Source organism: Geotalea toluenoxydans JCM 15764 (genome assembly GCF_001311985.1).
GTDB classification, from domain to species: domain Bacteria; phylum Desulfobacterota; class Desulfuromonadia; order Geobacterales; family Geobacteraceae; genus Geotalea; species Geotalea toluenoxydans.
In genome coordinates this window covers 1-55375 of the sequence record NZ_BBCJ01000025.1, presented here as the reverse complement: position 1 = coordinate 55375, position 55375 = coordinate 1, and the positions used below count along the sequence as shown (strand labels likewise).

62 protein-coding genes, 1 tRNA gene and 9 pseudogenes (1 of these 72 cut by a window edge) are annotated in these 55375 nt (G+C 54.9%); 31 read left to right on the top strand and 41 right to left on the bottom strand.

Annotated elements, in window-relative coordinates:
- Window positions 1–741, bottom strand: the 5' portion of a protein-coding gene (locus JCM15764_RS15545; RefSeq protein ID WP_243689157.1) for a hypothetical protein. Its footprint begins 195 nt before the window's first position; the window shows 741 of its 936 coding nt (coding positions 1–741); the start codon lies at window positions 739–741; its stop codon lies beyond the left edge, outside the window.
- Here JCM15764_RS15545 and JCM15764_RS15540 point away from each other — a divergent pair.
- Complete coding sequence (locus JCM15764_RS15540) at window positions 679–1092, top strand: hypothetical protein (RefSeq protein WP_243689156.1); 414 nt, start codon at window positions 679–681, stop codon at window positions 1090–1092. The two genes, JCM15764_RS15545 and JCM15764_RS15540, sit on opposite strands and share 63 nt — an antisense overlap.
- 16 nt (window positions 1093–1108) lie before the next feature.
- Here JCM15764_RS15540 and JCM15764_RS15535 read toward each other — a convergent pair whose 3' ends face one another.
- The 17 genes and pseudogenes from JCM15764_RS15535 to JCM15764_RS15465 all read right to left on the bottom strand — a co-directional run bounded on the left by JCM15764_RS15535 (window position 1109) and on the right by JCM15764_RS15465 (window position 14781).
- Window positions 1109–1516: a hypothetical protein gene (locus JCM15764_RS15535; protein WP_054697342.1), complete on the bottom strand. Its 408-nt coding sequence runs from the start codon at window positions 1514–1516 to the stop codon at window positions 1109–1111.
- Window positions 1517–1554: 38 nt separating this feature from the next.
- Complete coding sequence (locus tag JCM15764_RS15530) at window positions 1555–2139, bottom strand: MMPL family transporter (protein ID WP_279384492.1); 585 nt, start codon at window positions 2137–2139, stop codon at window positions 1555–1557.
- A gap of 29 nt (window positions 2140–2168) precedes the next feature.
- Window positions 2169–2807, bottom strand: a complete 639-nt coding sequence (locus JCM15764_RS15525) for an RND transporter family protein (protein WP_243689155.1) — start codon at window positions 2805–2807, stop codon at window positions 2169–2171.
- Window positions 2722–3960: an MMPL family transporter gene (locus JCM15764_RS15520; protein WP_054697334.1), complete on the bottom strand. Its 1239-nt coding sequence runs from the start codon at window positions 3958–3960 to the stop codon at window positions 2722–2724. Before JCM15764_RS15520 ends, JCM15764_RS15525 begins: the two co-directional genes overlap by 86 nt.
- 94 nt (window positions 3961–4054) lie before the next feature.
- Entirely contained in the window at window positions 4055–5023 is a 969-nt protein-coding gene (locus JCM15764_RS15515) for a nitrogenase component 1 (RefSeq protein ID WP_279384486.1), read from the bottom strand.
- Between the two features lie 35 nt (window positions 5024–5058).
- Window positions 5059–5379 (bottom strand): nitrogenase component 1, encoded by a 321-nt coding sequence (locus JCM15764_RS27035; protein WP_279384485.1) that lies wholly within the window; start codon window positions 5377–5379, stop codon window positions 5059–5061.
- Between the two features lie 2 nt (window positions 5380–5381).
- On the bottom strand, window positions 5382–6896 hold the full coding sequence (locus JCM15764_RS15510) for a nitrogenase component 1 (RefSeq protein ID WP_054697323.1): 1515 nt from the start codon (window positions 6894–6896) through the stop codon (window positions 5382–5384).
- A 105-nt stretch (window positions 6897–7001) separates the two neighbouring features.
- Entirely contained in the window at window positions 7002–7928 is a 927-nt protein-coding gene (gene cysK, locus JCM15764_RS15505; protein WP_054697322.1) for a cysteine synthase A, read from the bottom strand.
- Window positions 7929–8042: 114 nt separating this feature from the next.
- Entirely contained in the window at window positions 8043–8921 is an 879-nt protein-coding gene (nifH, locus tag JCM15764_RS15500; protein ID WP_054697318.1) for a nitrogenase iron protein, read from the bottom strand.
- 29 nt (window positions 8922–8950) lie between these two features.
- Entirely contained in the window at window positions 8951–9130 is a 180-nt protein-coding gene (locus tag JCM15764_RS15495; RefSeq protein ID WP_054697315.1) for a YezD family protein, read from the bottom strand.
- Between the two features lie 33 nt (window positions 9131–9163).
- Window positions 9164–10036, bottom strand: a complete 873-nt coding sequence (locus tag JCM15764_RS15490) for a radical SAM protein (protein WP_054697312.1) — start codon at window positions 10034–10036, stop codon at window positions 9164–9166.
- Window positions 10037–10234: 198 nt separating this feature from the next.
- A complete protein-coding gene (locus JCM15764_RS15485) occupies window positions 10235–10960 on the bottom strand; it encodes a P-loop NTPase family protein (protein ID WP_243689154.1) in 726 nt (241 codons plus the stop codon).
- A complete protein-coding gene (locus tag JCM15764_RS24345) occupies window positions 10957–11058 on the bottom strand; it encodes an Mrp/NBP35 family ATP-binding protein (protein ID WP_243689153.1) in 102 nt (33 codons plus the stop codon). Before JCM15764_RS24345 ends, JCM15764_RS15485 begins: the two co-directional genes overlap by 4 nt.
- Before the next feature lie 49 nt (window positions 11059–11107).
- Window positions 11108–11272, bottom strand: a complete 165-nt coding sequence (locus tag JCM15764_RS15480; protein WP_012647536.1) for a YezD family protein — start codon at window positions 11270–11272, stop codon at window positions 11108–11110.
- A gap of 48 nt (window positions 11273–11320) precedes the next feature.
- Window positions 11321–12328, bottom strand: a complete 1008-nt coding sequence (locus tag JCM15764_RS15475; protein WP_054697306.1) for a sulfate ABC transporter substrate-binding protein — start codon at window positions 12326–12328, stop codon at window positions 11321–11323.
- A 60-nt stretch (window positions 12329–12388) separates the two neighbouring features.
- Entirely contained in the window at window positions 12389–12850 is a 462-nt protein-coding gene (locus JCM15764_RS15470) for an RrF2 family transcriptional regulator (RefSeq protein ID WP_054697303.1), read from the bottom strand.
- Between the two features lie 192 nt (window positions 12851–13042).
- Window positions 13043–14781: pseudogene (locus JCM15764_RS15465) on the bottom strand (sigma 54-interacting transcriptional regulator).
- Between the two features lie 615 nt (window positions 14782–15396).
- On the opposite strand from JCM15764_RS15465, the gene JCM15764_RS15460 reads away from it, so the two are divergent.
- The 16 genes and pseudogenes from JCM15764_RS15460 to JCM15764_RS30075 all read left to right on the top strand — a co-directional run bounded on the left by JCM15764_RS15460 (window position 15397) and on the right by JCM15764_RS30075 (window position 27582).
- Window positions 15397–16437: a glycyl-radical enzyme activating protein gene (locus JCM15764_RS15460; protein ID WP_054697300.1), complete on the top strand. Its 1041-nt coding sequence runs from the start codon at window positions 15397–15399 to the stop codon at window positions 16435–16437.
- A gap of 57 nt (window positions 16438–16494) precedes the next feature.
- Window positions 16495–16677, top strand: a complete 183-nt coding sequence (locus JCM15764_RS15455) for a benzylsuccinate synthase gamma subunit family protein (RefSeq protein ID WP_054697294.1) — start codon at window positions 16495–16497, stop codon at window positions 16675–16677.
- A 14-nt stretch (window positions 16678–16691) separates the two neighbouring features.
- Complete coding sequence (locus JCM15764_RS30100) at window positions 16692–16991, top strand: hypothetical protein (RefSeq protein ID WP_243689152.1); 300 nt, start codon at window positions 16692–16694, stop codon at window positions 16989–16991.
- Window positions 16889–18240 (top strand): annotated as a pseudogene (locus JCM15764_RS30095) (pyruvate formate lyase family protein); the annotation flags it as partial. The gene JCM15764_RS30100 and the pseudogene JCM15764_RS30095, both read left to right, overlap by 103 nt.
- Window positions 18159–18934: pseudogene (locus JCM15764_RS30090) on the top strand (pyruvate formate lyase family protein). The pseudogenes JCM15764_RS30095 and JCM15764_RS30090, both read left to right, overlap by 82 nt.
- On the top strand, window positions 18898–19275 hold the full coding sequence (locus tag JCM15764_RS30085) for a glycine radical domain-containing protein (protein WP_243689150.1): 378 nt from the start codon (window positions 18898–18900) through the stop codon (window positions 19273–19275). Before JCM15764_RS30090 ends, JCM15764_RS30085 begins: the two are co-directional and overlap by 37 nt.
- A gap of 32 nt (window positions 19276–19307) precedes the next feature.
- A complete protein-coding gene (locus tag JCM15764_RS15445; RefSeq protein ID WP_279384484.1) occupies window positions 19308–19535 on the top strand; it encodes a benzylsuccinate synthase beta subunit family protein in 228 nt (75 codons plus the stop codon).
- A 74-nt stretch (window positions 19536–19609) separates the two neighbouring features.
- The gene (locus JCM15764_RS15440) at window positions 19610–20671 is read left to right on the top strand and encodes an NAD(P)/FAD-dependent oxidoreductase (RefSeq protein WP_054697290.1); all 1062 of its coding nucleotides are present in this window, start codon (window positions 19610–19612) and stop codon (window positions 20669–20671) included.
- Between the two features lie 58 nt (window positions 20672–20729).
- Window positions 20730–22420 (top strand): annotated as a pseudogene (locus tag JCM15764_RS28635) (DUF1302 domain-containing protein).
- Between the two features lie 125 nt (window positions 22421–22545).
- Window positions 22546–23217 (top strand): DUF1329 domain-containing protein, encoded by a 672-nt coding sequence (locus tag JCM15764_RS27030; RefSeq protein ID WP_279384483.1) that lies wholly within the window; start codon window positions 22546–22548, stop codon window positions 23215–23217.
- A complete protein-coding gene (locus tag JCM15764_RS27025) occupies window positions 23214–23606 on the top strand; it encodes a DUF1329 domain-containing protein (RefSeq protein ID WP_279384482.1) in 393 nt (130 codons plus the stop codon). The genes JCM15764_RS27030 and JCM15764_RS27025 overlap by 4 nt, the downstream gene beginning before the upstream one ends.
- Before the next feature lie 255 nt (window positions 23607–23861).
- Window positions 23862–24107, top strand: coding sequence for a hypothetical protein (locus JCM15764_RS24305; RefSeq protein ID WP_243689148.1), 246 nt, complete (start codon window positions 23862–23864; stop codon window positions 24105–24107).
- Window positions 24104–24154: pseudogene (locus tag JCM15764_RS28630) on the top strand (hypothetical protein); the annotation flags it as partial. The gene JCM15764_RS24305 and the pseudogene JCM15764_RS28630, both read left to right, overlap by 4 nt.
- A 3-nt stretch (window positions 24155–24157) precedes the next feature.
- The gene (locus tag JCM15764_RS15420) at window positions 24158–24967 is read left to right on the top strand and encodes a WD40/YVTN/BNR-like repeat-containing protein (RefSeq protein ID WP_243689147.1); all 810 of its coding nucleotides are present in this window, start codon (window positions 24158–24160) and stop codon (window positions 24965–24967) included.
- A gap of 216 nt (window positions 24968–25183) precedes the next feature.
- Window positions 25184–26566 (top strand): efflux RND transporter permease subunit, encoded by a 1383-nt coding sequence (locus tag JCM15764_RS30080; protein WP_243689146.1) that lies wholly within the window; start codon window positions 25184–25186, stop codon window positions 26564–26566.
- Complete coding sequence (locus tag JCM15764_RS30075; protein ID WP_243689145.1) at window positions 26470–27582, top strand: efflux RND transporter permease subunit; 1113 nt, start codon at window positions 26470–26472, stop codon at window positions 27580–27582. Before JCM15764_RS30080 ends, JCM15764_RS30075 begins: the two co-directional genes overlap by 97 nt.
- A 335-nt stretch (window positions 27583–27917) precedes the next feature.
- On the opposite strand, the pseudogene JCM15764_RS15410 reads toward JCM15764_RS30075, so the two are convergent.
- Window positions 27918–29655 (bottom strand): annotated as a pseudogene (locus tag JCM15764_RS15410) (sigma 54-interacting transcriptional regulator).
- 488 nt (window positions 29656–30143) lie between these two features.
- Between JCM15764_RS15410 and JCM15764_RS15405 the strand changes: the two are divergent.
- The 14 genes and pseudogenes from JCM15764_RS15405 to JCM15764_RS15370 all read left to right on the top strand — a co-directional run bounded on the left by JCM15764_RS15405 (window position 30144) and on the right by JCM15764_RS15370 (window position 38488).
- Entirely contained in the window at window positions 30144–31193 is a 1050-nt protein-coding gene (locus tag JCM15764_RS15405) for a glycyl-radical enzyme activating protein (RefSeq protein WP_054697281.1), read from the top strand.
- A 98-nt stretch (window positions 31194–31291) separates the two neighbouring features.
- Window positions 31292–31468, top strand: coding sequence for a benzylsuccinate synthase gamma subunit family protein (locus tag JCM15764_RS15400; protein WP_054697277.1), 177 nt, complete (start codon window positions 31292–31294; stop codon window positions 31466–31468).
- An 89-nt stretch (window positions 31469–31557) separates the two neighbouring features.
- A complete protein-coding gene (locus JCM15764_RS30070; protein ID WP_243689144.1) occupies window positions 31558–32307 on the top strand; it encodes a pyruvate formate lyase family protein in 750 nt (249 codons plus the stop codon).
- Window positions 32304–33625, top strand: a pseudogene (locus JCM15764_RS30065) (pyruvate formate lyase family protein); the annotation flags it as partial. The gene JCM15764_RS30070 and the pseudogene JCM15764_RS30065, both read left to right, overlap by 4 nt.
- Window positions 33626–33682: 57 nt before the next feature.
- Window positions 33683–34144: a glycine radical domain-containing protein gene (locus JCM15764_RS30060; protein ID WP_439645314.1), complete on the top strand. Its 462-nt coding sequence runs from the start codon at window positions 33683–33685 to the stop codon at window positions 34142–34144.
- Between the two features lie 63 nt (window positions 34145–34207).
- Window positions 34208–34438, top strand: a complete 231-nt coding sequence (locus tag JCM15764_RS15390) for a benzylsuccinate synthase beta subunit family protein (RefSeq protein ID WP_054697275.1) — start codon at window positions 34208–34210, stop codon at window positions 34436–34438.
- A 114-nt stretch (window positions 34439–34552) separates the two neighbouring features.
- Entirely contained in the window at window positions 34553–35245 is a 693-nt protein-coding gene (locus JCM15764_RS15385) for an AAA family ATPase (protein WP_243689142.1), read from the top strand.
- On the top strand, window positions 35212–35430 hold the full coding sequence (locus JCM15764_RS30055; protein ID WP_243689141.1) for a hypothetical protein: 219 nt from the start codon (window positions 35212–35214) through the stop codon (window positions 35428–35430). The genes JCM15764_RS15385 and JCM15764_RS30055 overlap by 34 nt, the downstream gene beginning before the upstream one ends.
- 2 nt (window positions 35431–35432) lie before the next feature.
- Window positions 35433–36122, top strand: a complete 690-nt coding sequence (locus JCM15764_RS24270) for a hypothetical protein (RefSeq protein ID WP_243689140.1) — start codon at window positions 35433–35435, stop codon at window positions 36120–36122.
- Window positions 36047–37141: a vWA domain-containing protein gene (locus JCM15764_RS24265; RefSeq protein WP_243689139.1), complete on the top strand. Its 1095-nt coding sequence runs from the start codon at window positions 36047–36049 to the stop codon at window positions 37139–37141. Before JCM15764_RS24270 ends, JCM15764_RS24265 begins: the two co-directional genes overlap by 76 nt.
- A 32-nt stretch (window positions 37142–37173) precedes the next feature.
- Window positions 37174–37440 carry a transporter family protein gene (locus JCM15764_RS24260; RefSeq protein WP_243689138.1) on the top strand — a complete coding sequence of 89 codons (267 nt, stop codon included), beginning with the start codon at window positions 37174–37176 and terminating at the stop codon, window positions 37438–37440.
- A 14-nt stretch (window positions 37441–37454) separates the two neighbouring features.
- Window positions 37455–37724: a transporter gene (locus JCM15764_RS27020; RefSeq protein ID WP_279384491.1), complete on the top strand. Its 270-nt coding sequence runs from the start codon at window positions 37455–37457 to the stop codon at window positions 37722–37724.
- Window positions 37687–38103 (top strand): SphA family protein, encoded by a 417-nt coding sequence (locus JCM15764_RS27015; RefSeq protein ID WP_279384490.1) that lies wholly within the window; start codon window positions 37687–37689, stop codon window positions 38101–38103. The genes JCM15764_RS27020 and JCM15764_RS27015 overlap by 38 nt, the downstream gene beginning before the upstream one ends.
- A 28-nt stretch (window positions 38104–38131) precedes the next feature.
- Window positions 38132–38488, top strand: coding sequence for an FAD-binding protein (locus JCM15764_RS15370; RefSeq protein ID WP_054697271.1), 357 nt, complete (start codon window positions 38132–38134; stop codon window positions 38486–38488).
- 99 nt (window positions 38489–38587) lie between these two features.
- On the opposite strand, the gene JCM15764_RS15365 is transcribed toward JCM15764_RS15370, so the two are convergent.
- The 22 genes and pseudogenes from JCM15764_RS15365 to JCM15764_RS15290 form a co-directional block, all read right to left on the bottom strand.
- Complete coding sequence (locus JCM15764_RS15365; protein WP_054697267.1) at window positions 38588–39013, bottom strand: cyclic nucleotide-binding domain-containing protein; 426 nt, start codon at window positions 39011–39013, stop codon at window positions 38588–38590.
- A 90-nt stretch (window positions 39014–39103) separates the two neighbouring features.
- Entirely contained in the window at window positions 39104–39253 is a 150-nt protein-coding gene (locus JCM15764_RS24255; RefSeq protein WP_243689137.1) for a hypothetical protein, read from the bottom strand.
- Window positions 39254–39369: 116 nt separating this feature from the next.
- A pseudogene (locus JCM15764_RS15360) lies at window positions 39370–40067 on the bottom strand (SDR family NAD(P)-dependent oxidoreductase).
- Window positions 40068–40146: 79 nt separating this feature from the next.
- The gene (locus tag JCM15764_RS15355; RefSeq protein WP_054697265.1) at window positions 40147–40890 is read right to left on the bottom strand and encodes an SDR family NAD(P)-dependent oxidoreductase; all 744 of its coding nucleotides are present in this window, start codon (window positions 40888–40890) and stop codon (window positions 40147–40149) included.
- Window positions 40880–42103 carry a benzoylsuccinyl-CoA thiolase subunit BbsB gene (bbsB, locus tag JCM15764_RS15350; RefSeq protein WP_054697262.1) on the bottom strand — a complete coding sequence of 408 codons (1224 nt, stop codon included), beginning with the start codon at window positions 42101–42103 and terminating at the stop codon, window positions 40880–40882. Before bbsB ends, JCM15764_RS15355 begins: the two co-directional genes overlap by 11 nt.
- Window positions 42104–42149: 46 nt before the next feature.
- Complete coding sequence (gene bbsA, locus JCM15764_RS15345) at window positions 42150–42590, bottom strand: benzoylsuccinyl-CoA thiolase subunit BbsA (RefSeq protein ID WP_054697258.1); 441 nt, start codon at window positions 42588–42590, stop codon at window positions 42150–42152.
- Window positions 42591–42623: 33 nt separating this feature from the next.
- The gene (locus tag JCM15764_RS24250; RefSeq protein ID WP_243689136.1) at window positions 42624–43562 is read right to left on the bottom strand and encodes a (Fe-S)-binding protein; all 939 of its coding nucleotides are present in this window, start codon (window positions 43560–43562) and stop codon (window positions 42624–42626) included.
- A complete protein-coding gene (locus tag JCM15764_RS24245) occupies window positions 43508–44191 on the bottom strand; it encodes a (Fe-S)-binding protein (protein WP_243689163.1) in 684 nt (227 codons plus the stop codon). Before JCM15764_RS24245 ends, JCM15764_RS24250 begins: the two co-directional genes overlap by 55 nt.
- On the bottom strand, window positions 44125–44604 hold the full coding sequence (locus tag JCM15764_RS24240; RefSeq protein WP_243689135.1) for a hypothetical protein: 480 nt from the start codon (window positions 44602–44604) through the stop codon (window positions 44125–44127). The genes JCM15764_RS24245 and JCM15764_RS24240 overlap by 67 nt, the downstream gene beginning before the upstream one ends.
- A gap of 1 nt (window position 44605) precedes the next feature.
- Window positions 44606–45013 carry an electron transfer flavoprotein subunit alpha/FixB family protein gene (locus JCM15764_RS24235; protein WP_243689134.1) on the bottom strand — a complete coding sequence of 136 codons (408 nt, stop codon included), beginning with the start codon at window positions 45011–45013 and terminating at the stop codon, window positions 44606–44608.
- Between the two features lie 31 nt (window positions 45014–45044).
- On the bottom strand, window positions 45045–45491 hold the full coding sequence (locus JCM15764_RS24230) for an adenine nucleotide alpha hydrolase family protein (RefSeq protein ID WP_243689133.1): 447 nt from the start codon (window positions 45489–45491) through the stop codon (window positions 45045–45047).
- Complete coding sequence (locus tag JCM15764_RS24225) at window positions 45488–45790, bottom strand: hypothetical protein (RefSeq protein ID WP_243689132.1); 303 nt, start codon at window positions 45788–45790, stop codon at window positions 45488–45490. Before JCM15764_RS24225 ends, JCM15764_RS24230 begins: the two co-directional genes overlap by 4 nt.
- On the bottom strand, window positions 45772–46242 hold the full coding sequence (locus JCM15764_RS24220; RefSeq protein ID WP_243689131.1) for an adenine nucleotide alpha hydrolase family protein: 471 nt from the start codon (window positions 46240–46242) through the stop codon (window positions 45772–45774). The genes JCM15764_RS24225 and JCM15764_RS24220 overlap by 19 nt, the downstream gene beginning before the upstream one ends.
- A 146-nt stretch (window positions 46243–46388) precedes the next feature.
- A complete protein-coding gene (locus tag JCM15764_RS15325) occupies window positions 46389–47069 on the bottom strand; it encodes an enoyl-CoA hydratase/isomerase family protein (RefSeq protein WP_243689130.1) in 681 nt (226 codons plus the stop codon).
- 252 nt (window positions 47070–47321) lie between these two features.
- Window positions 47322–48554 carry an acyl-CoA dehydrogenase family protein gene (locus tag JCM15764_RS15320; RefSeq protein WP_054697255.1) on the bottom strand — a complete coding sequence of 411 codons (1233 nt, stop codon included), beginning with the start codon at window positions 48552–48554 and terminating at the stop codon, window positions 47322–47324.
- A gap of 237 nt (window positions 48555–48791) precedes the next feature.
- A pseudogene (locus JCM15764_RS15315) lies at window positions 48792–50020 on the bottom strand (CaiB/BaiF CoA transferase family protein).
- Window positions 50004–50447, bottom strand: coding sequence for a CoA transferase (locus JCM15764_RS27010; RefSeq protein ID WP_279384481.1), 444 nt, complete (start codon window positions 50445–50447; stop codon window positions 50004–50006). The pseudogene JCM15764_RS15315 and the gene JCM15764_RS27010 overlap by 17 nt, the downstream one beginning before the upstream one ends.
- A 118-nt stretch (window positions 50448–50565) precedes the next feature.
- Window positions 50566–51240, bottom strand: a complete 675-nt coding sequence (locus tag JCM15764_RS27005) for a CoA transferase (RefSeq protein ID WP_279384480.1) — start codon at window positions 51238–51240, stop codon at window positions 50566–50568.
- Between the two features lie 740 nt (window positions 51241–51980).
- Window positions 51981–52057, bottom strand: a tRNA-Met gene (locus tag JCM15764_RS15305).
- 58 nt (window positions 52058–52115) lie between these two features.
- On the bottom strand, window positions 52116–52853 hold the full coding sequence (rlmB, locus tag JCM15764_RS15300; protein WP_054697384.1) for a 23S rRNA (guanosine(2251)-2'-O)-methyltransferase RlmB: 738 nt from the start codon (window positions 52851–52853) through the stop codon (window positions 52116–52118).
- A gap of 16 nt (window positions 52854–52869) precedes the next feature.
- The gene (gene pyrF, locus JCM15764_RS15295) at window positions 52870–53589 is read right to left on the bottom strand and encodes an orotidine-5'-phosphate decarboxylase (RefSeq protein WP_054697251.1); all 720 of its coding nucleotides are present in this window, start codon (window positions 53587–53589) and stop codon (window positions 52870–52872) included.
- 11 nt (window positions 53590–53600) lie between these two features.
- Entirely contained in the window at window positions 53601–55313 is a 1713-nt protein-coding gene (locus JCM15764_RS15290; protein WP_054697248.1) for a proline--tRNA ligase, read from the bottom strand.
- Window positions 55314–55375 lie beyond the last annotated feature (62 nt).

Below are 55375 nucleotides of genomic sequence, written 5' to 3'. Positions count from 1 at the left end.
CAGATCCAGCTTGTCGTTCGTCTTGCGCACGGAATGGCTCAGGTTTACAACATGGAGGACGTCGTTGAGTTTGGCGCCGGTGCGACTATCCCATCCCAGCTGACGGGTCCAGATCGGCTGATAAAGGATGTCGACCTTGTTTTCGTCCGAGCCCACGGAGGTCTCGAAGGCGACGGCAAGTTTGAGCTGGTCTTTCTTTACGATCCCGCCAGGTGCGGAAGTATCCGAAGTACCGAATGCCTTACCATGGGAATAGAGTGCTTCTGAGCGGATGATCAGCCGCTGCCCGAAGATACTGGTTCCGTAGTCGAGGGCGTAGCCATAGCGGTTGAGGCGGGTGTGGTGGAGAGTGTTGTCTGATGTGTTGAAAACCGCGTCACGATCAAATCCGTTGTAATAAATTCCGCTCAAGGACAAGGCGCCGATGGTCGTATCCACTCGCACCCCGCCTTCGCTATCCGCGAGCCGGTCAAAACCGGAAGGGTTTCTCTCGGGAGGGCGCTGGGCACTGGAAACGGGCGATGGAGCGAAAGGAAACCACCACGGCGACCCACCCGCAGGCCCCACATTGGGTTGGAAATCAGGGTTCCACAGAAAGGTGGTAGTTATGTTCTCGGTTGGTCGCAACGATACGTTTGCCATCCATTGGCCGATGGCCCGCCATTCATAATCGCCGATATGGAAATCCACAACGTCACGGCCGTCGGCGGCATTGACGAAATCGATGACCTTACCATCCATCTTGCCCCAGTTGACGATCTGCTTGCCAAGGGTGAAGTTGACGTTTCCATAGTTACCGCGGACATAGGCCTCGCGAACGATCCGTTTGAACTGGGAATAGTATTTCTGGTTGGAGGAACCATCGGTGTAGAGGCCGTCGCTGTCCTGAAAGTCGTAGGCGCCGTCATACTGGAAATTGTTAACGTTGACGAACTCGATGTTCTCATTTGCCTGGTATTTGAGTTCGAGCTGGGTACGGAATTCTTGCTTCTGCAGCCTCCAGTCCTTGTTTCTTCCCCCAAGGCCCGTATTGTGATCGGTGGAGGTAGTGTTGATCTGGGTTATGCTGTTGATGAAACCCTTTACGCGTAGCCCCGGGACTGACTCCTCAAGGGGAGCAGAGACGTGCTTCCCGATGGGGTTGAAATCGCCAATTGCGGAGGTAAGAGCAGAGTGGCTTGTACACGATCACATTGAACGGGTCGAATGGCTCCTGCAGTGTCTCCACTGCCCCCGCATCCGTGACATTGCCCGGTTCCGAAGCGGTGGCAGCGACGGTGTCATTTTCACCGGCGGCATTTTCTGGCGCAGTTGTTTCAGAAGTGGAAGCGGTAGAGGCAATTGCGCCACTTTCACCGGCGACATTTTCAGGCGCAGTTGTTTCGGCAGTGGAGGTGGTGTTAGCGATGGCTTCCTGCCCGGACGCATTATCGTCCGCGGACCAGGCGTTAATGCTGCTCGACACCAGCACCAGCAATGCCAGCAAGGGGACCAGCTTCTTCAGTTTGAAATTCATACCGTACTCTCCTTCTTTTAGATTGCATGCAGAAGGGGTTATTCCCCTCTTTGAAACAAGAATTTAGGTTTGATGACCGATAGTAAAACCGGGAAAAACAGTAGCGCGATGATCGTGTTGGCCATTACCACCACGCTCAGCATGGAACCGAGGATCGCCTGGAAACGCATCTCGGACAGACAAAGGGTTAGCAGGCCGCCGGTCATGGTCAGACCGGTAAAGAGCACGGCACGCCCCGAGGTGCCGAGCGCCTTGATGTATCCCGTGACAAAATCACCGGATTCTGAAATTTCTTCCTTGAACCGGGCCAGAATGTAGAGGGAGAAATCGATTCCCAACCCGAAACCGAGGGTTACAACCGGCAAGGTATAGATGAAGAAGCCAATGCCTCCATAGCCCATGAAGGCCATGGTGATCGCCTTGCCGATAAGCAGGGGTACAAAGATGATGAGAGCGGCAAGCCATGACTTGAAGGCAAGAACGGTGAGAATCAGACACGCCACAACGACGATGACGACGCTAAGGAACTCGTTTTTCTCAATCTCCTCGTTGATTGCCGAATAGATGCCCGCTGTTCCGCCAGGGAGTTCGAAGCGTATGTCGCTCGTCTGATTTTTCTTCAGGAAGTCACGAGTGCCGGAAATGACATTTTTCAGTGTTTCAGGCTTGCGGTCCTTGAGAAAACCGCGATGGTGCCTGACTTGTAGTCCTTGGTGAACATGTCCTTGCTTTCGTCGTACCCCTCGCTTCCCCCGATCATTCCAATCAGTTCCCCCGCCGAAGCAGTATCGTTCGGAAGGATCTCCCAGCGCGGATCATTCTCATGCATTGCTGCGTTTACCTTTTTCAGGGCGTCCACATAGGATATGGAGTAACCCACCTCAGGCATCTCACCCAGATGTCGCTGAAGGGCGTTGATGTCACTGATCACCTTTGCATCGTAAAGAGCGCCGGTGCGGTCACCCTCTATGTTTATCCAATAGAGGTTGCCGCCGGTCATTTGCTCAACGACTTTCTCCGCCTTGTTGTAGGGGGCATTCGGCCAGAAGTCGGGCGAACCGGACTGCAGTTCGCCGACCCGTACCTTGAAAGCACCCACAAGTGCAATTACCAGCACTACGCCAGTAAGAGCGAGAATCGGCACTTTGCCCTTTCCAAGGGAAAATTTAGCCAAACGTTCGAAGATCGGCCCGAACCAGCTCTCTTCACGATTGACTGAAGATTGTTTCATGGGGGGGAGTAGTGCAAGGGAGACCGGTATCAAGACAAAGCAGCCGACGCAGATAGCCACGATGCCTGCAGTCCCCACCAGTGCCATGGACTGGATACTTCGGAAAGGCATCAGTATCAGGACGAACAGCCCCACTGCATCGGCAAAAATAGAGGTGGTCATTGGTTTCAAGAGGCCGATCATCGACTCTACTGCCGCTTCCTCGATTGCGGCCGTTGGCATACTCATAGTAGTACCGGGAGAGAATTTGGACTGAATGACCGTGGGCCAGTGCAACCAGCAGGAAGGGTATGGTCACCCCAAGAACATCTATCCGGTGGCCGAGAAGGGACATGAAACCGAGTCCCCAGACAACGCCGATCAAACCTGAAGAGAGAGGGAGAAGGACGCCGCGGATGGTCCGGAAGTCCAGATAGAGGGTTACCACCATCACCAGAACGGCAATGGCGAAGACGACCAGAATTCCCCTGAACGCCGAGTCGATATAACCGAGCATGATCGGCCGCCCAGCCAGGAAAAATTCTGTGTTTGCATCCTTTTCTTCGTTTACTATCTTCTGTAACGTCTCGAATATGTACCGGTAATCCTCTTCGTACCTGAAACCGGCCAGAATGAGCGTCCTCTTTCGGTCGGGGGACACAATGGTACCGGAGATCATGTCATTGTTCAGCACCTCTTCCCTGAACGCAGTGGCCTCCTTGCTGTCTCCGTCGTTGATCTTCCGGACAAGGTCCTGGTACTTTTCGAAGTGGAGGGTAGAATACCCAAGTTCGTCATAGGCAAAGTTAACCCGCGAAAACTTGCGGGATGCGACCGAGATAATCTTCGAGGTAACCACTCCCTGCATTTCACGCAGTTTCTGGTCGATCCTGTAAACCTTGGCCAGATTCACCGGGTCAAGAACATCTCCCTTCTTCACCTGTATGGCAATCTCCACGAGATGCTCGCCGCCGTACTTCTCCACCATCCTCTCAGTCAACTTCACATAAGGATGGTTGGGAGGAACGATATCGCCACCGCCGAAAGCAATCTTGATATCCTTAAGGTGCCAGGCAAAGAATACGGTCAAGGCCACAATAACCAGAAGGACCTGTACCCTGTACCTGATGATTTTTTCTGCAATTTTCCGTATCAAAGTTTCCCCTCCTTCACCGGCAACCTGCCCGGCAATCCGGCGCCGCCTAAAAAAAAGGCCGGTAGCTTTATCAGGCATAACCGGCCTCCAGATCTCTGGTTAGCACATCTTCTACAGCAGTTGTTTCTTTCTCGCTTTTGTTACCACCAAGCAGAGATAATCCCGATACCTATTACAGCGGTCCGCAGAACTGTGCACCCACGTCTTCGATAAAGTTCAGCCCCCCCCGGTAACCGGCGTAGCTCCGGTCGAGAACTATCCGGTCGAACGTTGGAAACGATACGCTTAAAAATCCGGCATCTCCCTTTGGCAGATGCTTTTCAAGCGAGCTCCCCAACAGAAGCTGCAGGGTGTGCTTTTGCAGGATGAGCTTGATCTTGTGACTATCTGTCTCAAAAATGACCTTGGGTTTGATACTGCTGGCCAACCCCTCCGTCAATAGTCGGGTAATCTTCTCCCTCGATTCTTCAGGCGGATTATCGCTGACAATCACCAACTCCGGAAGCAAACCGATTTCATTGGTGCCGTAGCGGGTCAGCCCGATGGCCGTGCCGCTGTCGGCAATCACACCGAAATAGGCATTGGGAAGGCCGACTACCAGAAGATCGCCGAAATATTCAGCGGTATTGTAGGCGTCCCATTCCTCCGGTTTCACGACCGCCTCAATCGTCTTCTTCGGTATATGAAGCAGCTCGCCTATCTGCCTGAGGAAGCTGGTAGTGTCCTGGGGTCCTACAGGCACAAAAGGGATCACCTCGTATGGGATTTCAAACTTTTCCTTCAATTTTTCAACGACCTTGAGCCCGAGCCAGGGTGAAAAGACAAGGTTCAATTCAGCAGCCGAGATCTTTTTCAGGGCCGCAAGACCGTCTTTTTCGGTAAAAATAATGTTGGCCTCTACGCCGATTTTCCCAAGCAGCGCCTTTAAAACCCTCAGATGCCCCTTCCACTGAATATGCTGGCTGGGCACAATGCCGAAAATGTTGACAAGTTTCTTCTGCTTCGGGAGCGGCGCCAGCAACTGGTCCACTACCGCCTCGAAGAAATGTTCATAGCCCAGATAGGAATTGCCCAGGAACCCGGCGGTGTTCACATGAATGATGTTCGTCTGGCCTTTGAATTCTTTCACCACTGCCGCCACATCGTCACCTATGAGGGAAGGAACGCAGCCGGAAATTACGGCGAACAGGTCAGCCTTGACAACCTTGAGGTCGATGCAATCAGGTCGCGCAGTTTCTCCTCTCCACCGAATACCACATGCTCTTCCACCAGACAGGAGCAGGGAGTGCTTGTGTTGCCATGCCGGCCTGCGGCATTCATGCCACCGGCATAGTTCTGGCCGAACTGCTGGCCAAGGCCGCATCCGGCGCCCGAATGAAGAATGGGAGCCGCATGGGTGACTGCAAGTGCGGTTACATAAGCTCCGCCAAGGGCACAGGAATATCGTGGCGCTTCGGCAATATCGGGATAAAGTTCAACAACTTTTGCTTGACTCATTGCTATGCCCCCTCCTCTTTCAGATAGACCGGATTTGGCCGCTTAAACCACCAGTCGGTATAAGTCTCTTCCGTATTGGCCTTCATGGTCTGCTGAAAAGACTTGTTCTTTGTGGACTGAAGCAGAAAATTTCCCGCAGCCACCGCCCCCTTGTAACCGGCCTGGGTGCTCCATTCACGGGCGTCACCACGCAGAGCGTGTATCCTGGTCATCCCCTTGTCCCTTTTATAGGCGCTTCCCTGGAACGGGCAACTCAGCACGATGTCCGGCGCCCGATTCTTGGCAATGTGGGCGACCTCTGCCGCCTGGAAAGTGTTGATCAGCACATCGAAATCACCTGTTTCCTCGATCATCTTATCCATTTCATCCAGAACAAGATTATCGAAATCCTGCACTATGGCAGCGGTTGCCTTGACGCCAAGCTCGTTGAAAAATGGTGTTTGCGTCAGAAGCCGCCCCTGTCCCAAGGAGCCGAGCACATCAAGTTTGTCACCTTCGGGAGCCAGGCTCTGGAACTCACCCTGGATATTTTCCAGCTGTGGAACCCAGGTGGCGTGTTCTTCAGCTATAAGCGCCTCCACCTCTTTTTCTTTACCGGTATATTTGGCGATTGTCCGCAGCCATTCGTCGGTGTGAGCGATACCGATCGGCGAAGGATAAAGAAAGAACGGGACTCCATGTTCCTGCTCAAGGCCGCGCGACAGATAATCCGTATAGGAAGGACACATGGGCGCCGTTACCGCCGCCTCGGAGAGCTGTTCAAACTGCTCGACGGTGGCGAATTCCGGGATGAAGTTGACGCGAAGCCCCACCTTGCCCAGCAATCGGGTGATCTCCATTCTGTCCTGCCAGGTATAAGACAACATGCTGGCGATATTGACCAGATCAGGCTGCTTTTTCTTCGGTGGCTTCACCAGGTACTTGAGAACCGCATGCCAGAATACGTCATATCCGGTCTGAACCAGGCGCGATTTTGTACCTTCGCAATGGACAGGAACGATGGTTGCGGAGATATCCGGCTGGATGTCGGCCACTACACCGTCAATGTCCTCGCCGATAATGCCTGAGGTGCATGAAGACATGATGAAGATGGCCTTCGGATTGTAGCGGTCCTGCGCCTCATGAATGGCGGCCTTCAGCTTGTCGGCGGCGCCGTACACCACATCACGTTCGTTCAGGTTGGTGGTGAGCCAATGGAATTCGAAATCTTCCGGCATTCCTCCGAGCCCTTTCCGAATCCCCTTGAACAGCTCCCGGTATCCCAGTGCGGAAGACGAACAGCCAACCGGGGCGTGGACGATCATGACTGCGTCGCGGATCGTCATGACGCGTACAGTCAGGTAGAAGTTGAGGATACAGCCGGAAGTCTGCTGAAACGCCCGCTCTTGATGCTTCAGTTTTCCGGCACGGGCGTCAGCCACCAGTTCCGTGGCCTTGCCATAAAAAATGTTGACGCCGTTGGCCCTCTGTTCCCTGTTGGGGCAGGTATTTGTACTGAGGTCGATTTTTTCGCTCATATTTATTTCCTTTCTAAAATGCTTTTTCTACTGCTTTCCAAGGGAACAGCCAGCTACCCATTTTGAACCAAACAGCCTGTCTCACTGAAGCCGCATTCCCATGGACTACTCTTCGAAAAGCGGTGTGGAAAGGTAGCGCTCACCAGTATCGGGAAGGACCACCACGATCTTTTTGCCGGCATTCTCCGGCCGGGCAGCAATCTGCAAAGCAGCGAAAGCTGCAGCACCGCCGGAAATTCCCACCAGAAGCCCCTCTTCCCTGGCAAGTCGTCTTCCGGTCAGAAATGCCTCTTCATTGCGGACCTTATAGACCTCGTTGACGACTGACTGATTGAGCACCTCCGGGATGAAACCGGCGCCGATACCCTGGATTTTGTGGGGACCGGGGGTTCCTCCGGACAATACCGGCGAATCGAATGGTTCTACTGCAATGACCTGCAAGCCGGGTTTGCGCTCCTTCAGGACTTCGCCGACACCGGTGACGGTGCCGCCGGTACCGACGCCTCCCACAAGGATGTCGATCTTGCCGTCGGTATCAGCCCATATTTCTTCGGCTGTGGTGGCTCTGTGAATGGCGGGATTCGCCGGATTCTTGAACTGCTGGGGGACGAATGAATTGGGAGTAGTGGCTGCCAATTCATCTGCCGCCTCGATGGCTCCTTTCATCCCCTTGGCGCCTGGTGTCAATACGAGTTCCGCTCCGTAGGCCCTTAGCAGATTCCGCCTTTCAATGCTCATGGTGTCGGGCATGGTCAGGATCAGCCGATAGCCGCGGGCGGCGGCGACAAAAGCAAGGGCTATGCCGGTATTGCCGCTGGTAGGCTCGATAATGACCGAGTCTTTTTTCAACAGTCCTTTTTCTTCGGCGGCCTTGATCATGGAGAAGCCGATGCGGTCTTTGACGCTGCCGCCGGGGTTGAAGGATTCAAGCTTTGCAATAACATCGGCGCCGAGCCCTTTGCCCAGCCGGTGCAGATGAAGTAGGGGTGTTCCGCCGATAAGGTCAGTCAAGTTGTTGTAAATGCGTCCCATAGTTGAATTCCTCCTGATAATAATTAGCGTGCTTGTGGTTCCGATTTCCCGCATCATCCGATCTCCCTCTCCCACCATGGGGAGAGGGTGTAAAAGCATAATTTCCTGACGAACCTAGATATTCGCTGCTTTGCTGCGGACTTCTCCGGTCTCCATGGCCAGGAGGGTATCGGCCCATTTGAAGGCCCACTCATGGAGTTCCTTGTCATTCAGGGGTGTCGGAACCTTTGATTCGGTGTGATCGTAGATCTTCTGGGCCAGGCCCCGGTAAACCTTTGCCTGTTCGGACTCGGGGAAGGCTTCGATGGTGGTTTTGCCCTGCAGCTCGCTCTGGGTGACCGTTACCGATCGGGGCACGTACTCGATCACCTGGGTTTTTGTCTGGGCGACGAAATCATCTATGATCTCTTTGGCATAGCCGGTGTTGACGGAGTTGGCGATAACGCCGCCAAGGAGGGCGCCGCCGTTATTGGAGTATTTCTGGATCCCCTTGAAGAGGTTGTTGGCGGCATAGATGGCCATGAAGTCGGATGAAGAAACGGTAAAGACATGATCGGCAATCCCTTCCCTGATCGGTACCGCAAACCCGCCGCAGACGACGTCCCCCAGAACGTCATAGACCACCACGTCCAGGTCCAGTTCGTCGAAGACTCTGAGCTGCTTGAGAAGTTCCACCGAAGTGATGATGCCGCGGCCGGCACAGCCTACTCCAGGGGCTGGACCGCCTGCTTCTACGCAATAGATTCCGTTGAAGCCATCGAAGATGATTTCATTGGATTTGACCGACTTCTTGTCCCTGAGCGTATCAAGGATGGTCGGTATGTAGCCCCCTCCCCTCAAGGTTGTGGTGGAATCGCTCTTGGGGTCGCAGCCGATCTGCATCACTTTGAGACCCAGTGTCGACAGGGCTGCCGTGATGTTTGAAGTGGTCGTCGATTTGCCGATTCCTCCTTTACCGTAGATTGCAATGGTTTTTACTTTTTTTTGGGACATTGTTTCTGCTCCTTTTCTCTTTCCATGAATTATTGTGCCTTGCTCAACCGAAACTTCTCTGTCTTGTCTATCTGTGCCAACCTGCCGTTCTGCACCACCAGGGTGATGGACCCATAGCGCACCGCTTTTACCATTTCGGCCAGCGTGTCCAGTGCCCCCTCGGGCAGGGAATCCGAACCTTTTCTAATGATTACAGGAATTTGCGTCATATTGCACCTCTACGACCAGTTGAAGAAATGTTTTCAGACGGCCAATTGGCTTATGGAACAGCCGCTGTCGGCGCCCTGACTGTCCTGCCCGATGAGTCCGATGGCATCTGCGCGGCATTGCCGACAATGGCGGAACTGGCCGATGATCTTTTCGTTGGCGGTGCGTACCAGTTCGAGCTCCTCGGGTGAAGGTGGAACAATGTGGGCAAAGTCCGCCTGGGGTATAAGGGGCATGACGTTCATGACGAATGCCCCCGATTCTTTGACCCTTTCTGCGATGAGTCCGATCTGCTGCTCATTCACGCCCGGAATCAGGACACTGTTCACCTTCACGGTCAGACCCAGCTCAACCGCCCTTTCTACACCGGCAAGCTGTCTGGAGATGATCAGCTCTCCGCCTTCTCTGCCGCTATACCGTTTGCCGTGGTACAGGACATGCTTGTAAATCCGTCCGGCAATCACCGGATCTATGGCATTGATCGTTACCGTAAGACTGCCAAGGCCGCGTTCGGCAAGCCTATCCAATGACTCCGGGAGAAGCAGCCCATTGGTGCTCAGACATTTGATCAGCTGAGGAAACTCTTCCCCGACCAGCCGGAAAGTTTCGAATGTCTCTTCGTTGGCCAGGGGGTCCCCTGGGCCTGCGATACCGACCACTTTGATAATATCGCCCAAGTCGTTTTTCATGACGGCACGTACGGTCTCAAGAGCTTCCTTCGGCGTCTGAATCCGGCTGGTAACGCCGGGGCGGGACTCATTGACGCAGTCATGCCTGCGGGTGCAATAACCACACTGTATGTTGCAACGAGGCGCCACAGCCAGATGAATCCGGCCATTTTTGTGTCTGTTGCCGCCGAAACAGGGATGACCCTGAATGTTGTTCCTGCCCGAGCTTGTACTCGCCATGGGTATCCCCCTCCGTTGCTGAAATAAAAAGAGGCCAAGGAAAAATATCCTTGGCCTCCGGTTTGTCCAGTGAGCCTTTGAAATTGATTAAACTTTTTAGTCTATCTTTTAGATAGATTAATAATGGAAATAGATTTTATTGTCAAGCTTTTTTTATCTCATTTCACCACAGGACCTGATGCAATGAGCTGTCACCTGTCATATGCTTGAACCGTCCCTTACTACCCCTGTCTCCAGTTCTGAGATTATTTCTCCCCACTTCCTTGCCCAATTTGCAAGTTCTTCTCCGTTGAGATAAACCGGCCGGGGAACCACGGCAGAATCTTCGATCTGGCGTGCCAATTTGCGGTAGGCATAGGCATTATGTGACCAGGGAGCAGCCTCGATCAAAGTCTGGTTATAAAAATCACTGACCGATACCATCACGGAATGGGGAACGCTGGCCATAACGACAGTGCCGGTCCTGGAGACAAAATCGGAAATGATCGATTCATAGAGAGGTCCCTTCAGGTTATTGATCACTACCCCACTAAAACGGCAATTGCTTGATGCCACAGTATTCAACCAACTGAAGAGTTCATTCACGACATTGATTGACGTCATATCCCCCGATGTGACCACCAGAAGCCTTGGCACACCTTCAGAAGCAGGCGGCAACAAGAAGGAAGCCCCCGGTTCCCATGCCACATCATGAACTATAAAATCGGGGCGATGCCGTACCAGTAGCGGGTGGTACAGGAGTTCCGCACTTCGGGGAGTTTCCCCCTCAATGGTAAGCTCCCCTGCTTCTATGCAGAGGGCTCCCTTGAAGCCGACAGCATAATGGGGAACCACGTCTCCGTTCTGCCATTCAGGAACCGGCAGCAGAGGCGAGGTGCCACGCAGGGTGGCGGTTGCGCTCCAACGGGGATCATAACCGATCAAGACGACTCGACGCCCGGCCTCCGCCAAGCTGCAGCCAGATTAGCAGAAGTGGTGGATTTACCTACCCCCTTGCCTACAACAATAATATGTTCTGCCATGGCAGCCTCCATGATGCCAGCTGATTGCCGATACCATCCCCTGGCGGCTTCAGGTCAGCCGGATTTTTTCGTTCTTGTCGATTTGAATTACCTTGCCGTCCTGAATCACAAGGGTCACGGTCCCGAATTTAATTGACTGCAGCGCATTACGAATTTTACGCTCCAACTCCACGTTCCATTGTTCCTGCGTCCCGTTGACTCCACCATCACCCATGTTGGTTGCCTCCTCTACTGCGCTCAATCGATCACCTGGACGTCAATTTCATTTCGTAGGTATGTAAATCTGGTCAAAGACCCCACCATCAGCAAAATGTGTCAATTGCGCTTTCCGCCACCCACCAAAGACATCGTCTATGGTAAAAAGCTTCACTTTGGGGAAAGCCTTGGCATATTTTGCTGCAACTTTTTTATCCCGTGGACGGTAATAGTTATTGGCAGCGATCACTTGGCCTTCCCTGGAGTATAGATATTTCAGATATTCTTCTGCAACCTTGCGCGTACCCTTCTTATCCACCACCTTGTCAACAATGCTCACCGACGGTTCGGCAAGAATGCTCAGTGATGGAACGACTATTTCAAACTTGTCCTTACCCAGCTCATTGACAGCGAGAAAAGCTTCATTTTCCCATGCCAGAAGAACATCGCCGATGCCACGCTGCACAAAAGTAGTTGTTGATCCCCTGGCGCCCGAATCCAGAACGGGTACATTCCTGAATAGCTTACCGACAAACTCCTTTGCCTTTACATCAGTGCCACCCTTTTGCTTAAGCGCATAGGCCCAGGCAGCAAGGTAATTCCAGCGGGCGCCGCCTGAAGTTTTCGGATTGGGAGTGATTATGGAGACGCCAGGCTTGACCAGATCATTCCAGTCTTTGATCTTTTTCGGGTTGCCCTTACGCACCAGGAAAACGATGGTGGATGTATACGGGGCACTGTTGTTGGGCAGGCGCTTCTGCCAGTTTTCAGGAATCAGCTTTGCCTTGTCGTGGATCTGATCGATGTCGTAAGCCAAAGCCAATGTGACCACGTCCGCCTCAAGACCATCGATGACAGCACGTGCCTGCTTGCCGGAGCCGCCATGGGATTGCTTGAATGTCACATCCTGGCCGGTTTTACCTTTCCAATATTTGGTAAAAGCTGCGTTATACTCTTGATACAGTTCTCTGGTGGGATCATAGGATACGTTCAAAAGGTTTACCTCCGCCAGTGCACCACCAGGCAAAGCAAGGGCCAATCCCGCAAAAATTGCAGCCATCTTGATTCTGATCATTTTCCATCTCCTTTTTTATTTTAGTCTATAGAATAAATAGACTAAAATGGCAAAAAAAATTTAAATCATGTAATTCAAAACACCTTTTTCCAGCAGTGCTGCCCTTTCCGTACGCTCTAAAACATCCTGCAATGTTGTGTGATCGAGGATCTGGGTAATTGCGTCACGCACATCCTTCATAACCAGCCTTATTCCACAGGTAGTCTCATCCTCGCATTCGGTACATTTTGAATAGGCTGTTTCACTGACACACGGTACAGGCGCCAACGGCCCTTCTAACATCCTGATGACACTGCCCATACTTATTTCCTTGGGAAGTTTGCCCAAGGAGTACCCTCCCCCCTTTCCCTTGCGGCTGTGGAGAATGCCGTTGTTTTTCAATGTAAGTAGAATCAACTCCAGGAATTTCTTGGGAATTTTCTCGTCTTCTGCCAGATCGGCAATGAGCACAGGCTCTCCCTTCTTGGTCCGGGAAAGGTATATAAGAGCTTTCAACGCATATTTAGTTTTTTTTGATATCATTTTTTACCCTATTAAATCGATAGACAAATCATACAAAAAAGACAGGGACAGGTCAAGTTTATTTTTTCAGATGGTAGAAGCCACTGGTTCGATCCCTGTATCGTCCATAAAAAAAAGGGTTAGCCAAATTAAGCTAACCCTTTTTTAAACCGACAGGCGCGTGATACCTGAAGTTAACCTGCAGTAGATGGTTCATGAAGCCCTGGTCTTCGGCTTGCGGCTGGAAAATTTCATGACTGCATTTTCCGGGCGATGCTCCAGGCGGTAGGCCAGCTGAGGCCGCGTTAGGCCGAGCATTCTCGCCGCTGCCGAAAGGTTGCCGCTTGCTTTCTCCACGGCAGCTTCTGCCAGGAGAGTATTTGCCTGTTCAAGGGTTATCCGCCCGCTCAGAATCGCCTCGCAAAAATCCTTGCCGCTTTCCTTCTGGCTGTCACTCAACCCCCTTGGCATTGAGCGCCAGCTCGGAAAATTCACTGCTGTAGGAAGGAAACATATGGTGGATGGAGATATGGGTGCCATTGGGAGCAAGCATCACTCCGCGCTCCACAACATTCTGCAGTTCCCTGATATTGCCCGGCCATTGATAGGCGAGCAAAACCAGCTTGGCCTTGTCGGAGAAACCGCGCAGTTTTTTCCCGTTAACATCGCTGAATTTCTTGAGAAAAGTCTTGGCCAGGATCAAAATATCAAGCTTACGTTCTGAGGGGAGGAATGTGGATCTGCAGAGCATTCAACCGATAGTACAGGTCGGAACGAAATTTGCCATTTTCGACCAGCTGTCTCAGGTCGATATTGGTTGCCGTAACCAGCCGCACGTTGACCTTGTGGGTTTTTGTACCTCCCAGGCGCTCCACCTCACCCTCCTGCAACACGCGGAGCAGCTTCGCCTGGGCCGAAAGAGGCAGGTCACCCACCTCATCCAGGAACAAGGTGCCGCCGTTGGCCCGCTCGAAACGACCGGGCCGGGAGGCAAGGGCGCCGGTAAAAGCGCCTTTCTCCACTCCGAACAGTTCCGACTCCACCAGATCATGGGGTATGGCGGCGCAATTGATGGCGATGAACGACTCCTTGCAACGGGCGCCCTTCTCATGCAGCGTGCGGGCGAAAACCTCCTTGCCTACCCCGGTTTCACCTAGCAGCAGCACCGTGATCTGGCTATCCACCGCTTGCATAAGTAGGTCGTAAGCAGCGAGAAAGGCCGGCGAATTGCCCACCACATAAGACGGCATTTTTTTTTCACTTATGGCGGAACGTAAGTGCACAACCTCATTTTGAAGACCAATGAGCTGTTCGGCAATGGATTCTTGATTCATCATTAGCGAATAATCACTGGAATCATCCCATTCCTCCACTGGCTTACCGACAAGGTAACAGTGTTTCCCACCTGCAGCGAAACATTTTATTTCCTTGCAAAGAATCGGTTTACCCATAAAAGCTGAGCAATAACCGCTCGAGTAGCCATGTAAATACCAACACACCCCTTCCGTGGACTCACCATAATGGCGCAGGTACGCCTGGCTCTCCCAGGAATTTTCCAAGAGAGCTTCCACATAAAACTTACCCATTTTACGGTTAATTTCTAATTTAGGGATAGAAGTCTTGGCATTTCCCTCCAGGGTAAACAGGAGTGGACCGGCCATGAAACTTTCATGGTCGTTTGTCCAATTCCGATTGATATGGGTGAGTTCGCAATCATTTATGCCGGTAGCATAGCCTATGCGCATGATCATGCCACGAGCGCGGCTAATTCCAAGGGACTCGATCAACTCGCGGCGCAATTTCGCATGGGAGTCTGCATGTACAAGGAGCATTCGATGCTCATGCAGCCATATCTCGCCGGTTTCGCTTGAAAACCGCAATTGGGAACGAAGATTATTACTGACTGTTTCATTTGCAGAGGTTTCCTTTGCGAGCTTACTTTTTTTCACCATACTACCCTTTCTCGAGATTTACCTCGCAAACATCCTGAACAACATTGAAACAATGTTTTACATATATATCACATCAACTAAAATTGCAATTATTTACACCTTGTGCCCAACTGGCTATGAACCGGGCATCAAACATTACAAAAGCAACATATTATCAATATGTTATGCAATGGCACCTTTCTTTCCCCCTAAGATTCGCAGTCGACCATCCCTCCCATACCGACACACCATTCTTCGATTTTTTTCGAGGCAACGCGGAAAATGCTTCATCATTTTATGAAATACGGGAATACGAAGGGTAATATTTAGAAAATAATCAAACTTTTCCCCATGAACTTCCTCCTCACATTTGGTGCAGACACCTCAAGACGCCACACAAAATAAAAAAAACATGTCCCATCACCCCTATCACCACGTAACACAAACAATATTTTATGCAGCATTCTACACCACAACATCATGATTTAAAAGATGTTATATCCATCTCTTAAACATAGTGTCGGAAGAAACATACATACTACCAACATTTTATGAAACATTGTTTTGGCATGTCTTCTGCTAAATAGCTCATCAGATGCAGTCGCTCAGACCTGTTCTTGCCCCAAAGGAGGCCCCATGCCCACTCCGCTCATCACCGAAATACAGAGATTTTGTCTGCAGGATGGCCCAGGTATCAGAACAACCATTTTCCTCAAGGGGTGTCCCCTCCATTGCCCATGGTGCCACAATCCTGAAAATATCAGCTCTAAACAAGAGTTTTATTTTTACGCAAACAAATGTACCGGCTGCCGGCAATGCCAGGCAGCCTGTTCATCAGGCACGGGCAATATGGACCACGACTGTATGGAGAAAACAAGCGACAGAAGACTCTGCACATCCTGCTTGCAGTGTGTATCCGCCTGCCGGTTCGGTGCACGTGAAACGGTAGGCAAATCCATCCCCATGGAGAACATTCTTCTGGAAGCTGGGTCGGACCGGATCTTCTACGAGGTTAGCGGAGGTGGAGTCACAATCAGTGGTGGAGAACCTTTGATGTTTCCTGAATTCACCTGCGATCTGGCCCGAAGCCTGAAAGTAAAGGAGAATCTCCATGTGGCGGTGGAGACCTGCCTGCTTGCGGAATGGCATAACATCGCTCCCCTTCTGGAATACGTGGACCTTTTCATTGTCGACATCAAATCCCTGGATCCCGAAAAGCATCAACGGGTAACCGGCGGCTCCCTGCAGAAAATCCTGTCGAACCTGGAACGGCTTTTGGAAGCCAAGGCAGCGGTACGTATCCATCTCCCGATCATTCCCCACTTCAATGATAGCAGCGAAGATTTCGAAACATACGCGGTCTATCTGGGACATTTCGCCGGCAACCTGTCCGGAGTCGACATCCTTCCTTTCCACTCGTACGCCGCTGGGAAATATATTCAGCTGGGGCGCAGCTATCAATACCAGAAGGTTCCGGACCTTGCGGTTCAGCAGCTTGCGCCCCTGGTCCAGGCCCTCGAACAGCAAGGTATTCGAGAGATTACCATCGGCGGTATGGTCGGGGCGTCGGCTGCAGCAGAAAATGGTGTCGCCAACAGGGCATTGGAAGCAAGACGGGGGCATTTGCCACCGGTACATCTGCCACAAAAAAAGGGGGTGGTCCCAACGCGACACTAAATGTTCGCATCCCCCTATTCCGCAGAATTTTAACTAAGCAAATAAAGGAGATTCAATATGACCACATGTAAAAATTGCTCATTTTATTTTCCCATTCCTGAACATGCCGGGGACTATGAAGCAGGCAAGGGAGACTGCGTTTTGGAAAAACAGGACGCTAAGGGGAAATACTGGCTTTCGAAACCGACAAAGACTGATTCACCGTCATGCGGAACATTCAAAAAAGCTCAAAATGCCTAAAGAGGAGGTCATTCATGGCAACAGTTGCTACATCTATCAAGTACGACGGCAGGGTTATCGACTTTCCACTGGCAAACCCGGATGAAAACGGAATAGCCGACGAAGTGCTGCATGAGAACCTTGCCCGTCCTACCACGGAGAGGACAAAAAGACTCAAGCGAGATGCCGCTGGAAACATGCTTCAGCCGGCGAATTTGTCGATGCCGAGGTCAGGGCCGGGATTGAAAGGATGCGCTTCATCACCGAGGCGCACAAGGCAAGTGCAGGGCAACCGGAGGTTATCAGAAGAGCGTTGGGGCTGGCGAACATCTTGAACAAAAGCACCCTGGTTCTGCAGCAGGACGAATTCATCATCGGCTATCACGCGGAAGACCCGGAGATGTTCCCCCTTTATCCGGAGCTCGCTTATATGGCGGTCCAGGACTACCTCGTCAGCAACTATTCCCCCGAGCCCAAAGAGGAAGCTGCGGAGATCAACGAATACTGGAAGAAATACAGCATGCAGGCTAAGGGCGAGCGATATTTCACCCAGGAAGAACTGCTGCAGATGTATCAGGTCAGCACCATGGAGGCCCCCGGCTTCGCTACCGGTTACAACAGCATCTGCCCCCCTATGAAACGGTCATTCAGGACGGCCTGCTGAAACGGATCGAGCTGGCAAAGGAAAACATCGATCATGCCAAAAAGGAAATGCAAAAGGTCCCCTGGAATGCAACCACCGGCCTTGACTGGATTGCCAAAATCGATGTCTGGAAGGCCATGATCATTGCGGACGAAGCGGTTATCAACTGGGCGAGGCGCCATGCCCGGCTCGCCAAGATCGTCGCTGAACATTTCGAGACCAACCAGGAAAGGAAAGAGGAACTGCTGGAGATCGCCGACATCAGTCACCGGGTTCCGGCAGAGCCGTGCAAGGGACTGAAGGATGCCTTCCAGGCAAAATGGTACACATTCCTGCTCTGCCATGCCATCGATCGCTATGCAAGCGGCTATGCACATAAGGAAGATGAACTGCTGGAGCCTTACTACAACATTAGCGTCAAGGATAAATCCTTCCAGCCCATGACCCACACCGACGTGATCGAAATGGTGGAGATGGAGCGGCTGAAAATTTCCGAACATGGCGCAGGAAAGTCCAGGGCATACCGGGAGATCTTCCCCGGCTCCAACGACCTTTTCATTCTGACCATAGGGGGAACCAAACCCGGCTATGTGGATGCCTGCAGCGACATGACCGACGCGATTCTGGAAGGGGCACGAAATATCCGGACCACGGAACCATCCATCGTCTTCAGGTGGCACCCGAATGGTCGAGAAAAAACGAAACATCTTGTTTTTGAATGCATCCGGGATGGCCTGGGTTACCCATCCATAAAACATGATGTTATCGGCACGGAACAGCTGAAATATTACAGCCAGTTCAGCAAGAACAACAACGGCGCAACCGATGAGGAAGCCATTACTGGGGCCTGGTGCTGTGCATGTCTCCCGGCCTCTGTGGAAGGCGCAAGACCCATAAGACCAGGTCCGAAGGGGGGGGATCGATCTTCCCTGCCAAGATGATGGAAATTGTCCTGGCCGACGGGTTCGACTGGTCATATTCGGGCATGCAGCTGGGCCCGCACACCGGCGAGCCCACCACCTTCAAGACCTTCGAGCAGTTGTGGGAAGCCTTCAGGACCCAGTATGCCTACGCGACCAGCAAGGTGATCCGCGCCAAGGACATCATGCGCTATTTCGAATCCAAATTCCTCCAGATGCCTTTTGTATCCAGTATCGACGACGGCTGCATGGAGTTTGGCATCGATGCCATGGAGCTTTCCGAGCAGCCCAACGGCTGGCACAACCCCATCACCACGGTCGTTGCCGCCAACTCCCTGGTGGCAATCAAGAAGCTGATCTATGACGACAAGAAGTACACCATGGCCCAGCTCATCACTGCCTCCGGGCAAACTGGAATGGTTTCGAAGAGATGCGCCAGGACTTCCTCAATGCGCCCAAATGGGGCAATGACGACGACTATGCCGATGGCATCATCAAGGATTTTTACGAGGACATCATTGGCGGCGAGATGGCCAAGATCACCAATTACTCCGGTGGTCCCGTACTCCCCGTAGGCCAGGCGGTCGGCCTTTACATGGAGATCGCTCCCGGACCGGCCCTACTCCCGATGGCCGATTCGGAGGCGAGGCTGGTGATGACGGCGGAATTTCTCCTTATATGGGCACGGACAAGAAAGGCCCGACTGCCGTATTAAAATCCGTTTCCAAGGTGCAGAAAAACCAGAAGGCCAATCTATTGAATCAGCGGTTATCGGTACCGCTCATGCGAAGCGTGCATGGGTTTGACATCTGGAAATCCTACATGGATGCCTGGGAGAAACTGCGCATCGATCATGTCCAGTTCAACTGCGTGAGCACTGCGGAGATGAAGGCCGCCCAGAAGGAACCGGAAAAACATCAGGACCTGATCGTCAGGGTCTCCGGATTCAGCGCCCGATTCGTGGATATTCCAACCTATGGGCAAAACACCATCATTGCCAGAAACGAGCAATCCTTTGGCGCCGATGATCTGGAATTCCTGAATACGCAGCTGTAACTGATATTTCTAACGAGGAACAGGAGGCACTAGTGAGCACGATTGGCGACGAATATATGATGCACAAAGAGACAGGCACCAAAAAACCCTGCCAGATATGTAAATGGCAGATTGCAGACCCCACCAATCCGCTGCGGGGCCAGTGCACGGTCAACAGAAACAATATGGGGGGCGTGTGGAAACGGTGGGTAACTGAAGTGAACAGCATGACCTGCGCCAGACATGAAGAAGGAAAACTCAGTTTCAGAGAGCATGTGTAAGCAACAGGATGCACCCTTTCCGACTCTATTACCTTCCCCCTGATGCGGGTCAGGGGGGAAGCCAGGAGGATTGAATGCAACAGTACGATGTGGTGATAGCCGGCTCCGGGCCGGCAGGCTCCACCTGTGCAAAGGCGCTGAAGGATGAAGGTTTCACTGTTCTGGTCCTGGAAAAGGAGATCCTCCCCCGACACAAGACCTGTTCGGGAGTGTTGTTCGGACAGACACAGGAACTGATCGAGGACTATTTCGGGGCCCATGTCCCGGCCGAGGTGTATTGCGACAATAAATATGTGGAAGCGGACGATATCCGCGAATGGGATGATGGGCAGGGCTATATCCCGTACACCTGGGAAATTGACAAAGATGGCAGGAAGTTCTCACGCACCTATCACAATGTCTGGCGAGACAAGTTCGACAAGTGGCTGCTCGATCAATCGGGCGCCGAGTACCGCGACGGTGCGAGAGTGAAGGCCTTCGACGCCGTTGGCAGCACTGTCGACGTTCATGTCCATATGTGGCGGGCAAACGAATCTGCGGTCTTCAGGTGCGATTATTTCGTGGGTGCGGACGGCAACGATTCCACCGTGCGACGTTTGCTGCACGCACAGAACCCGGAGTCCGCCCAGCGGCACAAGCTCGCATCCTATCAAAGTTATTACAAAGTAAAGTCACTGGGTTCGTTGAAGCCAAACGGATGGACCGTATTCCTGAGGCAGGAAATCGGCGATTACATTCTCTGTGTACATCAGAAGGACGAGTACCTGGTCATGCATGTGGGGGGGATGGATGGACGAAACCTTCGGCAATCCATGGAAAAATTCAAACAGTTGTTGTCAGGCCGGTTCGGTGTGACCTTTGGCGAACATTGGCGGGACGAGGGGTGCACGTGTGAACTGCTGCCGATCTTCCTGGGTCAGGAAAAGGTGCTCGTTACCGGAGAAGCGGCCGGTTTCATCTACCTGAACTGCGAAGGGATCAGTGCTGCGATGGATAGCGGCTACCGGTGCGGGAAGGCTATTGCACAGGCACTACGCTCCAACGGCAGGTCGGCAAGGGATCTCTATGGGGAAGCTTGCCGGGACATCCTGCAGCACATGGACAAATGCATGTCCCAGATGCATTTCCTTGCTTGATTGGGAGATCGCAGCAGTCAGGGGATTCATTGGGCAGCACATCAAACAGGAGGAGTAGATGGGGAAAGCAATACACACCTTAAAGCATAAATCTGCACCGCGGTTCATCAACCGCCAGAAGTTTCTGGCAGCGGCATTGATAGCAGTGACGAGCATCTGCGGCAGTGCCGATGCGTTCGAGATTCCCACCGGAAGCGAGGATCTCGTAATCAATTGGGACAACACCTTAAGATACACCCTGGCTTCACGTGTCAAGGGGCGAAATCCGGCGATCACCAACAGCATTAACAACGATGACGGCGACCGCAATTTCGGCCGGGGGATCGTCTCCAGCCGCCTGGACCTCCTTACCGAGGCGGATGCGGTGTATAAGAACAATTTCGGGATCCGGCTCAGCGCAGCGTCCTGGTATGACCCCATGTACAGGCGTGGATTCGACAATGACTCTGTGGCGACCGAAAACCACATCGTCGACGGCCGGCAATCTCTCGGTATCAGTCCCTTTGCCCGGGACCGCTACGGACTCGATGCCGAACTACTGGACGCCTTCGCCTTCGCCAAGGTCGACCTGGGTGAGGTTCCCGTCAACACAAGGGTCGGGCGCCACACAATCTATTGGGGTGAGGCTTTTTTCCCCTATGCCGGGATGAATGGCATTTCCTACGGCCAGTCTCCCATCGATTTGGCTAAGGCGCTCAGCATGCCTGGTGTGGAATTGAAAGAGATTTTCAGGCCCCTTAACCAGGTTTCGGTCCAGGTGCAGCCCACCAATGATTTATCCATTGCAGCACAGTACTACCTGCAGTGGGAGCCATCCCTTTTCCCCGAGTCGGGAACCTACCTGGGGATGTACGATCCATTTCTGGAAGGGGGGGAATCGGTCATCCTCAACATGAACCCGCTCATCAATCCCCGTAACGGCGGCCCCAATGAGCCGAGACAGATGGGGGATTGGGGGATCTCGGCCCGCTACAGCCCTGAAGGCTCAAAGGTACAATCGGGGCTTACTACCGCAGATTTTCGGACAAACTGCCCCAGGTTGTGGGGGACTATGACGGTGTGTCGCCAATCCCCCTGCGATACCACTTCGCCTACGGCTCCAACATCGACCTCTACGGCCTGAGTTTCGCCAAGCAGTTCTTCGGCATAAGCGTAGGCTCCGAGGTCTCCTACCGCCACAATATGCCCATCGCCAGCACGACCCTGGCACCCGTGGGCGCACGGGGAGACACCATGCACGCAGTGTTGAACTTCCTGAGCGTCCTCCCCAAGACGCCGCTTTTCCATACGGGTACGGCGATTCTCGAATTCACCTACGGCCGCATGGTCAGGGTCACAAAAAATCCGGAATTCTATAACGGACGCGCCGGATACAGCGGTCTCGACAAGCCGACCCGCGACAATACCACGGTCACCCTGAATTTCGTACCGGAATGGAAGCAGGTATTCAACAGCGTCGACTTATCCATGCCCATCAACTTCGCCACCGGCATTTCCGGGAACTCGGCGGTCACCGGCGGCGGCGCGAAAAAGAGCGGCAGTTACAGCGTCGGTCTCTCCTTCGACATCCTGGCCAAGTACAAAATCGATCTTACCTATGCAAGCTTTTTCGGCACCCTCCATCCCGACGCCAACGGCCAGATCCCCTTCCCCGGGTTGGCTTCGGTAGCAGGAGACGGCGCCGGTGACATTTACGGGGTGCTAAAGGACCGCGACCTGCTTTCCCTGACATTTAAAACCAGTTTCTAAGAAAAGGAGATAACAATGTTGAAATTTAAATACTCATTTGCAGCCTTACTGGTCCTTACCTTTTCCGGGTTGGCCCTAGCTGCGGTATCCCCGGATGAGCCGCACAGCTCGGCAAGAACCTGACAATGATCGGCGCCGAAAAGGCCGGCAACAAGGAAGGCACTATCCCGGAGTACGCCGGTGGCAACACCAAGTCTCCGGCCGGCTACAAAAACGATGGCTGGCGACCCGATCCCTATGCAGGGGAAAAACCCCAGTTCTCCATCACCGCCAAGAATATGGCCCAGTATGCAGGCAAGCTCTCCGAGGGAGCCAAGGCGATGCTGAAGAAGTATCCGGGCTTCCGTATCGACGTGTACAAGACCAATCGATCCGCCGCCCACCCCAAATATGTCCAGGAGAACACGAAAAAGCACGCATTGACAGCTAAGCTGACCGACAATGGACTGGCGTTTACCGGCGCCCACGCCGGCTATCCCTTTCCCATACCCAAGAGCGGCATCGAGGCCATCTGGAATCACATCCTCCATTACGAGGATGTGACATACCAGGAAAGGTATCGTTCCTATACCGTGGACGCCACCGGCCGGCCTACCATGCAGACCGATGGGAACGTCAAGCAGGAGTTCTTTTATTACGACCCCAAAAACCCCAATGCAAAAGACTTCTACGCCCTCAAGGTGAACTACGTCGGACCAAGCCGTCGAGTGGGCGAATCCTTTCTGATAATTGACCCGCTGGATTATGCCGTAATGCCAGGCAGGGATGGCAGTACCTCCCCGGCCAACGGCGCGTGAAACTGGCGCCGGACCTGTCTTTCGACACACCCTGCTCCATATATGGCGGGCAAACCACCTGGGACGATCTGTTCCTGTTCAGCGGCTCGCCGGAACGTTATAACTGGAAGCTTGTGGGCAAGAAGGAAATGTACATCCCGTACAACGATTACAAGATGCTGTACCAGTCAAACCACGAGAAGGATGTCTTGAAAGCGAAGCACCTGAATCCCGATCTGGTGCGCTGGGAACTGCATCGTGTCTGGGTGGTGGAAGCAACCCTCAAGCCGGGGAAACGCCACCTTTACAGCAAACGGGTTTTCTACCTGGATGAAGACAGCTGGAGAGCCGCTGCTGCTGATCAGTACGACGGCAGAGGGCAACTGTACCGGGTCGCTTCACCTATATAACCCCCAGCTACGATTCGCCCTGTGCCTTTGGCGACAGTTTCTCAGTTCATGATCTGCTTACGGATTCCTATGCCATAAACGCCTTACCGGTAACCGGCAAACAGGGAATCATCCATGGCAAAACAGCCTTCCCACGCAAGGAATGGACTTCCGATTCACTGGCAGGCCAAGGCATAAGGTAATGGATGGGCACTCCCGGCCACGGGAAAAGAAGCGTCGGGAGTGCCTCGGCAGATACACTGAAAGGGAGTAACTATGAAATCGAGAATACTACTGATATTGCCTGCAGCCGCCACGGTCATGCTCTCATTCATCACGTTTGCCGCAGCGTCTTTCAACGATGTTCTCGACACGCCGGCGCTGAAGAACCGGCATGCGGAGAAGACCCTTCTCATCAGCGTCGCCACGGCCGGGAAGCGGGTGGTGGGGGTGGGCCAGCACGGCCACATCGTCTATTCCGACGACAGGGCAAGACCTGGACCCAGGCCAGTGTTCCGGTGAGCTCAGACCTGTTGGCGGTGCATTTCCCGTCAGCGCAGAAGGGATGGGCCGTGGGGCACGACGGGGTAGTTCTGCACTCGGCCGACGGCGGGGCCAGCTGGGTCAAGCAGTTCGACGGCCGGGCAGCGGCCCAGGTCCTGATAGGCCACTACATGGGAACTAACAGCTGCGGCGCCTGCCACGCCCCCGAAAATACGCCGGTAGGCGCGCCGGGCGGGCCGGAGACCGCGGCAATGATGGCGGAAATGAAGAAATTCGTCGATCAGGGGCCTGACAAACCGTTCCTGGACGTCTGGTTCGAAAGCGACACCACCGGCTTCATCGTTGGCGCCTTCAACCTGATCTTCCGTACGGTTGACGGCGGCAAGAGCTGGACCCCGTGGTACGACAGGATAGACAACCCGAAGCGCTTTCACCTCTATGCCATACGTCCCGTCGGCAAGGATCTGTTCATTACCTCCGAACAGGGCACGGTATTCAAGCTGGACCAGACAAAGAAACGATTCACGGCGCTAAAGACCGCCTATGCCGGCACCTTTTTCGGCATCACCGGCAAAAACGGGGCGGTAATCGCCTACGGCATGCGCGGCAATGCCTTCAAAAGCAGGGATGGCGGTTCCACCTGGCAGAAGATCGAGACCGGCATACCGGTAGGCCTGATGGGTGGCACTGTCACCGACGATGGCAAGATCGTCCTGGTGAGCCAGGGGGGACATGTGCTGGTGAGCAGCGATGACGGCACCAGCTTCAACCAGCTCAAAATCGACCGGCCGACGCCAGCCGCCGGTGTGGCCGCCATTGACGGCAACACTCTGGCCCTGGTCGGCAAGCGGGGCGTGAAGGTACAAACGATCAGGTAGGGGCGGGCCTTGCGCCCGCCCTGATTGGGGCACCCGCTGATTGGGGCACCCGCTGATTGGGCACCCGCCCTGATTGGGCACCCGCTGATTGGGCAACCGCTGATTAGGCGCCCTGATTGGGCGCCCGCCCTGATTGGGCACCCGCAAGGGGTGCCCCTACAAAGAAATCGCATAATGCTATTTCAATTCAAAATCAGTCAAAACAGGAGAGCTGACATGGCAGTTGGAACGGGAAATACTGAGGAAATGCCGGTCGTCAAGGAGTTGAAGGATTTCGACCAGAAATCCGGCAACTGGCTTGAGCGGCTGATCTTCAACAACCGGCTGGCGGTGATGATCGCCTGCGTGGTCGTCACCCTGGCCCTGGCCTACCAGACAACCAGGATTGTCTTCAACGCGAGCTTCGAGAAGATGCTCCCCCAGAGCCACCCCTACATCAAGAACTATCTGGCAAACAAGCAGGACCTGCCAGGCCTGGGCAACTCGATCCGGGTGGTGGTGGAGAACACCAGGGGGGACATCTTCGATCCCCGGTACCTGGATATTTTGCGGCAGGTCAACGACGATCTGGTGCTCACCCCCGGAGTGGACCGGGCCTGGGTGAAGTCAATCTGGACCCCGGCGGTCCGCTGGAACGAGGTCACCGAGGAGGGGTTCCAGGGCGGACCGGTCATGCCCGACAACTTCGACGGCTCCGAAGAAAAGGTGTCGAAGCTCAAGCAGAACATCACCCGCTCGGGCATCGTGGGGAGCCTCCTGGCAACCAACTACAAATCAGCCATGGTCTTTGTGCCGCTCCTGGACAAGGACCCCACCACGGGAAAAAGGCTCGACTACAACGCCTTCTCCAAGCAGATCGAGAACGACATTCGGAAGAAGTACGAGGCAATGGGCAAGGGCGAGGTCAAGATACACATCGTCGGCTTTGCCAAGCTGGTAGGTGACCTGATCGACGGCCTGATGCAGGTGATGACCTATTTCGGCATCGCCGCCCTTATCGCAGCCATCGTCATCTTCCTCTACACCCGCTGCATCCGTAGCACGGGCCTGGTCATCCTCTGCTCCGTGATGGCGGTCATCTGGCAACTGGGGATAGTCGCCACCCTGGGCTTCGAGCTGGACCCCTACTCTATCCTGGTGCCGTTCCTGGTTTTTGCCATCGGCGTTTCCCACGGCGTGCAGAAGATGAACGGCATCATGCAGGACGTGGGACGCGGCACCCACAAACTGGTAGCAGCCCGCTACACCTTCCGCCGCCTATTCCTGGCAGGCCTCACCGCCCTCATGGCCGATGCGGTCGGCTTTGCCGTACTGATGCTGATCGACATCCCGGTCATCAAAGACCTGGCGCTCACTGCCAGCATCGGCGTGGCCGGCCTGGTCATCACCAACCTGCTGCTCCTGCCGGTCTTCCTCTCCTACACGGGGGTCAGCCCGAAGGCGGCCGGCAGAAGCCTTCAGGAGGAAAGCGAAGAAACTACCGGCAAAGGGATCGGGGCGCTGTGGAGCTTCTGGACCACTTCACCCAGCGCCGCTGGGCCACCCGGGCCGTGGCCGTCTCCGCAATCCTGGCAGTGGCCGGCTTCGTCGTCAGCCTGAACCTGAAGATCGGCGACCTGGACCCCGGCGCCCCGGAACTCAGGCCCAACTCCCGCTACAACAAGGACAACAATTACATCACCAGCAACTATTCCCTCTCCAGCGACCAGTTTGCCGTCATCCTCAAGACCCCGGTCGAGGGCGCCATCAAATATGCGCCACTCATAGAGGCCGACCGCCTCGCCCTGGCCCTGCAGCAGGTACCCGGCGTTCAGACCACCGTTACCATGTCCGACGCCATCCGTATGATCACCGCCGGCACCTATGATGGAAACCCCAAATGGTACACCCTCAACCGCAGCCAGGAGGTCCTCAACTACAGCGGCCAGCAGTCCTGTTTCGACAACCCGGACCTGATCAACAGCACCATCTCCGTCACGCCGGTCATCGCCTACCTCTCCGACCACAAGGCCGAAACCCTGAGCCGGGTCCTCACCGTGGCCGAGGAATTCGTCAAAAAGCACACCACCAAGGACCGGCAGTTCATGCTGGCGGCGGGGAGCTCCGGCATCGAGGCCGCCACCAACATCGTGGTCAAGTCAGCCAACCGTACCATGCTGCTCTATGTTTACGGCGCCGTCATCGTGCTCTGCTTCATCACCTTCCGAAGCTGGCGGGCCGTTCTGGTGGCAGTGCTGCCGCTGGTGCTCACCTCGATCCTGTGCGAGGCGCTGATGGTCGCCCTCGGCATCGGTGTCAAGGTCGCCACCCTGCCGGTCATCGCCCTCGGGGTCGGCATCGGCATCGATTACGCTCTCTATCTTTTGAGCATGCAGCTCAAGTACCAGCGGGAGGGGCTCTCTCTGGGGGAGGCGTACCAGAAGGCGGTCCAGTTCACCGGCAAGGTCGTAGGCCTGGTGGGAATCACCCTGGCCGGCGGCGTCATCACCTGGCCCTGTCGCCGATCAAATTCCAGGCAGATATGGGAATCCTCCTCACCTTCATGTTCCTCTGGAACATGTTCGGCGCCCTCATCCTCATCCCAGCCCTGTCGCACTTCATGCTCAATACGGTGAATGAAACCGTTGAAGAATATGTTGAAGAAGGGATTCCTGGGGAAATCGAAACGGCGGGTTAGCTGGTTGTGCAGGAGGGCACCGCAAGGTCCGTAGCTGTGGCGACAGAGCGAACGGACCATGTCGCGGCTGACTTTATTCGCATAATTCTCATTTTTGGGGAAGGCTGTCGTGGCATGGGGAGAGAGTGACGAGCTACAGCGGCGAGCGGACACCCGCCGCATCTGGAACGAAGGCAACACGCCAATTTAAGCGTCGTGGATAATTACGGGGGGCGGCACTGCAAGGTCCGCAGCTGTGGCGACAGAGCGAACGGACCATGTCGCGGCTGACTTTTAGCTCACGGGGGAACCGTTTTGCTTGCCGTTTTTCGTCGAGGTCTCACTCTGGTGCTCCAGGCGATAGGCAAGCTGGGGACGTGAGAGACCGAGCATTCTCGCCGCTGCGGAAAGATTGCCCTTTGCTTTCTCGACTGCAGCTTCCGCCAACAGAGTATTGGCCTGTTCAAGGGTAATTTTGCCGCTCAGGATCGCCTCGCAGAAATCCTTGCCGCTTTCTCTCTGGCTGTCGGTTAACCCCCCTTTGCCATCAAGGCGCAATTCGGTTACCTGTTCGTTATAGGAAGGAAACATGTGATTTATTGCAATATGATTACCATTGGGAGCAAGCATAACCCCGCGCTCCACAACGTTCTGCAGTTCCCTGATATTGCCCGGCCATTGATAGGCGAGCAAAGCCAGCTTGGCCTTGTCGGAGAAACCGCGCAGTTTTTTCCCGTTAATATCACTGAATTTCTTGAGAAAACTCTTAGCCAGGATCAAAATGTCAAGCTTACGATCTGAGGGGAGGAATGTTGATCTGCAGAGCATTCAACCGGTAATACAAGTCGGAACGAAATTTACCATTCCCCACGAGCTGTTTCAGGTCGATGTTGGTTGCCGCAACCAGCCGTACATTCACCTTGTAGATTTCTGTGCCTCCCAGACGTTCAACCTCACCCTCCTGCAGCACGCGAAGCAGCTTCGCCTGGGCCGACAGGGGCAGGTCCCCCACCTCATCCAGGAATAATGTGCCGCCGTCGGCTCGCTCGAAACGACCGGGCCTGGAGGCAAGGGCGCCGGTAAATGCGCCTTTCTCAACGCCGAACAGTTCCGATTCCACCAGATCATGGGGTATGGCGGCACAGTTAATGGCGATGAACGACTCCTTGCAACGAACCCCCTTCTCATGCAGCGTACGCGCGAAAACCTCCTTGCCGACCCCCGTCTCCCCCTGGAGCAGAACGTTGATCTGGCTGTCGGCTGCTTGGGTAAGCAGTTCGTAAGCGGTAAGAAAAGCAGGCGAATTACCGACAATATCGGACGGCAGCTTCGTTTTCTTACCCATGGCAGAACGCAACTGCACGACCTGATTTTGCAGACCGATTAGCTGTTCGGCGATGGATTCGTGATTAGTCAGCAACTCGAAATCACTTGCATCATCCCACTCTTCAACCGGCTTACCAACGAGAGAACAATGGCTTCCGCCCATTGCATGGCAGGCGACCTCTTTGCATAACACAGGCCTGCCCATGAAGGCAGAAGTATAGCCACTGGCATAGCCGATCAGGTTCCAGCAGACACCCTCGGACGACTCACCATAATGACGCAAGTGAGCCTGCCCCTCCCATGAGTTCTCCCATTTGGCCTCAACATAGAATTTGCCGATTTGACGGTTTATTTCCAGTTTAGTAATGGTAGTTTTAACAATTCCTTCCAGAGTGTGAAGCAGCGGTCCGGCCATGTACAATTGCAAGTCGCTGGTAATTTCGGGGTTGAGACGGGTAAGCTCGAAGTCGCTCATCCCCGACACATATCCCATGCGCATGAGCAATCCACGTGCACGCCCCATCCCCAGCGCATCGATCAACTCGCGGCGCATCAAGGCGTGGGCATCGGCATGCACCAGCAGCATCCGGTGTTCGTGCAGCCATATCTGGCCAGTTTCACTGGAAAAACGCAATTGTGATCGCATGCTACTACTAACGGAATCATATGCGGGCAAACCTTTTGCCATCCTATTTTTTTTCTCCATTTCAGTCCTTCTACAAATCTTTAGATTTATCGAACAATGTTTTATATAACCATATTCAGGTAAAAAAGCAAATTTTTACCCTCACCGCGGATGTCCTACAGAAGAACTTAAAAGGTCTCACCCCTCGCCTGAACCCCATTTATTCCCACCTATGCGAGTTTGGCGCTTCGTGAAAAAAAATTTTATCATTTTCTGAAAAAGAAGAACCGGTCTGGCGGTATTTAGAAATTGAGCAAAGGTTGAAAGAGTTTCAATTTCCCTTCCCGGACGCCATTACCCCTCAAAATAACCACCGTTACAAAACAATATTATTCTGTGTTGTTTTTTATTCAACTTACTGAATCTACAATACTTTACCGCAACAAGACTACATACGTAACCTATCGCACCACTACCACGCCAATATTTATGAAACATTGTTTTGGCATGGCTCCTGCTATCAATATCCTTATGAAAGCAAATCTGCCTACCCCCAAAGGAGGTACCGGATGCTCACGCCACTTATCACCGAAATCCAGAGGTTCTGTCTGCAGGACGGCCCCGGCATCAGAACCACCATCTTCGTCAAGGGGTGTCCTCTCCATTGCCCCTGGTGTCATAATCCAGAAAATATCAGCTTGAAACCAGAATTCTATTTTCACGCAAACAAATGCCAGGGATGCGGGCAGTGCGCCAGCAGTTGCCCATCCGGCGTATGCACATCCTTTGGGCCGAAAAAGGGTATCGAAGAAATTGTCGACAGAAGCCGCTGCACGGCGTGCCTGGGATGTGTATCCGCCTGCCGGTTCGGTGCACGTGAAACGGTGGGCAAGTCTCTGAATATGAACGCCATTGTAGAAGAAGCGGTATCAGACCGCATTTTTTACAACAACAGCGGAGGCGGAGTCACGATCAGTGGTGGTGAACCACTCATGTACCCGGCATTTACCCGTGAACTGGCACGTATTCTAAAAGTCCGGGAGAACATCCACGTGGCAATGGAGACCTGCCTCTTTGCAGAGTGGGAAAACATCAACCCCCTGTTGGAATTTGTCGACCTGTTCATCGTCGATATCAAATCGCTGAAGCCGGAGAGGTACGAGCAGGTGATCGGCGGCTCCCTTCACAAAATCCTGGCAAATTTCGAACGGCTCATACAGGCCGGGGCTGCCACGCGCATCCATCTGCCGATTATTCCTGGGATCAATGACACCGCCGATGATTTCGAAGCCTATATAGAGTATCTGGGACAGTTCGCCGACAATCTCAATGGTGTGGACCTGCTCCCCTATCACTCATATGCAACCGGCAAATATGTGCAATTGGGGCGGAGCTACACCTACCTGGGGGTCCCGGATCTTCCTGCCCGAAACCTTTTCCCCCTGGCGGACGCCCTCAGGTTGAAAGGAATCCGCGAAGTTACCGTCGGCGGCTTGATCGGCACCATGGCTTCAACAGGAAACGTTGTCGGCAACGAGTCATCGAAAGCCGATCGCAGTGGCCTGCCGCTGAGGCCATATGCGCCACAAACGAAGGGGGTGGTTCCAGTCCGGCGTTAACCGGTTGACAACCTGCTAAGAGATACAGCGACAACCATTAAAAACCCACCTTGTCGACGGGAGGGTATTAAACGTGATGAGGATAAAGGAGATCCATTATGAGCACATGCAAAGATTGTTCGTTCTATTTTGCCGTTCCTGAAAACGCAGGGGACTATGAACCGGGCCGCGGAGATTGCGTGACCCAGAAAGAAGATGCCAAGGGAAAATACTGGCTTTCAAAGCCGACGGTGCATGCCACCCCTTCATGTCAGACCTTCAAGAAGTCCAAGTAGTGTCCATCCGGAAAGTCCGGATGAGACACTACTGGTTTCCATCAGTGAAACCGGATGGAAAACAAATTTAATTCACAGGGAGATAACTTATGGCAATGGTAGCGCAGTCCATCAACTACAAAGGCAGGACTATCGATTTTCCGCTGGAAAACCCGGAAGAAATAAACGTGCCTGACGAGATATTGCACGAAAACCTCTGCAAGCCGACCACCGAACGGACCAGGAGGCTCAAGGCAAGGTGCCGCTGGAAGCATGCCTCTGCCGGTGAATTCATCGACAAGGAAGTCCGGGCAGGCATCGAAAGAATGCGGCTGGTCACTGAGTCGCACAAGGCCACTGCCGGCAAGCCGGAAGTGATCCGCCGCGCCCTCGGACTCGCCCATCTCCTCAACAATAGCACGCTGGTGCTCCAGGACGACGAACTGATCATCGGCTATCATGCGGAAGATCCGGAGATGTTCCCCCTCTATCCCGAACTGGCCTACATGGCGGTTCAGGACTACCTGATGACTGACTACGCGCCGCAACCGAAGGATGAGGCACAGGAAATCCTCGACTACTGGAAGCCGTTCAGCATTCAGGCTAAATGCGAGCCCTATTTCGATCCCATCGACCTGACGAGGATGTATCAGGTAAGCACCATGGAAGGCCCCATGTTCGCTTCCGGCTACAACAGCATTGTCCCTCCTTACGAGACGGTGCTGGAGGATGGCCTCCTGAAGCGGATCGAACTGGCAAAGGAGAAGCTGGCCAACGCCCAGGCCGAGATGGAGAAGACCCCCTGGGACGCCACCAAGCAGCTCTCCTGGATTCCCAAGATCGACCTCTGGAAGCAATGATCATTGCCGACGAAGCGGTCATCAACTGGGCTCGTCGTCACGCCCGGCTGGCCAAGATCGTCGCGGAAAATTTCGAAACAAACTCCGCCCGCAAGGAAGAGCTGCTGGAGATCTCGGAGATCTGCCACCGCGTCCCCGCCGAGCCGGCCAAAGGACTCAAGGATGCCTTCCAGTCCAAGTGGTTCGTCTTCCTCATCTGTCATGCCCTTGACCGCTACGCCAGCGGCTTTGCCCAGAAAGAGGACGAGCTGCTGGAGCCTTACTATAACATCAGCGTCAACGACAAGTCTTTTCAGCCCATGACCCACAAGGATGTGGTGGAACTGGTGGAGTGCGAGCGGCTGAAGATTTCGGAGCACGGCGCCGGCAAGTCCCGCGCCTACCGGGAAATATTCCCCGGTTCCAACGACCTCTTCATTCTCACCGTAGGGGGAACCAAGCCCGGTTATGTGGATGCATGCAGCGACATGACCGACGCCATCCTGGAGGGAGCGCGCAACATCCGCACCACCGAGCCTTCCATCGTCTTCCGCTGGGATCCCGTGGGGCGCGTCAAGACCAAAAGGCTCGTATTCGAGTGCATCCGGGACGGCCTCGGTTATCCCTCCATCATGCACAACCGGATCGGGGTCGAACAGATGAAGTTCTTCAGTCAGTTCAGCCTGACCAAGAACGGTGTCACCGACGACGAGGCGCACCGCTGGGCCAACGTGCTCTGCATGTCGCCGGGTGTCTGCGGCAGAAGGAAGACGCAGAAAACCAGGTCCGAGGGGGGGAGTGCCATGTTCCCCGCCAAACTTCTGGAAATCGCCCTCAACGACGGCTACGACTGGTCCTACTCCGACATGCAGCTCGGCCCCAAAACCGGCAATGCCGCTGACTTCAAAACCTTCGACGAGCTGCTGGAGGCATTCCGCAAGCAGTACGCCTACGTGAGCAGCCTGGTCATCCGGGCCAAGGATGTGATGCGGCACTTCGAGTGCCAGGTGATGCAGATGCCTTTGTCTCCAGCATCGACGACGGCTGCATGGAGCTGGGCATCGACTCGGTGGAACTGTCCGAGCAGCCCAACGGCTGGCACAACCCGATCACCACCGTCGTTGCCGCCAACTCCCTGGTCGCCATCAAAAAACTTGTTTTCGACGAGAAGAAGTACACCATGAAGCAGCTCCTGGATGCCCTCCACGCCAACTGGGAAGGCCATGATGCCATGCGCCAGGACTTCCTCAATGCGCCCAAATGGGGGAACGACGATCCCTACGCCGACGAAATCATCCGCAAGTTCTACGAGGAGATCCTTGGTGGTGAGCTGGCCAAGGTGACCAATTTCTCCGGAGGCCCTGTGCTGCCGGTCGGCCAGGCGGTCGGCCTCTACATGGAGGTTGGTTCCCGCACCGGCCCCACCCCGGACGGCCGTTTCGGCGGTGACGCGGCAGATGACGGCGGGATCTCCCCCTACTTCGGCACGGACAAGAAAGGACCGACGGCGGTACTCAAATCGGTCGCCAAGGTACAGAAGAACCAGAAAACCAACCTGCTCAATCAGCGGCTCAACGTGCCGATGATGCGCAGCGTCCATGGCTTCGACATCTGGAAGTCATACATGGACACATGGGAGGCGCTCAATATTGCCCACGTGCAGTTCAACTGCGTGAGCACGGCAGAGCTCAAGGCAGCCCAGAAGGAGCCGGAAAAGCATCAGGACCTTATCGTCAGGGTCTCCGGTTTCAGCTCCAGGTTCGTGGATATCCCAACCTACGGACAGAACACCATCATTGCCCGCAACGAGCAGCATTTCGGGGCCGATGACTACGAGTACATCAACGCACCGCTGTAATATCCCAAAAATCGATTTCGGGAGTCCCGCCGGGGCTCCCGAGAAACAGAACAGGAGACACCCATGTCAGCAACAGCCCAAAATGAAAACATGATGCACGAGAAAAAAGGAACCGGCAAACCATGCCTCCAGTGCAAATGGCAGATCGCCGACCCCACCAATCCGCTGCGGGGGCAATGCACCGTAAACCGTACCGAGATGGGGGGAGTGTGGAAGAGATGGATCCGAGACGTCTACAACGTAACCTGCTCCAGGCATGAAGAGGGCAAGCTCAGCTTCAGGGAGCACGTTTAAACCGCAGCATTCCCGATCAAGGCGATTTGATTCAAACATCTCAATGGAGGGGCAGAAAGGGCCTGTGCGGGTCCGCCAGCATCCTTTCTGCCCCTGGCGATAAGGGAATACACAATGTCAGCCACCAAACATGAAAACCTGTCTGTGCCCCAGCTTGATCCCTACTTTTACGTGAGCAGAGACCTGGCCGACATCTTCGAGAAGATTCACCTGCTCTCACGGAAAAAACCGGTCAACGTCCTCATTTCCGGGCGGCAGGGGTGCGGTAAGTCGTCACTGGTAAAGCAGTACGCGGCCATCTACCAACGTCCCCTGTCCACCTTTCAGGTGGGCATTCTTTCCGAACCGAGCCAGCTGTTCGGCGAGTACGCCCTGGAGGCCGGAGAAACCAAATACAAGCAGTTTCTCTTCCCCGAGGCGATCCAGACCCCTAACAGTGTCATTCACCTGGAGGAGATCAACCGGCCGGAGCATCCCAAGGCGCTCAACATGCTTTTTTCTCTCCTGTCGGACAGCCGGGATGTGTGGCTTGAAGAGCTGGGGCATCTCAAAGTGGCGGACGGTGTGGTCTTCTTTGCCACACTGAACGAGGGTGAAGACTTCGTCGGCACTGAGCTTCTCGATGCGGCGCTTCGGGACAGATTCTACTTCCTGCTCATGGATTATCTCCCCAACGAGGTGGAGAAAGAGGTGCTGATAAAGAAAACCGGCGTCACCGCCGCCCAGGCCGACGACATCATGCTGCGCTCAACTTCATGCGGGGGAACCCCGAGATGCGGGTCGATGTATCCACACGGACGGCCCTGATGATCGGCGATATGATGGCCGTGGGGGCAAGCTTCAGGCAGGCGTTGGCGGTTAGCCTCCAGACGAACCAGGAAGCCCTGGAGTCGGTCCTGATCGGCCTGCACGTGAGAAGGGGTCATACCGAGACGGTCAGCAACGAATATATCCTGTTCGATCACAGCTGGCAGCAAAGCACAGAGAGTTGATCATGATCCCAGAGCCTGCCCATGGAGAAAGCAAGGCCCGGTCACGCTTCCTGATTGCCGCAGAAGCGGGATATTCGGAATTCTGGCGCAGAGACAAATCGCCTGTTGAGATCCTGGAACTGGCAAAACTTCTGCGCAGTATCAGAAAAATGGTCTTAATGGTCGGCAGAAACATCGGCACCGTCGTCTGGGAAGGGATGACCGGCCAGACTGACAGTATCGCCCTCGATCCCTCGCCGATCATGGGGCGCTATCCCATTCCAGCCATGCAGGCCGACGTTGCCATCGGGCTTGCCGTCAGGGGAGCCTTCCTCAAGAGGGAATGGACCGATCATGTCCATAAGCTGGCCCAGTCAAAAATCGTACTCGCCCCGATCTATGCATACAAATTTGCCCATTTCCTGGAAATCGCCGAGAAGGTCAACGCGGATCTCATCGCCAACCGGAATGTATTCGGCCTCTATACGCAAAAGGCCCGTGAATGGGAAACCGCGAAGGCTGCCAGGCATTTCATCAATCCCCCCTCCTTCACCGAACTGCTGCACCTGTGGTGGAAAGTAGCCACCGATCCAGAAGAAGCATTCAGGCATCCATACGAAGACCGCTCGGTAGTGGGATGGTGGGAAAAACCACCGCCGGTCAGTTCTATGCAAAGCCGATGGAGCTCCTCAACAGCATCGTCGAAGAGCTGATGACCGCCTGTGCCGAGCTGCCGAGCGTCACCGAGCGCTGCGAGTACCGTTTGAATCTCTACGCCTCCATCTTCAACGAATTGCTGGAAATGATCAAATTCTGGCCCACCGACCGGAAAGATCCCTTTCTGCTCTCAGCCGATTTCAATGAAGATATGGAAAAAGAGGATGAGGAGAAAGATGGAGTCAAGGCAACACTTCTCAGCTATGCAGAGGAGATCGAAAACAAGCTGGAAAGAAAACATGTGGACTTTACGGAACAGGTGAAATCGGTCGTGGCAAATTTCGGCGGTGTGGTTCGTGTGGAGGGGAACGATATCGTCATGCCGGCAAACAAAAACATCGACAATGCCCTCTTCTACAAGCTGAAAACGGTTCTCCAGCTGGTTGCCCAGAGAAACATCGCCTACAACCGAGGCCTTCCCTCAGGCAAAATCGATCGCACCCGCCTATACAGGGCGCCAACATCCGGAGCCATTTTCAACTTCAAGAAGACCCATTACCAGTTGCATAACGACATCGTTCTCCTTGTGGACTGCACCGGTTCCATGGCCGAACCGAACAAATGGGCAAAAACCGAGGTCATCTACCAGACGCTTTTCATGGCCCTCCTGGCCTACAACCGTAACGCCAGAATATTTGCCTACAACGAAAGAAACGATACCTGCCGCATCACCGAGATCTACAAGAACGGGCAGTTCTATTCAGTCATGCCCCATGGAAGAACCGCATCGGGTGAAGCAATAATAGCCACAGCTCTGAACCTTAAACAAAGCAGCCGCAAACCCTTCATCATTCATGTGACCGATGGCGCAGCAAATTGGGGATGCGGGGTATCCGACGCAATCCGCTATTGCAAGGCCAGGAATATACGCCTGCTGACCATTGGCCTTGAATGCGACCCCATGAACAAAACCGCCCTGGCAGAAGAACATGGTGAAATGATCCAGTTCGTCAACGATGTGGATCAGCTTCCCACCGTGTTCAAACACCTTCTTTCCTCAACAAGATACCATTAATCATTAAGCAGCAGCCAGCATAAGGAGCCGGAATGCATAACATTTTGTCTATTGCCCTTGTTCGCACCCTTTTTATCGCCGCCGCTCTTTTCTCCCTGACTGCCGTCCACAGCTGGGCCGGCGGCGGACAGCACTATCCCAACGGTGTCGAAGACTTTGCCGTAGGCGCCCTGCCCCCTCCCGGAACCTATCTCGTCAACTACATGATCCTGGCCCAGAAGAATTCCCTGCGGGACAACTCCGGCAATGGACTTCCAGCGGATTTCAATGCCAGCGTCTTTGCCGAGGTGCCGAGCTAGTCTACGTCAGCCCGCTGAAAGTACTGGGGGCCAACTGGGCTGCCCAGATATTCATACCCTTCTACAGCGCCGATGTAACCGCTTCCTCAACGGCGATTCCTCCTCTTAATTTCGATGTCAATGACAAGGGAGTCGGCGACATCATCTTCAGCCCGCTGGTCTTTGGCTGGCACTTCGGTCCGGAGCTCCATGCCGTCCTGGCCCTGGACACCTGGGCGCCCACCGGCAACTACGACATAAAGAACCCTGCCACGCAGATCCTCTCAAAAAACCTGGACCTTTGAGCCGGTTTTGGCCATGTCCTACCTGAAAGAGGGTTTCGATGTTTCCGCCAAGCTCATGTACGATTTCCACACGAAAAACAGCGATACCGATACCGAACCGGGACAAGAATTCCATATGGACTGGGCTGTTGGCTATGGGCTTCAGAACGGCCTGAGCGGCGGCGTGGTCGGCTACAACTACTGGCAGACCACGGACGACGAGGTGAACGGAGTCACGGCAAAGGATTCCAGAAGCGAAGTGGGAGGTATCGGAATGGGCATCAAATACTGGCCGAAACAGGGCCCCTTCACCATGACCTTCAAGCAGTACTGGGAGTATGGCGCCAGGAACATCGCCACCGGACCACAGACACAGTTCAAGTTCACCTATGCCTTCTAATGGACAGGCTTGGCCACAGGCGAATACTGTGGCCGAGCTGGCCGGCAAGCTGGGTATGCCATGTCTGAATCTGAGTGAGACCATCGAGCAGTGGAATTTATCGGTCCTGGCGGGGAAGGATGGCCTTTTCGGCCGTGAGATGTCAAAGGAGACCGATTCGGCCATGATAGATACCGGACCGTTCTATGCCGTGGAGATCTATCCCTCCCTGATCAACACCCAGGGGGGGCCACGGCGCAATGAGCGGGCAGAGATCGTCGATCCTTACGGCGAACCGATACCAGGATTGTATGGAGCCGGTGAACTGGGCTCCCTCTGGGGATTGATCTATCAGGGGGAGGTAATATTGCGGAATGTCTGGCCTTTGGCAGGATTGCAGGGGTAAATGCGGCTGCAGGCAGGTGAAATGCCGCAGATTGCGACTGTGTAAGCAGTCTGCGGCAGGGCGCATGCCTCTTGTTCAGGTTAGAGCGAGCCGAGATGATCAGCGCAGGCGGGCGAGTACCGCTGCCGCGACGTTGTTAATCAGGACGTTCCCGAGGGTTAGGTTCTTTTCCGACATTTCTCTCAGCCGCGCCCCATTGATATCCACTACCTTGACCGGCTTGGTTGCCCGCGCAGAAGCAGTGTATTGGTAGGGTTTTATCAGTGAGGAAACACCGAAGATCGCCCCGGGGACGATGGAGCAGACTGGGGCATTGGCAGCACATCCTGCCCCTCCGCCGCTGTAGAACAGCTCCACGCCCCCTTCCAGTAAGAGCATCAGGTTGTCGGCAGTAGTATTTTCCTTGAAAATAATGCTGTCCGCGGGAAATGTCTTCTCTTCGCCGATCATGGCGATGTCCTTGAGTTGTTCTTCCGTCAGTGAGGCGAAGAAGCGATAAGGCCGCAAGAGTTCTGGTGAAATCATGGCTTTTCCTCCTTTGAAACAGTGGATTCCGTCTGCCCCTCCCGGCGCTCTGCAAGGAACAGGGCGTGCCCCGCGTCGGCGGGGCATCCTTCAGTCAGGCTCCACCTTCAGATATGCCTGACCGTCTTCCGAACATCCCAAACGAACCTTGAAGCCCCCGGCGAAGCTTATTTCCGTGGGGAAAAGTTCATCATTGCTGATGTATTTCAATCTGTCACTCTTTACGTTTTCTGTGTTCATATCTCACCAGTCCTTTCCTCGCCTGAGGCGATTGTGAAAACGGTACTGCCAACTGTTCAGGATATGGTGCTGCCGACCGGTCGGAATTTTTCTTTCACCAGGGTTAGCCATGCAGACTACCCGGCGAACAAACTCCTGCCCCCACACACATAAAAGACTTGTCCGGTAATGAACGAGGCATCGTCGTCCAGGAAGAAGAGGATCGCATTGGCAATATCGTCATCTTCGCCGATCTTCCCCATGGGCTGCTTGGCCAGAAAGCCAAGCCTGTTCTTTTCCGGCAGCTCGTCCCACATGGGGGTATGGATGAGCCCGGGAGCGATGCAGTTGACCGTTACCCCTTTCCTCCCCAGTTCCAGGGCCAGGTCCTGGTCAGCCCCACCAGGCCGGCCTTAGCTGATGAGTAGGGAGCCTGCCCGGCCCCGCCCAGCCAGGCCCTGGAGGCAATATTGACGATCCGCCCACCACCCTTTTCAATCATATGGCCATGCACCGCCTGGCTGCAGAGAAACGCCCCTTTCAGGTTGACGTTCAGGGTGATATCCCAGTCTTTCTCGCTGAGGTTTCTCAATGCCCCGGCCCTTTCCATCCCGGCATTGTTCACCAGGATGTCCACCGAGCCGAATCGCTCCACTACATCCTTCACCATTTCATTGACCGCCGTGGCGTTGCAGATATCGGCAACCTTCCCCATCACCTGGAACCCCTTTGCAGCGAATTCCTGAACCGTCTGTTCTACCTTTTCCGGCACGATGTCGTTAATGACAACCTTTACCCCCTTTTCCGCCAGGCGCTGGGCGGTTTTTTTCCCCATGCCGCTTGCAGATCCGGTTATCAATGCAACTTTGCCCTCTAAACTTGCCATGTGGTTTCCTCCTGACCAGTCCGCAGCCTTATGCGGACATTGACGAATAGATACTTTTGCCGCCGCAAACGATAAGGTTCTGTCCCGTAACATAGCGGCTGATTTCCGAAGCAAAATAGGTTGCGGCATAGGCAATATCCTCGGGCTTTCCAAGGCGCTGCACCGGCAATCGTGCCGCACTTTGCTCCTCGGCCTCCGGGGAAAGGGCATCCGCTGTGGTCTTGATGTCACCTTTCAGGATCTGGTTGACGGTAATGCCGTCCTTGGCCAGTTCCAGGGCAAAAGAGCGGGTCAACCCGAAGACGGCCGATTTGGATGTGCTGTAGGGAGATTGATTGGCCGTACCCAGATAATCGAGGCTGCCCACATTTACGATCCGGCCGTAGCCCCTCTTTTTCATGACCGGAATGATGTTGAGACAGAACGAAACCAGCGGTACCACATTGTCCCTCAGGGAACGCTCCCAGCTCTCAATGGTGCTTGCGGCCGTAGACGCATCTTTACGGTCGATATTGTTGACGAGAACATCGATTGAATCGTATCTTTTCGCCAGACTCTCTACTGCCCCCTTGACCGCCTGGGCATCGGTGGGGTCAAGGGCAAGGATTTCCCCCCTGCCCCCTGCCTCCTCCACCATGCGCAAAGTCTCTGCCAGCGGTTGGCGGTCGATGTCGATCAGCACCGTGCGCGCCCCGCTCCGGGCAAACCGGGTGCTGATCGCCCGCCCCACGTCGTCCGTTGCTCCAACTATAACTGCTACCCTATCCTTCATGGTCTGCCTCCTTGCTATTTCCTGAAAAATGTCCCAACGGTCTTACCAACTTGACCAGCATGTGCATGGTGCAGGCCGCATGCTCGGTTCCGGAAAGCCCGCCCCCCGTAACATGAGACATGGCAACCTTGGGGGTTGGCCCCACCTGGTGGCCGCCGGCCTCTCCCCGCAGCTGCTTCACGTTCTGGGCAACCTGGGCGGCACCGGATGCGCCGATCGGGTGACCGTAGGAGAGCATCCCCCCCCGGGGGCTCACCACGCATTTGCCGCCGTAAGTGGACTGACCGTCCCTCAGGAACTTGAGCCCCTCTCCCTTTTTACAGAGCCCCATGCACTCGTAGTAGAGGAGTTCGGAGATGGTGAAGGCATCGTGCAACTCAAGGATGTTCACCTCATCAGGACCGATGCCGGACTCTTCATAGAGTTTCTCAGAAGTGGTCTCGGTGATGTCGTCGCCGGTAATGTCCCGGGGGCGGTTATGGTAAGGCCCCGACTCCACCACCACGCCGGCAACCTTTACCGGTTTGGCGATCCCCAGTTTTTTCATCATCTCTTTTGAGCCTACCACCACGGCGGCAGCCCCGTCGGCAATGCCGCAGCACTGCTGCAGGGTCATGGGATAGGCAACCATGCGGGAATTGACCACCTCTTCAATGGTGATCGGCCCCTTGAACCAGGCATGGGGGTTGTGGGTGGCATGTTTGCGGTTCTTCACCGTGATCATTGCCAGATCCTCGATGGTTGCGCCGGTTTCGTGCATATACCGGGTCGCCCGCATGGCATACTTGCCGGTCATCACCGCCCCGTGCATGGTCTCGATGTCCGACCTTGCCGCACTGAATGCGGCCCCGCTCTGCCTGTGCATGGTATGGTTCTCACAACCAACGCCTATGGAGAGGTCGGTAACGCCGGTGGCCACATCCTTGATGGCGCAGAAAACCGCCATGGCCCCGGCTGAGCAGGCACTCTGCACATTGATGATCGGCAGATTCGGGCCGCACATCCCCAGCCCCCTGAAGACGGTCTGACCGGTCACCATGTCGTTCATTCCATTTCCCACATAGGCACTCTGGACCATGTCGGGCCGGTCGATATTGGACCCCCTCATGGCCTGGAGGGCGGCTTCCCTCCCCAGGACATCGAAATCGACAGTGTGCTTGCCGAATTTCGTTTCTCCCACTCCTGCTATATATACTTCACGCTGTAATTTCATATGAAAATCTCCTGTTTCTCTGGTCTCGATTGTATGTGCTCTATGCTCAACCGATCTTCTTGAACTTGTAGCTCACGATCGGCAGATTATCGTTGTTCATCCTGATTGGCCCCAGGGTCAGCTCCACCTCTTCGTCGCATTTGTAGGTGTTGACCTCTCCCTCCAACTGGGTGAATACCCGGATGTTTTCGGGGAGATCAACATAGGCGAAGATGTATGGAGTTGCCAGCCCCTGTTGCCCGATGTAGATATCCGAAAAGCTGTAGACCTTTCCCCTGCGGGAGAGGGGGACTATTTCGAACTCCTGGCTCCAGCAGCTGGTGCACATCTCGGTCATAAAATCCAGTTGACCGCACTTCTTGCAACGATACCCCTTCAGGTAGGGAAGGCTCCCATCCTTTGGCACTTCCAATATGCCAGGGTGAAAAAACGTAATATCTGGTTCCTTTTCCTTGGTTTTCTTTTTCTGGGCTTCTTCCTGAGCCATGACGCTCCTCCTCAAGGTATTTTCCGACGTCTCTTATTGCGAAACGTTCTCTGTTCCATGTTCCATCTGGCTGCATACCAGTTCGGCGATATCCTTCACCATCTGCTCTTCAGTGAACTTCTTCAGCCCGTCCGTCAGCATCAGCATGCAGAACGGACAGGCGGTGGCGATGGTCTTGGCGCCCGTATCCAGCGCCTCCTTTGCCCTGGTCTGATTGATCCGGGTTCCCTCTTCCTCGGTCCAGTAATTGCCACCGCCGGCGCCGCAGCAGAAGCTTTCGCACCCGTGTCTGGGCATTTCCACCAGTTGCCCCACCGACGAGACCACCTGGCGCGGTTCCGACAGAAAGCGGTTGTGCCTTCCCAGATAGCAGGGGTCGTGGTAGCAGATGGCCTGTCCGCTGTTTTTAAGCGTGATCTTCCCGGCCTCCACCAGGTCGCGTATCATGATCGCGTGGGGGACGACGTCGAACTTCGCCCCCAGGAGCGGGTAATGGCGGGTAAAGCTGTTGAAGCAATGGGGGCACAGGGTGATGACCTTGGTCACCCCCAGGTCGTTGAACTCCTCGATGTTCTGGCCGGCGATCTCGGTGAAGAGGAACTCGTTCCCCATCTGCTTGGCCGGATCGCCGGTGCAGCGGTTTTCTTCCAGGATGCCGAAGGAAACGCCGGCATTCTTGAGGATGGCGACCATGGCCCGGCCAATATGCTGGGCCCGCTCTTCGTAGGCAACCGAGCAACCGATCCAGAGGAGATACTCCGTCTTTCCCTTTTCAAAGATCGGGACATCCAGCCCCTTGCGCCAGTCGTTAGGGCCGAAGCCGGTGCCGATGAAGGGGTGATGGCGCGCCTCCAGACTCCGGTTTGCCTGCCCCATGATCTCGGGCATCTCCGACCGCTCCATCAACAGGTGCTGCCTCATCCTGAGGATGGCATTGGCTGGTTCACCGCCACCGGGCAGGCCTCCATGCATGCCGCACAAGTAGTGCAGTTGTAGATGGCATCGGTGGTGATGGTGTCGAGGAGCGACTCGTCCTCCATCTTCCCCTGCTGCAGATACTCGGCAAGGGTCACCATGACCCCCTTGGGGGAGAGCTTTTTCCCGGTCTGGGCCGCAGGGCAGACCTCGTGACACCGGCCGCATTTCAGACAGGTGAAGATGTCCAACAGGTTCTTGCGACTGAAATCGCCCAGTTTGCTCACCCCCAGGCTCGGCGTCTCCTCTCCTTCCCCTTCTAAGGCCTCGAAGTCCATGACCCCCATCTTGGGGCCGGGAACCGGGATGTCGAGCCCCGCATTGGCCGGGGCCAGCACCAGATGGACCAGGGGCGAGAATGGGATATAGGCGATCAGGGCAAGGGCGAGCAGGCCGTGGGTCCACCAGAGATACCTGTGGACTGTCGGGAGCCCTCCCGTAGCCAGCTGGGCTGCCAGCCAGTTGCCCACGAACGAACCGGGATCGGCGCCGTTCTGGGCGATGCGCGCCCCCTCGATGAAGAAGCCTGTCACGATGATGGCGATAATCCCCACTTCGATCAGCACAAAGGCGGAATTGGCCTTGAAGCAGGTAAGTCGCTCGGGGGGGAAGAGCCTTCGTACCAGGAGGAACAGTACACCGGCCAGGGCAGCCAGCCCGGCGGCGTCCAGGAAAGCTCCCATAAAGAGACGATTGAACTCACCCTGAACACGGGGATGCCGAACAGCACATTGGCAAATACCAGTATGGTCCCCACGGTCAAGACGACCATCCCCCAGAACAGGAAACCGTGGGCCATGCCGGTGAACAGCTTTTTGTAGATGCGGGTCCCGACGATGCCCTTGGTGAGGAAGGAGCGCAGGTAGAGCGGTCCCACCTTCAACGCGTCCAGGGTCAGCCCCAGCCTGACGCTCGCCTTACCTTGCCGTATGCGCAGCCAGTGGCGATAGATGCCGTACCCGAAGATGGCCAGGGCCGGCAGGGAAAGGATATCGATCAGGAGGCCGAAGCTGATATTCCAGTAGGGGACCCGTTCCATATCAGGCACTCTCCTTGAGGGCGTTGATCAGGGCAGGCACCGCCTTTTTGTAGTCCCCCACAATGCCGAACCGGGCCCGTTTAAATATATTCGCCTCATTATCCTTGTTGATGGCGACGACGCACTTAGCGTTTGAGATGCCTGCCAGATGCTGGCTCGCTCCAGAGACGCCGACGGCGAAATAGACGTTGGGCGCCACGATTTTGCCGGTCTGTCCGATCTGGGCGCCGGGGGGCATCCACCCCTCGTCCACCGCCCCCCGGGATGCCCCGACCGCCCCGTTCAAGAGGCCGGCCATATCGTTCAGAATGGCAAAGTTGTCGCCGCTGCCGATTCCCCTGCCGCCGGTAACGATCACCTCCGCGTCTTCCAGGGGAACCCCCTGGCGCTCCTCGTCGATTTCTTCCAAAAGGGCGATCCTCTGGGTCCGGCAGGCAGATCTACGGTCGCGTCGTACCTTCCAGGACTACTGCCTCGAAATATTTGCGCTTGATGGTCAGGACCAGCGGACCCGACTCCACCTTGTAGCGGGCAACAGCTTTGGAGCCGTAGAGTGACCGCTCGATGGTGAGATCAGGGGTAATGGCGGTGACCTCGGAAAGGATCGGCGCACCCAGGCTGACCGCCAGGGGACCGGCCAGACCGCTGCCGATGGCCGTCGCGCTGAGGAGGATCAATTCGTATCCCTCGCTCTTGATGAGGTCGGCAAGCCCCGTTCCCAGGTTCGCCCCCAGGGTGTCGGGAACCCGATACCCCTTGCCGTAGCTCCCCGGAAGCTCGCCTGCTCCCAGCACGACCACATCGGGGGTCGGGCTGAAGATCCTTGCTGCGGTTACCAGCTCCCCGAGGAGCTTGGCATTGGCGGTTTCGATGATCAGAGTTTTCATAGGTACCGCTCCTCCTTGAGCCTTCTCAGTAGCTGACGGACAGCCTCGTCCATGTCATCGGCCGGTATCTGTTCGCAGTTGGACTCCACCTTGGGGATGGACACCGATAGTTCGGAAATGCTCATCTTCCGAGTCCCTATCTCGGCCAGCTTTTCCACCGGCTTCTTCTTGGCCGCAAAAATCGACTTCACCGCCGGTATCCGGGGGACGTTCTCCGGGACGCTGGTGATGGAGAGCACCCCCTTGCCGGAGAGCTTCAAGAGCCGCTTGCCGTTTTCGGTTATCTGGCGATTTTCCATCCGCCGTCCACGGACTCAGCGCTGCAGGCCTGGGGGACAAAGGGGAGGTCGAGCATGCCGGCCAGCACCCCCGGAACGACACCCCGGTCCATGTCTGAGGACTGGCGACCCGCCAGGACCAGGTCCACGTTCCCCTGCCGGTCGATGGCATCCTTCAGGTTGGCGGCGATCACGTAGGGATCGTCCGAATTCCCCTCCACCAGGACCACCTTGTCCGCACCCATGGCCAGCGCCTTTCTGAGGAACTGCACGTCGTCACTGAGCCCATAGGAGACAATGGTCAGATCCGCCCCGAGCTTCTCCTTCAGCTGCACCCCCACCTCGACGGCGTTCTCATCATACAGGCCGATCATGCGCGTATAACGGGGATGGGCCCTGTTCTCCACCAGTTCGAAGTCCGCCGAAGGGACTTCGTAATCGGGGACTACCTTTGCCAAGACGACTATGTGCATAATTTGGCTCCTGACTTTGCTGAATTTGCCACCTTTGTAACGATCACTCCCCCCTTTATGAAAGGGGGGCGGGGGGGATTTCAAAGCGCGGGTTACGTCAACATCAAACTACTACCTTTTCAAAGGGGGACTTTTCTGCCGTACTACTACCGCCCCCGATACTGGGGCGCCCGCTTCTCGGCAAAGGCGGTGAATCCCTCTTTCCGGTCTTCCGTATCCCGCAGGATTCCCCACAACAGGTACGAGAAGTCGATGGCATGGGGGAGCGGCATGTCCATCCCCATCACTGCCGCCTGTTTGGCAGCCATGACGCTCAGGGGTGCGTTGCCTGCGATTTTTTCCGCATATTTCCTGGCCAGCGCCATCAGCTGGTCAGGTTCGGCAACATCGCTCACCAGACCGACCCGGTGCGCCTCGGCGGCGTCGATCATTTCGCCGGTCAGAAGCATCTTCATGGCCACCGCCTGGGGAATGGCCCGCGGCAGGCACTGGGTCCCGTTCAGTCCGGCAAGGCTCGCCACCTTGGTTTCCGTCAGGCCGAACTTGGCCGTAGTGCTGCAGATCCGCAGGTCACACGCCAGGGCCATTTCCAGACCACCGCCAATGGCGTAACCGTTGATACAGGCGATGATCGGCTTCCACATCTTCATGTGCGGGATAATCGGCTGTCCCTCCTTGTAGTAGAGGGCGGCCATGCATTCGTCCGGCACCTTCGACTTCTTCATGTCGGTGCCGGTGCAGAATGCCTTCTCCCCGGCGCCGGTCAGTACCGCAACGCGGATATCCGGATTGCTCTTCACCTCGCCCCAGATCTCCGCCAGCCGCACCAGCCCTTCCGGTCCAGTGAATTCATGGCATCGGGCCGGTTCAGGGTGATATAGGCCACATTCCCCTCTGTTACGAAATCAACTCCCATTGCTTTCTCCTTTATCGATCAGTGTCCTTAACGTTCGTGCTTATGATCAGTCTCTTGCACCCCCCCAGCCCCTCCCATCGAAATAAGGGAAGGTAAGATCCCCTCTCCCTGGTGGGAGAGGGCTAGGGAGAGGGGGAAACGCCGCTGTAGCTCGTAACTCGGCCTACCCTTCATCACTGGCAACGATGAAGGGATTGTAAGGCTTCTTCTCCTTCAAGAGCTGCCGGGCGATCAGCCACCGGTGGACTTCGGAAGGGCCTTCCAGGATGCGCCACAGCCGCACATGCCGGGCGACATATTCGATCCCCAGTTCGTGTGAAACCCCCACACCCCCATGGATCTGGATCGCCCGGTCAGCCACCCTGGTCAGCATTTCTGTCGCTGCCACCTTGACGCTCGCCCCTTCGATCCGCAGGTCCTTGTGCCCCTGATCCGATTTCCAGGCTGCGTAGTAGAGCAGCAAGCGGACCTGTTCCAACTCCATGGTGGAGTCGGCGATCCAGTTCTGGATGGTGCCCCGGTCCGCCAGCGGTTGGCCGAAGGTGACGCGGGTGTTGGCTTGGTCGATCATCATCTGGATCAGCCGCTCCGCCATACCGGTACAGCTGGAGGCCAGCTCGATGCGGCGCACGCCGAATCGGTTCTGCAGCGGGATGAACGCCTTGCCCACCTCGCCGAGAATGGCGTCGTCATCCACCTCCACTTCCTCAAGGATCAGGTCCCAGGTCGGCATCGGCCCGATAACCGGAATCTCCTTGCCGATCCGTACCCCCGGATGCTCCCGGTCGATGAGAAAGGCCGTAAACCGGTCTTTGCTCGCCGCGCTGGGATCGGTGACCGCGATGACGATGAAGAAGACGTTGTCATAGTCACATTTGCTGATGAAGGTCTTGGTGCCGTTGATGACCCACTTGTTACCCTTCTTCACCGCTTTGGTCTTCAAGCCGCTCACGTCCGATCCGGCTCCCGGTTCGGTACAGGCCATGGCTGAGTCGACCTCGCCGTTGCAGTATGGTACGAAGTACTTTTCCCGCTGCCTGGGACCGCAGCAATCGTGCAGGTAGTACAGGTTGGGGGCGTCCGGCGGAAGGGTGAAGCCGTGGTTGGAGAAACCGACCAGGCTCTTGGAAAGTTCCTCCACCACCAGGGTCTTGGCCAGCATCCCCAGCCCCTGGCCGCCGAACTCCTCATCCACCTCAAGACCCCAGAAGCCGAGGTCCTTTGTCTTCTGCAAAAGCCGTTTGTGATCCTCGTCAGGGATAAGGTGGCCGGGCTGGGTCCAGAGGGAAAGTTCACGCTCCAGGAGCGTCTTTTCCAGCGGCATCAGTTCACGTTTCACGAACTCCCGCATCGATTCTTTGAGCATCATGTATTCTTCGGGTATGCTGAAATCCATTCTTGTTCTCCTGATGGTTTAGTTCTGCTTTGTCACATTTGGTTTCGTCCCAGTGGGACAGAATGTCTGTAGCCGGGGGATTCATCCCCCGGTGTGGGGATAGGATTAATCCTTCAGTCACGTACGTGACGAAAGAACCTATCGTTTTAATCCCGGCGATGAATCGCCGGGCTACCGGCAATCTTCCCCTACGGGGCGTAATCTGCGTGCCGCGTCACGCATTGAGGTTGAAGGCAGCTACACGAGCACCTTTTCCTCGGTGAGCGTCGCGATCTCTTCGTCCGTATAGTCGAGCATCCCCTTCAGTACCTCATTGGTGTGCTGGCCCAGGAGGGGGGCTGCCGTTTCCATCCGTAGCGGGGTCTTGGTCAGGCGGATCGGGGCCCTGTTGTACAGGGTGCGCCCCATTACCGGATGGTCCAGGTATGACCAGAATTCTCGCTGCCGCAGGTGCTTGTCTTCGATGGCCCCGCGGGCATCGTTGACTACCCCTGCTCTGACGCCGTTTTGCAGCAGTTCGGCCATGAGCTGGTCCGCGTGCTGTCCTCTGGTCCAATCTTCGATCCAGTCGTTCAGTTCCACCTCGTTTTCCTTGCGGCTCTGCAGGGAGGTGAACTTCACATCCTCAGTCCAGGCGGGGTTGCCCATTACTTTCTTGAGCGCTCGCCATTCATCTTCACTGAACACGGCAATGGCAATCCATTTCCGGTAACCGAGAGTAGTGTATAATCCATGGGGTGCTGCATGGGGATCGCCGAGCCCCGCCGGGCCCAGAGTATCTCCATTGGCCGCATAGGCCATCACACTGGTGGGCGCCATGCTGATGGCGGATTTCAGCTGGGAAATGGCTATCGTCTGTCCTTTCCCTGTCTTCTCACGATCGAGCAGGGCGGCATGATGCCGAACAGAGTGTGGCTGGGCGCCATGACATGGTCCGTATAGTTGGTGCCGGTTCCAAAGGGCCTCTCGCCGGGGAAACATGTCCTGGCGGTCAGGCCGCACAGGGCATTCAGGTTTACCCCGAATCCCATGTAGCTCTTTTGCGGCCCGCTGTCACCCTGCAGACTCATGGTTACGTAGATGATCCTCGGGTTGATTTTTTTGACGTCCTCCCACCCCAGGTTCCACTTCTCCATCTGTCCCACGCGAAAGTTGTTGATGATGATGTCGCTCTTTTTGATCAGCCGTACGGCAACTGCCCGGGCCTTGGGGTGACTCATGTCCAGGGCGATGCCCTTTTTGTTGGGATTGCGGTTGGCAAAATAGCCGCTACGCTCCAGCCCCTCGCCGATCCCGTCCTTGAACGGTCCCCCTGTTCTCAGGAGGTCCGGCCGGCTCTTGCTCTCTATCTTGATAACCTCTGCGCCGCATTGCCCCAGGACGTTGGTCGCAATGGGACCGGCACCCACCCAGGAAAAGTCGCACACCACAATACCTTCAAGGGCTTTCTTAAGATTTTGCAACATGGACAACCCCCTCTTTTGCAAGCGCCTCAATTTCATCAGAGCTATAGCCGCATTCGCCAAGTATTTCGGCCGTGTGCTGGCCGAAAACGGGAACGGTATCACCCAGACGCCATTTCAGATTCCCGAACACGTAAGGGGGGCCGGGACAGACCACTTCTCCACCAACGGGTTCATGGTTCAAACTCTTCCAGAAGTCGTGGTGGATCAGCTGGGGATTCTCCAGGAGGTCTTTGCCGTTGCTGACAGGACTGATTGCGACTTTGTGCGCCTGCCCGGCATCATAGAGATATTGTTTGGTATGTTGCATCGTGAAGCGTTCGAATACATGACAGAACATTCCGTATGCTTCCCTGGATTCCCGATATGCCTGCTCGATCCAGTGATCGTTGTCAAAAACTTCCCACTCTTCAACGTTTTCATCCTTCATCCATTGTACGAAAGGCTCCCACATGCCTTGTTCCTGCCCATAATGGCGACGATCGCCACAAAGCCGTCCTTGCAGGGATGGATTGTTGCAGATCCGGCCTCTTTGCCTCTGCCCCGTCTCAGGGTCCCCTCAAGGTCCCAGCACTGGGCGCAGTCTCGAGGGCCATCCCGACCGCCTCCATGCAGGACACATCGACAAATTGGCCAATTCCGGTTCTTTGAGCGAACAGCGCGGCAATCGAACTGCCGACCGCCGCGTAAACTTCCGCCATTCTGTACGACTGATTGTCACAGGCTCTAACCGGCTTGTCGTTCTCTATACCGGCCAGATACAGAAAACCGCCAAGTGCCGAGCAGGTCAGATCAGATCCGGGATATGCGCTGTACGGTCCGAAGGAACCGAACGGGGTGATTGAGGTCTGTACCAGCTTGGGATTGGCAGCACTCAGGACATCATATGAAAGACCCAGATTGTCCAGATAACCGGGGGTGAAGCTCTCGAACAACAGATCAGCCCCCTTGCACAGTTCAACAAAAACCTCCCTGCCCTTCTCTTTGTTCAAATCCAGCGCCATTCCCCTCTTGCCGGCGTTGTAATAGATGAACTGCAGGCTTCTTTCGATTCCAGGCAGGTTTTCATAGAAGGGGCCGATGGAACGCAACGGATCTCCGGTGATCGGCTCCACATGGATGACATCTGCCCCAAGGCCCGCATAGAGCTTTGCCGCATAAGGACCAAGCTCACCGGTGAAATCCAGTATTCTTAATTCTGATAATGAGCTTGTTTCACACACTCTCTCTTCTCCTTCAGCCAATGTCGGCTCTGCCGGCAGCTCTTTGCCCGAAAATAAACACGACACGGTGTCCAAATTTCGATTCCATAATATAAATCATAGTTCTATGAAACTTTTTCAGCGAATAACCCTGTAATTGCCGGGCAATAGGTTCGTATACTTGTGAATTACCACAACATAAGCACTTAATATGCCAAACACTGTTTTTATTTTTCACCCAACCAAATCTGTCCCATTAAAGCAGGATTCAATCCTCTTATATAACAACCCATTATGCCGGAGACTTAAATTATTAGATGAGATTTGAATGTTATTTTATTTTATGAATAAATTTAGGAGGGCCACAGGGAGAAAGAACTGCCAACGGAGGGAGAAATTGCAAAAATAATGAAATTCAAACTAGTTGTAAGCGCACACGCCCAGGAAAAAACGAAGGTGGGGAAGGATTAGAGGAGCGAAAAGATCATCATTCGAAGTTTTATTATTTTTAAAACAGGCCCCCGGTTCCCGTCATCTTTTATCAAATGATGAAATTCTCCGTTGGGGCGTAACCTTGTCTTCGGCTGGATCATCAAAAGCATTGCATCTGCCATTTGGTTCTTGCTGTAACATTATCTTCACAAGAAATACTATGGGCGAACCTCTGCCCATAGGACATGACGCGAATGAAGCCACGCGCCCTGCCGGGCGCACACAAAAAAAGGGACTTGCGCTTTTCACGCAAGTCCCTGAAATTTATTTGGTTGCGGGGAGAGGATTTGAACCTCTGACCTTCGGGTTATGAGCCCGACGAGCTACCAGACTGCTCCACCCCGCGTTAACTTGTTATTTATACCCTAACCAGACACTTGCTGTCAATGGAATAATTTGAAAATTTATTTTTTATCCCGCTGCCGCACCACTTCGAAGAGCATGATCCCTCCGGCAACCGAGGCATTGAGGGAGTTGACGCCCCCTTTAAGCGGAATCGACACCAGGATGTCACATCTCTTCTTTACCAGCGGCCTGATCCCCTCCCCTTCGCTGCCGATGACCAGCGCCACGGCTCCGGTCAATTTCTGTTCGAAGATAGAGATGGGTGATTCGCCGTCTGCTCCGTAGATCCAGAATCCGGCAGCTTTCAGCTCATCCAGGGTCTGGGCGATGTTGGTCACCTCTGCAACCGCAATGGTTTCAATGGCGCCGGCCGAAGCTTTTTCAACTGCCGCTGTTACCCCTACTGCACGGTCTTTGGGGATAATCACTCCCTGGGCTCCGGCACAGGCCGCACTGCGAATCAGTGCACCCAGATTGTGCGGGTCCTGCACACCGTCCAGAACCAACAACAGGCCGTTGCTGCGGGCCGTTTCAGATTCCAGTATATCAGCCAGTTGCACATAGGCAAATCGTTCTGCCCGTAAAGCGACCCCCTGATGGTGATCAGTACCGCAGAGCCGGGAAATATCCCGCTTGTCCCGGTGGCGCACAGGCACCCTCTTCTCTTCAGCAAGATCGAGAAGTTTTTCCAAACGGCGATCACTGCTGCCGCTGGCGACAAAAAGCTCGAAGGCCCTCCGTTTCCCGCGGAGAGCCTCCATAACCGAGTTGAGCCCGTATATGATTTCATCTTTCATGGTGGCGATGATCCTTTCAGCCTGCGACAATCTCCGCTACAATGGCTTGTGCGGCTTCTGCAGGATTCGGCGCAGCGGCGATAGGCCGCCCGATTACCAGGTAATCGGCACCGCTTTTCACTGCTTCAGCCGGTGTCATGATCCTTTTCTGATCATCGGCAGCGGCAAAGGCCGGCCGAACACCGGGAGTAACGATGAGAAAATCGTTGCCGCAGGCTTCACGGATCAGCGGCACCTCCTGGGGAGAAGCGACTACGCCGTCAATGCCCGCCTTTTTGGCCAGAGATGCAAGTTTCACAACCATTTCCGGCACCGGCAGGTTTATCCCGACCTCTTGCAAGGTTTGCTCATTGGAAGAGGTGAGAATGGTCACTGCAAGAACTTTCCCCCGCTCTTCCCCCTTGAATTCCTTATCCAGCGTCTCCACCGTTTTGGCCATCATCTCGTAGCCGCCAAGGGCATGGAGATTGAACAGCTTCACACCCATGCGGGCCGCTTCGAGGGAGGCCATGGCCACGGTGTTGGGAATATCATGATATTTAAGGTCTAGAAACACCTCGCCGCCGTATTTCTGGATCATCCGCACCACGGCTGGACCGCAGGCGGTATAAAGCTGCTTTCCCACCTTGAACATCCCCACATGGGGCGAAAGCAGGTCTGCCCATTTCTCAACATCGCTGAACTCATTTACATCAAGGGCGAAAATTATCTTTGCCCGTGCTTCGTCTCTGGTCATTGCTTCACCTTCTATTTCAACGCAGTATTAACTGCGGCTTTTACTTTTTCCACGGCATCGGCCATGGAAAGCAACTCCACCTCGCCGGATCGGCGACATTTGAGCTCCACCTTCCCGTCGGCCAGATTCTTGCTCCCCACGACGATGCGCAGGGGAATGCCAATCAGATCGGCATCCTTGAACTTGAAGCCGGGCCGCTCGTCACGATCATCCAGCAGCACTTCAATCCCGGCTGCTGCGAGCTGGCCGTATATTGCTTCCGATGCTTCCCTGACCACGTCTTCCTTCATATTAAGGGCGGAAATGATGCAATGGAACGGGGCGATGGGGAGCGGGAAGATAATGCCGTTCTCGTCGTGATTCTGCTCGATGCAGGCGGCAACGGTACGCCCGATGCCGATGCCGTAGCACCCCATGAAGATGATCTGCTCCTTGCCGTCAGCGTCCAGATAAGTTGCCTTCATGGCCTTGGAATACTTGGTGCCCAGTTTGAAGACGTGACCGACTTCGATGCCACGCCACATCTCCAGTGTGCCGCTCTCGCAGCGTGGGCAAGGATCGCCGAGAACCACGTTGCGGATATCGGCAAAGGTGGTTACGTTGAAATCCCGGCCCAGGTTGACGTTTTTCAGGTGCAGGTCCTTGGCATTGGCACCGGTGACGAAATTTTTCATTCCCTGGACGGCCAGGTCGGCAATAATTTTTGCCTTCAACCCAACAGGCCCGGCAAAACCGGTCGGTGCACCGGTAACCTTGACAACCACCTCTTCGCCCGCCATCTCAAGGGTGTCACAGCCGAGGATATTTTTCAACTTGATCTCATTCAGCTCGTGGTCACCCCGCAAAAGCGCCACCACCGGCTCATTATCGGCCAGGAGGACCAGGGTCTTGACCAGAGATGACTCGTGAACGGCAAGGAAGGAAGCAACCTCTTCGATGCTCTTTTTGTCGGGTGTTGCCACCTTCTCCAGATCGCGGGGATCGGCGTGCTCGCTAACCGCCGACTGACGTGCTTCAGCTTTTTCCACATTGGCTGCATAGTCACAGGCAGTGCAGGAGACAATTGCGTCTTCACCGGACTCGGCCAGCACCATGAACTCGTGGGACCAGGAACCACCGATGCTTCCGGTGTCCGCCTCAACGGCGCGAAATTTGAGTCCACAGCGCTCGAAGATGCGCCGATAGGCCTGGTACATCTTGTCGTAGGAGATGTCTGCAGCTTTTTCGTCCACGTCAAAGGAGTAGGCATCTTTCATGATGAACTCACGACCGCGCATGAGGCCGAAACGGGGGCGGATCTCGTCACGGAACTTGCCCTGTATCTGATAGAGATTGATCGGGAGTTGCCGGTAGCTCTTTACCTCGCGCCTCACCAGATCGGTAATGACCTCTTCGTGGGTTGGTCCGAGACAGAATTCCGTATCCTTGCGGTCCCTGAAGCGGAGCAGTTCCTTGCCGTACTGCTCCCAGCGTCCCGACTCCTGCCAAAGCTCCGCAGGCTGGACAGTCGGCATCAGCAGTTCGATGGCGCCGGCACGATTCATCTCCTCACGGACAATGTTTTCCACCTTGCGGATGGAACGAAGCCCAAGGGGGAGATAATTGTAAACGCCCGCCGCCAGTTTGCGGATCATGCCGCCGCGCAACATGAGCTGGTGTGATATGACCTCCGCATCGGAAGGGGTTTCCTTGACTGTCGGAATAAAGTACTGCGAATAACGCATACGAATCTCACTTTCTCAATAAAAAAACAATGGGGCACGCGCCTCACCCCTCACCCCTCACC

Excerpts from the sequence above, each read along its gene's own strand:
- JCM15764_RS15290 (WP_054697248.1), bottom strand. The coding sequence starts at position 55,313 with ATGCGTTATTCGCAGTACTTTATTCCGACAGTCAAGGAAACCCCTTCC.
- JCM15764_RS15475 (WP_054697306.1), bottom strand. The coding sequence starts at position 12,328 with ATGATCAGAATCAAGATGGCTGCAATTTTTGCGGGATTGGCCCTTGCT.
- cysK (WP_054697322.1), bottom strand. The coding sequence starts at position 7,928 with ATGGGACGCATTTACAACAACTTGACTGACCTTATCGGCGGAACACCC.
- bbsB (WP_054697262.1), bottom strand. The coding sequence starts at position 42,103 with ATGAAATTACAGCGTGAAGTATATATAGCAGGAGTGGGAGAAACGAAA.
- JCM15764_RS15365 (WP_054697267.1), bottom strand. The coding sequence starts at position 39,013 with ATGATTTCACCAGAACTCTTGCGGCCTTATCGCTTCTTCGCCTCACTG.
- rlmB (WP_054697384.1), bottom strand. The coding sequence starts at position 52,853 with ATGAAAGATGAAATCATATACGGGCTCAACTCGGTTATGGAGGCTCTC.
- JCM15764_RS24250 (WP_243689136.1), bottom strand. The coding sequence starts at position 43,562 with ATGCATGGAGGCCTGCCCGGTGGCGGTGAACCAGCCAATGCCATCCTC.
- JCM15764_RS24240 (WP_243689135.1), bottom strand. The coding sequence starts at position 44,604 with ATGGAACGGGTCCCCTACTGGAATATCAGCTTCGGCCTCCTGATCGAT.
- JCM15764_RS30085 (WP_243689150.1), top strand. The coding sequence starts at position 18,898 with ATGGGCACGGACAAGAAAGGCCCGACTGCCGTATTAAAATCCGTTTCC.
- JCM15764_RS24305 (WP_243689148.1), top strand. The coding sequence starts at position 23,862 with ATGAAATCGAGAATACTACTGATATTGCCTGCAGCCGCCACGGTCATG.
- JCM15764_RS24270 (WP_243689140.1), top strand. The coding sequence starts at position 35,433 with ATGATCCCAGAGCCTGCCCATGGAGAAAGCAAGGCCCGGTCACGCTTC.
- JCM15764_RS15480 (WP_012647536.1), bottom strand. The coding sequence starts at position 11,272 with ATGGGTGATGGTGGAGTCAACGGGACGCAGGAACAATGGAACGTGGAG.
- JCM15764_RS15535 (WP_054697342.1), bottom strand. The coding sequence starts at position 1,516 with ATGAATTTCAAACTGAAGAAGCTGGTCCCCTTGCTGGCATTGCTGGTG.
- JCM15764_RS15460 (WP_054697300.1), top strand. The coding sequence starts at position 15,397 with ATGCCCACTCCGCTCATCACCGAAATACAGAGATTTTGTCTGCAGGAT.
- JCM15764_RS24345 (WP_243689153.1), bottom strand. The coding sequence starts at position 11,058 with ATGGCAGAACATATTATTGTTGTAGGCAAGGGGGTAGGTAAATCCACC.
- JCM15764_RS24265 (WP_243689139.1), top strand. The coding sequence starts at position 36,047 with ATGGTGGGAAAAACCACCGCCGGTCAGTTCTATGCAAAGCCGATGGAG.
- JCM15764_RS15390 (WP_054697275.1), top strand. The coding sequence starts at position 34,208 with ATGTCAGCAACAGCCCAAAATGAAAACATGATGCACGAGAAAAAAGGA.
- JCM15764_RS15405 (WP_054697281.1), top strand. The coding sequence starts at position 30,144 with ATGCTCACGCCACTTATCACCGAAATCCAGAGGTTCTGTCTGCAGGAC.
- JCM15764_RS27035 (WP_279384485.1), bottom strand. The coding sequence starts at position 5,379 with ATGAGTCAAGCAAAAGTTGTTGAACTTTATCCCGATATTGCCGAAGCG.
- JCM15764_RS15355 (WP_054697265.1), bottom strand. The coding sequence starts at position 40,890 with ATGAAGGATAGGGTAGCAGTTATAGTTGGAGCAACGGACGACGTGGGG.
- JCM15764_RS27030 (WP_279384483.1), top strand. The coding sequence starts at position 22,546 with ATGATCGGCGCCGAAAAGGCCGGCAACAAGGAAGGCACTATCCCGGAG.
- pyrF (WP_054697251.1), bottom strand. The coding sequence starts at position 53,589 with ATGACCAGAGACGAAGCACGGGCAAAGATAATTTTCGCCCTTGATGTA.
- JCM15764_RS15470 (WP_054697303.1), bottom strand. The coding sequence starts at position 12,850 with ATGATATCAAAAAAAACTAAATATGCGTTGAAAGCTCTTATATACCTT.
- JCM15764_RS15490 (WP_054697312.1), bottom strand. The coding sequence starts at position 10,036 with ATGGCGAGTACAAGCTCGGGCAGGAACAACATTCAGGGTCATCCCTGT.
- JCM15764_RS30080 (WP_243689146.1), top strand. The coding sequence starts at position 25,184 with ATGGCAGTTGGAACGGGAAATACTGAGGAAATGCCGGTCGTCAAGGAG.
- JCM15764_RS30055 (WP_243689141.1), top strand. The coding sequence starts at position 35,212 with ATGCGGGTCGATGTATCCACACGGACGGCCCTGATGATCGGCGATATG.
- bbsA (WP_054697258.1), bottom strand. The coding sequence starts at position 42,590 with ATGGCTCAGGAAGAAGCCCAGAAAAAGAAAACCAAGGAAAAGGAACCA.
- JCM15764_RS24255 (WP_243689137.1), bottom strand. The coding sequence starts at position 39,253 with ATGAACACAGAAAACGTAAAGAGTGACAGATTGAAATACATCAGCAAT.
- JCM15764_RS24230 (WP_243689133.1), bottom strand. The coding sequence starts at position 45,491 with ATGAAAACTCTGATCATCGAAACCGCCAATGCCAAGCTCCTCGGGGAG.
- JCM15764_RS24260 (WP_243689138.1), top strand. The coding sequence starts at position 37,174 with ATGCATAACATTTTGTCTATTGCCCTTGTTCGCACCCTTTTTATCGCC.
- JCM15764_RS15495 (WP_054697315.1), bottom strand. The coding sequence starts at position 9,130 with ATGACGCAAATTCCTGTAATCATTAGAAAAGGTTCGGATTCCCTGCCC.
- JCM15764_RS24225 (WP_243689132.1), bottom strand. The coding sequence starts at position 45,790 with ATGGAAAATCGCCAGATAACCGAAAACGGCAAGCGGCTCTTGAAGCTC.
- JCM15764_RS15400 (WP_054697277.1), top strand. The coding sequence starts at position 31,292 with ATGAGCACATGCAAAGATTGTTCGTTCTATTTTGCCGTTCCTGAAAAC.
- JCM15764_RS15440 (WP_054697290.1), top strand. The coding sequence starts at position 19,610 with ATGCAACAGTACGATGTGGTGATAGCCGGCTCCGGGCCGGCAGGCTCC.
- JCM15764_RS30070 (WP_243689144.1), top strand. The coding sequence starts at position 31,558 with ATGGCAATGGTAGCGCAGTCCATCAACTACAAAGGCAGGACTATCGAT.
- JCM15764_RS15320 (WP_054697255.1), bottom strand. The coding sequence starts at position 48,554 with ATGGATTTCAGCATACCCGAAGAATACATGATGCTCAAAGAATCGATG.
- JCM15764_RS24220 (WP_243689131.1), bottom strand. The coding sequence starts at position 46,242 with ATGCACATAGTCGTCTTGGCAAAGGTAGTCCCCGATTACGAAGTCCCT.
- JCM15764_RS15520 (WP_054697334.1), bottom strand. The coding sequence starts at position 3,960 with ATGCCTGATAAAGCTACCGGCCTTTTTTTTAGGCGGCGCCGGATTGCC.
- JCM15764_RS15540 (WP_243689156.1), top strand. The coding sequence starts at position 679 with ATGGAAATCCACAACGTCACGGCCGTCGGCGGCATTGACGAAATCGAT.
- JCM15764_RS30060 (WP_439645314.1), top strand. The coding sequence starts at position 33,683 with ATGGAGGTTGGTTCCCGCACCGGCCCCACCCCGGACGGCCGTTTCGGC.
- JCM15764_RS27010 (WP_279384481.1), bottom strand. The coding sequence starts at position 50,447 with ATGAAGGATGAAAACGTTGAAGAGTGGGAAGTTTTTGACAACGATCAC.
- JCM15764_RS15510 (WP_054697323.1), bottom strand. The coding sequence starts at position 6,896 with ATGAGCGAAAAAATCGACCTCAGTACAAATACCTGCCCCAACAGGGAA.
- JCM15764_RS15385 (WP_243689142.1), top strand. The coding sequence starts at position 34,553 with ATGTCAGCCACCAAACATGAAAACCTGTCTGTGCCCCAGCTTGATCCC.
- JCM15764_RS15455 (WP_054697294.1), top strand. The coding sequence starts at position 16,495 with ATGACCACATGTAAAAATTGCTCATTTTATTTTCCCATTCCTGAACAT.
- JCM15764_RS30100 (WP_243689152.1), top strand. The coding sequence starts at position 16,692 with ATGGCAACAGTTGCTACATCTATCAAGTACGACGGCAGGGTTATCGAC.
- nifH (WP_054697318.1), bottom strand. The coding sequence starts at position 8,921 with ATGTCCCAAAAAAAAGTAAAAACCATTGCAATCTACGGTAAAGGAGGA.